The organism is Stenotrophomonas sp. LMG 10879 (genome assembly GCF_002750935.1).
In the GTDB taxonomy this organism is placed as follows: Bacteria; Pseudomonadota; Gammaproteobacteria; order Xanthomonadales; family Xanthomonadaceae; genus Stenotrophomonas; species Stenotrophomonas lactitubi_B.
The window spans coordinates 341,313-397,351 of sequence record NZ_PEJT01000003.1 but is presented as its reverse complement, the minus strand read 5'-3'; the positions used below and the strand labels follow the sequence as shown (position 1 = coordinate 397,351).

The 56,039-nt window shown below is 66.9% G+C and carries 54 protein-coding genes (1 of these 54 only partly in view); 28 read left to right on the top strand and 26 right to left on the bottom strand.

What is annotated here, in order from left to right:
* Nucleotides 1-8: 8 nt before the first annotated feature.
* Entirely contained in the window at nucleotides 9-2,087 is a 2,079-nt protein-coding gene (locus tag CR919_RS06870) for a S9 family peptidase (protein ID WP_099819365.1), read from the bottom strand.
* 235 nt (nucleotides 2,088-2,322) lie between these two features.
* The gene (locus CR919_RS06865; protein ID WP_089239520.1) at nucleotides 2,323-4,287 is read right to left on the bottom strand and encodes an oligopeptide transporter, OPT family; all 1,965 of its coding nucleotides are present in this window, start codon (nucleotides 4,285-4,287) and stop codon (nucleotides 2,323-2,325) included.
* A gap of 200 nt (nucleotides 4,288-4,487) precedes the next feature.
* Here CR919_RS06865 and CR919_RS06860 point away from each other — a divergent pair, with 200 nt between their 5' ends.
* A complete protein-coding gene (locus tag CR919_RS06860) occupies nucleotides 4,488-5,636 on the top strand; it encodes a heparan-alpha-glucosaminide N-acetyltransferase domain-containing protein (protein WP_099819364.1) in 1,149 nt (382 codons plus the stop codon).
* 72 nt (nucleotides 5,637-5,708) lie between these two features.
* Complete coding sequence (locus CR919_RS06855; RefSeq protein WP_099819363.1) at nucleotides 5,709-7,463, top strand: oligopeptide:H+ symporter; 1,755 nt, start codon at nucleotides 5,709-5,711, stop codon at nucleotides 7,461-7,463.
* A 55-nt stretch (nucleotides 7,464-7,518) separates the two neighbouring features.
* On the opposite strand, the gene CR919_RS06850 is transcribed toward CR919_RS06855, so the two are convergent.
* From CR919_RS06850 to CR919_RS06835, 4 genes are all read right to left on the bottom strand, one after another.
* Nucleotides 7,519-9,504 (bottom strand): prolyl oligopeptidase family serine peptidase, encoded by a 1,986-nt coding sequence (locus CR919_RS06850; protein WP_099819362.1) that lies wholly within the window; start codon nucleotides 9,502-9,504, stop codon nucleotides 7,519-7,521.
* A 67-nt stretch (nucleotides 9,505-9,571) separates the two neighbouring features.
* Nucleotides 9,572-11,557: a S9 family peptidase gene (locus CR919_RS06845; RefSeq protein WP_099819361.1), complete on the bottom strand. Its 1,986-nt coding sequence runs from the start codon at nucleotides 11,555-11,557 to the stop codon at nucleotides 9,572-9,574.
* Between the two features lie 94 nt (nucleotides 11,558-11,651).
* Complete coding sequence (locus CR919_RS06840; RefSeq protein WP_099819360.1) at nucleotides 11,652-13,634, bottom strand: prolyl oligopeptidase family serine peptidase; 1,983 nt, start codon at nucleotides 13,632-13,634, stop codon at nucleotides 11,652-11,654.
* Nucleotides 13,635-13,801: 167 nt separating this feature from the next.
* Entirely contained in the window at nucleotides 13,802-14,437 is a 636-nt protein-coding gene (locus CR919_RS06835; protein WP_025873889.1) for a LysE family transporter, read from the bottom strand.
* 139 nt (nucleotides 14,438-14,576) lie between these two features.
* On the opposite strand from CR919_RS06835, the gene CR919_RS06830 reads away from it, so the two are divergent.
* From CR919_RS06830 to CR919_RS06765, 14 genes are all read left to right on the top strand, one after another.
* The gene (locus tag CR919_RS06830; protein ID WP_049464713.1) at nucleotides 14,577-15,482 is read left to right on the top strand and encodes a LysR family transcriptional regulator ArgP; all 906 of its coding nucleotides are present in this window, start codon (nucleotides 14,577-14,579) and stop codon (nucleotides 15,480-15,482) included.
* Nucleotides 15,483-15,585: 103 nt separating this feature from the next.
* Nucleotides 15,586-16,170 (top strand): hypothetical protein, encoded by a 585-nt coding sequence (locus tag CR919_RS06825; RefSeq protein ID WP_099819359.1) that lies wholly within the window; start codon nucleotides 15,586-15,588, stop codon nucleotides 16,168-16,170.
* Between the two features lie 78 nt (nucleotides 16,171-16,248).
* Entirely contained in the window at nucleotides 16,249-16,695 is a 447-nt protein-coding gene (locus CR919_RS06820; protein WP_099819358.1) for a GNAT family N-acetyltransferase, read from the top strand.
* Between the two features lie 194 nt (nucleotides 16,696-16,889).
* A complete protein-coding gene (gene mqo, locus CR919_RS06815; protein ID WP_099819357.1) occupies nucleotides 16,890-18,587 on the top strand; it encodes a malate dehydrogenase (quinone) in 1,698 nt (565 codons plus the stop codon).
* Between the two features lie 331 nt (nucleotides 18,588-18,918).
* Nucleotides 18,919-21,117 carry a TonB-dependent siderophore receptor gene (locus CR919_RS06810; RefSeq protein ID WP_099819356.1) on the top strand — a complete coding sequence of 733 codons (2,199 nt, stop codon included), beginning with the start codon at nucleotides 18,919-18,921 and terminating at the stop codon, nucleotides 21,115-21,117.
* Nucleotides 21,118-21,394: 277 nt separating this feature from the next.
* Nucleotides 21,395-23,038 (top strand): malonate decarboxylase subunit alpha, encoded by a 1,644-nt coding sequence (gene mdcA, locus CR919_RS06805; protein WP_099819355.1) that lies wholly within the window; start codon nucleotides 21,395-21,397, stop codon nucleotides 23,036-23,038.
* A gap of 10 nt (nucleotides 23,039-23,048) precedes the next feature.
* Nucleotides 23,049-23,369: a malonate decarboxylase acyl carrier protein gene (gene mdcC, locus CR919_RS06800; protein WP_099819354.1), complete on the top strand. Its 321-nt coding sequence runs from the start codon at nucleotides 23,049-23,051 to the stop codon at nucleotides 23,367-23,369.
* Complete coding sequence (locus CR919_RS06795) at nucleotides 23,366-24,274, top strand: biotin-independent malonate decarboxylase subunit beta (RefSeq protein WP_099819353.1); 909 nt, start codon at nucleotides 23,366-23,368, stop codon at nucleotides 24,272-24,274. Before mdcC ends, CR919_RS06795 begins: the two co-directional genes overlap by 4 nt.
* Before the next feature lie 2 nt (nucleotides 24,275-24,276).
* On the top strand, nucleotides 24,277-24,981 hold the full coding sequence (gene mdcE / locus CR919_RS06790) for a biotin-independent malonate decarboxylase subunit gamma (RefSeq protein WP_099819400.1): 705 nt from the start codon (nucleotides 24,277-24,279) through the stop codon (nucleotides 24,979-24,981).
* Nucleotides 24,974-25,624, top strand: a complete 651-nt coding sequence (mdcG, locus tag CR919_RS06785; RefSeq protein ID WP_099819352.1) for a malonate decarboxylase holo-[acyl-carrier-protein] synthase — start codon at nucleotides 24,974-24,976, stop codon at nucleotides 25,622-25,624. The genes mdcE and mdcG overlap by 8 nt, the downstream gene beginning before the upstream one ends.
* Nucleotides 25,621-26,478: a triphosphoribosyl-dephospho-CoA synthase MdcB gene (gene mdcB / locus CR919_RS06780; protein WP_099819351.1), complete on the top strand. Its 858-nt coding sequence runs from the start codon at nucleotides 25,621-25,623 to the stop codon at nucleotides 26,476-26,478. The genes mdcG and mdcB overlap by 4 nt, the downstream gene beginning before the upstream one ends.
* Nucleotides 26,475-27,395: a malonate decarboxylase subunit epsilon gene (gene mdcH, locus CR919_RS06775; protein WP_099819350.1), complete on the top strand. Its 921-nt coding sequence runs from the start codon at nucleotides 26,475-26,477 to the stop codon at nucleotides 27,393-27,395. The genes mdcB and mdcH overlap by 4 nt, the downstream gene beginning before the upstream one ends.
* Nucleotides 27,396-27,496: 101 nt before the next feature.
* Nucleotides 27,497-28,864, top strand: coding sequence for an SLC13 family permease (locus CR919_RS06770; protein ID WP_099819349.1), 1,368 nt, complete (start codon nucleotides 27,497-27,499; stop codon nucleotides 28,862-28,864).
* Between the two features lie 55 nt (nucleotides 28,865-28,919).
* Nucleotides 28,920-29,639 (top strand): GntR family transcriptional regulator, encoded by a 720-nt coding sequence (locus CR919_RS06765; protein WP_099819348.1) that lies wholly within the window; start codon nucleotides 28,920-28,922, stop codon nucleotides 29,637-29,639.
* 45 nt (nucleotides 29,640-29,684) lie between these two features.
* Here the strand turns inward: CR919_RS06765 and CR919_RS06760 are convergent, their stop codons facing one another.
* Nucleotides 29,685-30,023, bottom strand: coding sequence for a hypothetical protein (locus tag CR919_RS06760; RefSeq protein ID WP_099819347.1), 339 nt, complete (start codon nucleotides 30,021-30,023; stop codon nucleotides 29,685-29,687).
* 154 nt (nucleotides 30,024-30,177) lie between these two features.
* Between CR919_RS06760 and CR919_RS06755 the strand changes: the two genes are divergently transcribed.
* The gene (locus CR919_RS06755) at nucleotides 30,178-31,125 is read left to right on the top strand and encodes a nucleoside hydrolase (RefSeq protein ID WP_099819346.1); all 948 of its coding nucleotides are present in this window, start codon (nucleotides 30,178-30,180) and stop codon (nucleotides 31,123-31,125) included.
* Nucleotides 31,126-31,129: 4 nt separating this feature from the next.
* Here the strand turns inward: CR919_RS06755 and CR919_RS06750 are convergent, their stop codons facing one another.
* The 6 genes from CR919_RS06750 to CR919_RS06725 all read right to left on the bottom strand — a co-directional run bounded on the left by CR919_RS06750 (nucleotide 31,130) and on the right by CR919_RS06725 (nucleotide 36,837).
* A complete protein-coding gene (locus tag CR919_RS06750; protein ID WP_099819345.1) occupies nucleotides 31,130-32,404 on the bottom strand; it encodes an MFS transporter in 1,275 nt (424 codons plus the stop codon).
* A 141-nt stretch (nucleotides 32,405-32,545) separates the two neighbouring features.
* The gene (locus CR919_RS06745) at nucleotides 32,546-33,682 is read right to left on the bottom strand and encodes a metallophosphoesterase (RefSeq protein ID WP_099819399.1); all 1,137 of its coding nucleotides are present in this window, start codon (nucleotides 33,680-33,682) and stop codon (nucleotides 32,546-32,548) included.
* An 82-nt stretch (nucleotides 33,683-33,764) separates the two neighbouring features.
* A complete protein-coding gene (locus CR919_RS06740) occupies nucleotides 33,765-35,303 on the bottom strand; it encodes a TerC family protein (protein ID WP_099819344.1) in 1,539 nt (512 codons plus the stop codon).
* 62 nt (nucleotides 35,304-35,365) lie between these two features.
* A complete protein-coding gene (locus CR919_RS06735) occupies nucleotides 35,366-35,590 on the bottom strand; it encodes a helix-turn-helix transcriptional regulator (protein WP_099819343.1) in 225 nt (74 codons plus the stop codon).
* A complete protein-coding gene (locus CR919_RS06730; RefSeq protein WP_059063423.1) occupies nucleotides 35,590-36,057 on the bottom strand; it encodes a DUF2975 domain-containing protein in 468 nt (155 codons plus the stop codon). Before CR919_RS06730 ends, CR919_RS06735 begins: the two co-directional genes overlap by 1 nt.
* 186 nt (nucleotides 36,058-36,243) lie before the next feature.
* A complete protein-coding gene (locus CR919_RS06725) occupies nucleotides 36,244-36,837 on the bottom strand; it encodes a hypothetical protein (protein WP_099819342.1) in 594 nt (197 codons plus the stop codon).
* A 131-nt stretch (nucleotides 36,838-36,968) separates the two neighbouring features.
* Between CR919_RS06725 and CR919_RS06720 the strand changes: the two genes are divergently transcribed.
* Both CR919_RS06720 and CR919_RS06715 read left to right on the top strand, forming a co-directional pair.
* Nucleotides 36,969-37,280: a metalloregulator ArsR/SmtB family transcription factor gene (locus CR919_RS06720; protein WP_025873922.1), complete on the top strand. Its 312-nt coding sequence runs from the start codon at nucleotides 36,969-36,971 to the stop codon at nucleotides 37,278-37,280.
* A gap of 11 nt (nucleotides 37,281-37,291) precedes the next feature.
* On the top strand, nucleotides 37,292-38,677 hold the full coding sequence (locus CR919_RS06715) for a DUF2867 domain-containing protein (protein WP_099819341.1): 1,386 nt from the start codon (nucleotides 37,292-37,294) through the stop codon (nucleotides 38,675-38,677).
* A 42-nt stretch (nucleotides 38,678-38,719) separates the two neighbouring features.
* Here the strand turns inward: CR919_RS06715 and CR919_RS06710 are convergent, their stop codons facing one another.
* From CR919_RS06710 to arsH, 6 genes are all read right to left on the bottom strand, one after another.
* On the bottom strand, nucleotides 38,720-39,151 hold the full coding sequence (locus CR919_RS06710) for a pyridoxamine 5'-phosphate oxidase family protein (protein ID WP_099819398.1): 432 nt from the start codon (nucleotides 39,149-39,151) through the stop codon (nucleotides 38,720-38,722).
* A 144-nt stretch (nucleotides 39,152-39,295) separates the two neighbouring features.
* Nucleotides 39,296-39,796, bottom strand: a complete 501-nt coding sequence (locus tag CR919_RS06705; RefSeq protein WP_099819340.1) for a GNAT family N-acetyltransferase — start codon at nucleotides 39,794-39,796, stop codon at nucleotides 39,296-39,298.
* An 11-nt stretch (nucleotides 39,797-39,807) separates the two neighbouring features.
* Nucleotides 39,808-40,251: a hypothetical protein gene (locus tag CR919_RS06700; RefSeq protein WP_099819339.1), complete on the bottom strand. Its 444-nt coding sequence runs from the start codon at nucleotides 40,249-40,251 to the stop codon at nucleotides 39,808-39,810.
* 72 nt (nucleotides 40,252-40,323) lie between these two features.
* On the bottom strand, nucleotides 40,324-42,066 hold the full coding sequence (locus CR919_RS06695) for a GGDEF domain-containing protein (protein WP_099819338.1): 1,743 nt from the start codon (nucleotides 42,064-42,066) through the stop codon (nucleotides 40,324-40,326).
* 55 nt (nucleotides 42,067-42,121) lie between these two features.
* Entirely contained in the window at nucleotides 42,122-43,147 is a 1,026-nt protein-coding gene (locus CR919_RS06690; RefSeq protein ID WP_099819337.1) for an AI-2E family transporter, read from the bottom strand.
* Between the two features lie 88 nt (nucleotides 43,148-43,235).
* Nucleotides 43,236-43,967, bottom strand: a complete 732-nt coding sequence (arsH, locus tag CR919_RS06685) for an arsenical resistance protein ArsH (protein WP_099819336.1) — start codon at nucleotides 43,965-43,967, stop codon at nucleotides 43,236-43,238.
* 17 nt (nucleotides 43,968-43,984) lie between these two features.
* Here arsH and CR919_RS06680 point away from each other — a divergent pair, with 17 nt between their 5' ends.
* From CR919_RS06680 to arsB, 3 genes are read left to right on the top strand one after another with little or no spacing between them, the layout of a single operon-like run.
* Nucleotides 43,985-44,314: a helix-turn-helix transcriptional regulator gene (locus CR919_RS06680; RefSeq protein WP_099819335.1), complete on the top strand. Its 330-nt coding sequence runs from the start codon at nucleotides 43,985-43,987 to the stop codon at nucleotides 44,312-44,314.
* 15 nt (nucleotides 44,315-44,329) lie between these two features.
* The gene (locus CR919_RS06675) at nucleotides 44,330-44,836 is read left to right on the top strand and encodes an arsenate reductase ArsC (protein ID WP_099819334.1); all 507 of its coding nucleotides are present in this window, start codon (nucleotides 44,330-44,332) and stop codon (nucleotides 44,834-44,836) included.
* A gap of 14 nt (nucleotides 44,837-44,850) precedes the next feature.
* The gene (arsB, locus tag CR919_RS06670; RefSeq protein ID WP_099819333.1) at nucleotides 44,851-45,888 is read left to right on the top strand and encodes an ACR3 family arsenite efflux transporter; all 1,038 of its coding nucleotides are present in this window, start codon (nucleotides 44,851-44,853) and stop codon (nucleotides 45,886-45,888) included.
* An 18-nt stretch (nucleotides 45,889-45,906) separates the two neighbouring features.
* On the opposite strand, the gene CR919_RS21315 is transcribed toward arsB, so the two are convergent.
* From CR919_RS21315 to CR919_RS21185, 3 genes are all read right to left on the bottom strand, one after another.
* Nucleotides 45,907-46,311 (bottom strand): hypothetical protein, encoded by a 405-nt coding sequence (locus CR919_RS21315; protein WP_243379951.1) that lies wholly within the window; start codon nucleotides 46,309-46,311, stop codon nucleotides 45,907-45,909.
* Nucleotides 46,312-46,568: 257 nt separating this feature from the next.
* Nucleotides 46,569-46,895 (bottom strand): hypothetical protein, encoded by a 327-nt coding sequence (locus CR919_RS21030; RefSeq protein WP_133119595.1) that lies wholly within the window; start codon nucleotides 46,893-46,895, stop codon nucleotides 46,569-46,571.
* The gene (locus CR919_RS21185) at nucleotides 46,892-47,035 is read right to left on the bottom strand and encodes a hypothetical protein (protein WP_165787247.1); all 144 of its coding nucleotides are present in this window, start codon (nucleotides 47,033-47,035) and stop codon (nucleotides 46,892-46,894) included. The genes CR919_RS21030 and CR919_RS21185 overlap by 4 nt, the downstream gene beginning before the upstream one ends.
* Before the next feature lie 194 nt (nucleotides 47,036-47,229).
* Here CR919_RS21185 and CR919_RS06660 point away from each other — a divergent pair, with 194 nt between their 5' ends.
* Nucleotides 47,230-48,465, top strand: coding sequence for an MFS transporter (locus CR919_RS06660; RefSeq protein ID WP_165787246.1), 1,236 nt, complete (start codon nucleotides 47,230-47,232; stop codon nucleotides 48,463-48,465).
* A gap of 122 nt (nucleotides 48,466-48,587) precedes the next feature.
* Here CR919_RS06660 and CR919_RS06655 read toward each other — a convergent pair whose 3' ends face one another.
* Nucleotides 48,588-49,595, bottom strand: coding sequence for a LacI family DNA-binding transcriptional regulator (locus tag CR919_RS06655; RefSeq protein ID WP_099819331.1), 1,008 nt, complete (start codon nucleotides 49,593-49,595; stop codon nucleotides 48,588-48,590).
* A gap of 95 nt (nucleotides 49,596-49,690) precedes the next feature.
* Here CR919_RS06655 and CR919_RS06650 point away from each other — a divergent pair, with 95 nt between their 5' ends.
* From CR919_RS06650 to CR919_RS06630, 5 genes are read left to right on the top strand one after another with little or no spacing between them, the layout of a single operon-like run.
* The gene (locus CR919_RS06650) at nucleotides 49,691-50,743 is read left to right on the top strand and encodes a sugar phosphate isomerase/epimerase family protein (protein WP_099819330.1); all 1,053 of its coding nucleotides are present in this window, start codon (nucleotides 49,691-49,693) and stop codon (nucleotides 50,741-50,743) included.
* A gap of 27 nt (nucleotides 50,744-50,770) precedes the next feature.
* Nucleotides 50,771-51,988: a nucleoside permease gene (locus CR919_RS06645; RefSeq protein WP_099819329.1), complete on the top strand. Its 1,218-nt coding sequence runs from the start codon at nucleotides 50,771-50,773 to the stop codon at nucleotides 51,986-51,988.
* Between the two features lie 12 nt (nucleotides 51,989-52,000).
* Nucleotides 52,001-53,125 (top strand): Gfo/Idh/MocA family oxidoreductase, encoded by a 1,125-nt coding sequence (locus tag CR919_RS06640; protein ID WP_099819328.1) that lies wholly within the window; start codon nucleotides 52,001-52,003, stop codon nucleotides 53,123-53,125.
* 19 nt (nucleotides 53,126-53,144) lie between these two features.
* Nucleotides 53,145-54,011 carry a sugar phosphate isomerase/epimerase gene (locus CR919_RS06635; protein WP_099819327.1) on the top strand — a complete coding sequence of 289 codons (867 nt, stop codon included), beginning with the start codon at nucleotides 53,145-53,147 and terminating at the stop codon, nucleotides 54,009-54,011.
* A 28-nt stretch (nucleotides 54,012-54,039) separates the two neighbouring features.
* Entirely contained in the window at nucleotides 54,040-54,327 is a 288-nt protein-coding gene (locus CR919_RS06630) for a cytochrome c (protein WP_099819397.1), read from the top strand.
* Nucleotides 54,328-54,337: 10 nt separating this feature from the next.
* On the opposite strand, the gene CR919_RS06625 is transcribed toward CR919_RS06630, so the two are convergent.
* The 3 genes in view from CR919_RS06625 to CR919_RS06615 are tightly spaced (each overlapping or abutting the next) and all read right to left on the bottom strand, a layout consistent with a single transcriptional unit that may run on beyond the window.
* Nucleotides 54,338-55,111, bottom strand: a complete 774-nt coding sequence (locus CR919_RS06625; RefSeq protein WP_099819326.1) for a DUF1080 domain-containing protein — start codon at nucleotides 55,109-55,111, stop codon at nucleotides 54,338-54,340.
* Nucleotides 55,096-55,671, bottom strand: coding sequence for a gluconate 2-dehydrogenase subunit 3 family protein (locus tag CR919_RS06620; protein ID WP_099819325.1), 576 nt, complete (start codon nucleotides 55,669-55,671; stop codon nucleotides 55,096-55,098). The genes CR919_RS06625 and CR919_RS06620 overlap by 16 nt, the downstream gene beginning before the upstream one ends.
* Nucleotides 55,671-56,039, bottom strand: partial view of a GMC family oxidoreductase gene (locus CR919_RS06615; RefSeq protein ID WP_099819324.1) — the final stretch only. The gene runs 1,317 nt beyond the window's last position; 369 of the gene's 1,686 nt are visible here — the last part of the coding sequence; its start codon lies beyond the right edge, outside the window; its stop codon occupies nucleotides 55,671-55,673. The genes CR919_RS06620 and CR919_RS06615 overlap by 1 nt, the downstream gene beginning before the upstream one ends.

The window sequence follows — 56,039 nt, the reverse complement described above, 5'->3', positions numbered from 1 at the left end:
GCGCTACATCAGTTGCCGATGTGCTGCTTCAGCCAGGCGTTGACGGTGTCATGCCACAGGATGCTGTTGTTCGGCTTCAGCACCCAGTGGTTTTCATCCGGGAAGTACAGGAACTTCGACTCGATGCCCTGGCGCTGGGCAGCGGTGAACGCGGCCAGGCCCTGCTCGACCGGAATGCGGAAGTCCTGCTGGCCGTGGATCACCAGGATCGGCTTCTTCCAGTCAGCCACGTGGTTGACCGGATTGAACTTCTCATAGTTCGCCGCCTTCTGGTACGGGGTACCGCCCTGCTCCCACTCGGTGAACCACAGTTCTTCGGTGGCGTAACCCATCATGCGCTGGTCGAACACGCCATCATGGTTGACCAGGCACTTGAACGGGCTGTTCCAGTTGCCGGCGATCCAGTTGACCATGAAGCCGCCGTAGCTGGCGCCCAGCGCGCAGGCCTTGTCACCGTTGAGGAAGTCGTACTTCTTCAGCGCCGCGCTCCAGCCCTTCTGCAGGTCTTCCAGCGGACGGTCGCCCCAGTGCTGGCTGATCGCATCGGTGAAGGCCTGGCCGTAACCGGTGGAGCCATGGAAGTCGATCATCACCACGGCGTAGCCCTGGCCCGCATAGGTCTGCGGGTTCCAGCGGTAGCTCCAGCCATTGCCGAAGCTGCCCTGCGGGCCGCCGTGGATCAGGAACGCGACCGGGTACGACTTGCCTTCCTGGTAGTTGTGCGGCTTGACCACATAGCCATGCACGGTGTCGTTGTTCCAGCCCTTGAACTCGAACTGCTCGTAGTCACCGAAGGACACGTCCTTCAGCACCTCGCCAGCGGCGGGGGTCAGCGCGCGCAGCGCGCCAATCGGCTCACCAGCAGCAGGCAGCAGGCCGACCAGCACCTGGTCGTTGCTCTTCAGGCTGTTGCGGGTGATGGCCACGCTGTTGCCGGCCACGTCCACAGCAGTGACGCTGCCGTCGCCGATCAGCTTGGTGGCCTTGCCGCTGGCCACGTCGATCTGGAACAGCGGATGTTCGCCGAGGTCGTCGGCAGTGGTGTAGATGCTGCCGCCGTCGGCGGACAGGGTGATGCCACCGGCCGAACGGTCCCACTGCGGAGCGATCTCGCGCGTCTTGCCGCTGGCCAGGTCCATCGCCATCAGGCCGAAACGATCGGCTTCGAAGCCCGGGCGCTTCATCGCGCGGTAGAACAGGGTCTTGCCGTCGGCGCTGAACACCGGGCCGGCATCCCAGGCCGGGTTGGACGCGGTCAGGTTGACCGGCGCCTGCTTGCCGGCGGCATCGAAGCGGTACAGGTCGAAGTTGGTCGACCACGACTCCTGCTTGCCGGCCACGCGGATGCTGGCGACCACGCTGCTGCCATCCGGCGACCACGCGAAATCATCATTGCCACCGAACGGCTTGGACGGAGCATCGCCATCGATGGTCGCGCTCAGCGCCGAAGCGCCCTTGACCGCACCGGACTTGGCTGCCGGCAACGGGGCGACGAACAAGGTGTTTCGGCGGCCGTCGTTCCAGGTATCCCAGTGGCGCACGAACAGCGAATCGAAGACCTTGCCGCTGGCCTTGGCGCCTTCCATGTCCTTCAGCTTCTTTTCGGTGCAGGCCAGGTCCGAGGCGCAGGCCTGGAACACGCCGGCGCTGAACAGCACGCGGTCGTCCTGCGGCGACACGTGGTAGCTGTCCACGTCCACCGGGAAATCGGTCAGCTGGCGCGGGGCGCCGCCACTGATCGGCTGTGCGTACAGCTGCTGGCTGCCGTTCTTGGCGCTGAGGAAATACACGGTCTGGCCATCGGCCGACAGCGAGGCCGAGTTGACGTTCCAGCCGGCCGGGGTGATCTGCTTCGGCGGCGCCGCATCGCGGGTGCGCAGGTTGCGCGCGAACAGTGCGGTGCTGGCCTTGAGGTTGGCATCGGTGCTGCGCTTGGCGAACACCACGGTGCCGCCGTCAGCGGTCAGTACCGGCGCGGAGACGCGGTCCATGGCCACCATGTCGCGGATCTCCAGGCCACGGGCAGCGGCGACGCTGGGCAGGGCAGCCAGCAGGCTCAGTGGCAGCAGGGCATGACGCAGTTTCATCGGGGTCTCCGCAGGACGGCAAAAAACCGATGGTAGGCCTGCGCGGCCGGGCCTGCCAAGGCCATCGGTCATGGCCGGGGCCGAGCTGCCGCCAGAAAAAGCAAACCGCGCCGAAGCGCGGTTTGTCGGAGGTCGGGGTCGGATCCGATTCCATGGAAATCGGCTCTGACCCCAGACGCTGCCAGCATGGGGTCAGAGCCCTTCCCTGCGGGAAGGGATCCGACCCCCGTGGGCGTCATGCCACGGCGCGCTTGCCGGTGCGGTAGATCAACCAGCCGACCAGGAACAGCACGGCCAGGCCGATCCACTGCGCGGCCGGCAGGTGGAACGGCACGGCGAGCACGTCGGCGCGGCTGCTGACCACGATCGGCACGGCGATGGCGATACCCATCAGCGCCTCACCGGTGATCAGGCCGGCAGCGAACAGCACGCCCGGCTTGTGCACGCGGTCGCGGCCCTCTTCGTCATCGGCACGCACCTTGTGGAAGCGCTCGACGAGGTAGGAGATCAGGCCACCGAGGAAGATCGGCACCATCAGTTCCAGCGGCAGGTAGATGCCGATCGCCGCGGCCAGTACCGGCACGCGGAAGCGCGAGTTGCGCGACTTCAGCCAGCTGTCGAACGCGATGATGGCGGCACCGACCACGGCACCGATGCCGATGAAGGTCCACGGCAGCTCGCCGCCGAACAGGCCCTTGGCCACCGACGCCATCAGGTTCGCCTGCGGTGCGGCCAGCGCATTCGGATGCAGCTCCGACTTGACGCCGATGCCGTAGGCGGTGGCCAGCAGGTTCAGCACTGGGGCCATGATCAGCGCGCACGAGAACGCGCCGATGCCCAGCATCAGCTGCTGCTTCCACGGGGTGGCACCGACGATGTAGCCGGCCTTGAGGTCCTGCAGGTTGTCGCCACCTACGGCGGCGGCACAGCACACCACCGCGCCGATCATGATCGCGGCCACCGCGCCCAGCGGCGCACCGAAGGCACCGACCGGTTGCAGGCCATCCTTGCCCAGCAGCAGCACCAGCACTGCCGAAGCGAACAGGATGGTGGAGATGGTGATGCCCGAGACCGGGTTGTTGGACGAGCCGATCAGACCGGCCAGGTAGGCCGATACCGAAACGAACAGGAAGCCGGCGACGATCATGATGAGGGTCATCGGGATCGACACGTGCCACTGGCCGACGATGGCCTGGTACAGCGCCAGCAGCGGCAGGGTGAACACCACCAGGGCCACCAGCATCCACTTCATCGGCAGGTCGCGCTCGGTGTGCGCCAGTACCGGGCCACCGCTCTTGCGCGCGGCCGCAAAGCCGCTCTTGACGCCGTTGAGCAGCGACTTGCGCAGCGAGATCAGGGTCCAGATGCCACCGATCAGCATCGCGCCGACACCCAGGTAGCGCATCTTCGCGCCCCAGATGGCGAACGCCGCTTCGGTGGACGAGGCGGTGGCGATCGAGGCGGCCAGCGCCGGATCGGTGTTCATGAAGAACGCCTGGTAGATCGGAATGGCGATGTGCCAGGTCAGGATCGAGCCGGACACCACCACGATGCCGACGTTGAGGCCGACGATGTAGCCCACGCCCAGCAGCGCCGGCGACAGGTTGGTACCGATGAACGCGGTGATCTTGGAACTGCCGACATAGGCCGAGGTGGCCCAGGCATCGGGGATCAGGCGCATGCCGCTTTCCGCGGCCAGCTTCACGAAGGCACCGATCACCGCCGACAGGCCGAGGATCTTCAGGCCCGGGCCGGGGTTTTCACCGGCCTTGAGCACTTCGGCCGCCGCCTTGCCTTCCGGGAACGGAAGCGGGTCTTCGACGATCATCGAACGCCGCAGCGGCACCGAGAACAGCACGCCCAGCAGGCCACCGAGACCGGCGATGCCCAGCACCCACCAGTACTTGAAGTCCGGCCAGTAGCCCATGATCACCAGCGCGGGGATGGTGAAGATCACACCGGCGGCGATCGACGAACCGGCCGAGGCGCCGGTCTGCACGATGTTGTTCTCAAGGATGGAACCGCCACCCAGCAGGCGCAGCACGCCCATGGAGATGACCGCGGCGGGAATCGCGGTGGCGATGGTCAGGCCTGCGAACAGACCGAGGTAGGCGTTTGCGGCCGACAGCACCACCGCCAGCACGATGGCAAGGACCACCGCGCGGAAAGTGAGCTGCTTGGGCGCAGCGTCATGGTTCATGAAAGCCCCTGCTGGCAAAAAATCCCTTGCACGCTAGCGTTCAGGGGGCGGCAAGTCCAGCGTGCCAAAGGATGGGGGCCGAGCATGGAACAGGCACAGACCCGCAGCGGCACGGCCAGCGAGCCGATACGGCAAAGCCCGAGTGGGCATGCCACAAACGCTATGTTATAACTTTCCGTCGCCCCATACGCCCCCACCGCATGCCCTCCTCTGCCTCCCCCCGGCTGGCCTCCATCGACCAGCTGCGCGGCACCGTGATGCTGCTGATGCTGCTCGACCACGTCCGCGAGACGTTCTTCCTGCAGTACCAGGTGAGCGACCCGATGGACGCGGCGACCGTGTCCCCTGCCCTGTTCGCCTGCCGCCTGCTGGCGCACCTGTGCGCACCGGTGTTCGTGCTGCTGACCGGCCTGTCGGCGTGGCTGTATGGTCAACGCCAGGCCGACCCGCGCCGCGCCATCGCCGCCTTCCTGTTCAAGCGCGGCCTGTTCCTGGTGGTGCTGGAACTGACCCTGGTCAACTTCGCCTGGACCTTCCAGTTCCCGCCGGACACGGTGTACCTGCAGGTAATCTGGGCGATCGGCCTGAGCATGATCGCGCTGGCTGGCCTGCTGTGGCTGCCGCGGCCGCTGCTGGCGATGCTGGCGGTGGCGCTGGTGGTTGGCCACAACCTGCTGGATGGCGTACGCGTGCAGGGCGACGGCGCCCTGGCGGTGCTGTGGAAGGTGCTGCACCAGCGTGACTGGATCGAGGCGGGGCCGTTGAGCCTGCGTACCTCCTACCCGGTGCTGCCGTGGATCGGGGTGATCGCGCTGGGCTACCTGATGGCGCCGTGGTTCGCTGCCAGCAGCGATCCGGAACAGCGCCGACAGCGATTGCTGTGGGCCGGGCTGGGCGCGCTGGCCGCCTTCGCCCTGCTGCGCTTCGCCAACGACTATGGCGACGCGCCCTGGCAGTACCAGCAGACCACGCTGCGCACGTGGATGAGCGTGTTCAACATCACCAAGTACCCGCCCTCGCTGCAGTTCCTGCTGCTGACCCTTGGCGCGGGCCTGCTGCTGTTGCGGCTGTACGAGTGGCCGCCGCTGGCGCGTGCGCTGCGGCCGCTGGCCGATATCGGTGCAGCGCCGATGTTCTTCTACCTGCTGCACCTGTACGTGCTGAAGCTGCTGTACCTGGCCGCGCTGAAGGCCTGGGGCCCGACCCACGGTTGCCTGTATGCACTGGACTCGGTGGCCGGCCTGCTGCTGGTGGCCTGCGCGCTGGCGGTGGTGCTGTATCCACCGACGCGGGCGTTCGCGCGGTTCAAGGCCCGGCGACGCGACCTGGCCTGGTTGCGGTATCTGTAGGCCATGTACCGGGGCGGCCATCCACGCATGGCGTGGATCTACTGAAAGCGGGCACGCGCCTATAATTCCGCGATGAATTCCACTGCTATCGCTTCCGACGACTTCCTGGGCCATCCCAAGGGCGTCTACGTCTGCTTCTTCACCGAAATGTGGGAGCGCTTCTCCTTCTACGGCATGAAGGCGCTGCTGCTGCTGTATCTCACCAAATACCACCTGTTCGGCGACAAGGCCGGGTTGGACCTGCTCGGTGCCTACGGCGGCCTGGTGTACTGCATCCCGGTGTTCGGCGGCATGCTGGCCGACCGCTGGCTGGGCATGCGCCGGGCGGTGCTGTTCGGCGGCATCCTGCTGGTGCTCGGCCACCTGGGCATGGCCTTCGAAGGCCACGCGGCGTACCGGGTCAATGGTGAAGTGGTGCGCGACACCTCGGCACTGGCCGTGACCTACCTGTCGCTGGCGCTGATCATCATGGGCGTCGGCTTCCTCAAGCCGAACATCTCCACCATCGTCGGCAAGCTCTACCCACAGGACGATCCGCGCCGCGATTCGGGCTTCTCGCTGTTCTATGCCGGCATCAACCTGGGCGCCCTGTTCTCCTCGCTGGTGTGCGGTTTCCTCGGCGAGGTCTACGGCTGGAAGTATGGTTTCGGTGCTGCCGGCGTCGGCATGATCGCCGGCCTGGCGATGTTCCTGTGGGGCCAGAAGTACCTGCAGGGCCACGCCGAACCGCCGCAGCCGGCCACGTTGAAGCAGAAGGTGCTGGGCCTGCCGCGCGAATGGCTGATCTACCTGTGCGCGGTGATCGGCGTGCTGCCGGTGGCCTGGCTGATGTGGGCGGCCGGCAACGGTGCCTTCGCGCTTGGCGGTGAAATCAGCCTGGCGCTGATGCTGATGCTGGTGGTGCTGGGCGGCGTGCTGGTCTGGTTCGCGTGGTTCACCGGCACGAAGTGCACGCCGGTGCAGCGCCAGCAGATGATCGCGCTGATGGTGCTGATCTTCATGGCGCTGGTGTTCTTCACGATGTACGAGCAGTCGTACGGCTCGTGGGTGACCTTTACTGATCGCCTGCTGACCAAGGACATCGTGCCGGCGCTGGTGATCCGCGAAGGCTCGCCGCTGCCGTGGTCGATCGTGTCGCTGCTGCTGGCGCCGCTGGGCTTCGTGGTCAGCGCGCGCTTGTCCGAACGCCGTCCTGGTTCGGCCGCGCCGCGTACGTTCTTCATCGGCATCGTTGCGCTGATGCTGGTGCTGCTGGTGCGTGACTGCCTGGTGATTCCGCAGACCGCCGGTTCGCTGACCTATCTGGGCGGCCTGTTCCTGGTGTTGCTGGCGCCAGCCTTCGCTGCGCTGTGGACGTGGATGGACCGCCGCGGCTGGGAACCGGGCAAGCCGGTGAAATCAGCCTGGGGCCTGGTGATCGGTGCGTTGTCGTTCGTGCCGCTGGCGCTGGCCGCGCAGCACGTCGGTGCCACCGGCGAGATGGCCAGCGTGTGGTGGCTGGTACTGGCCTACTTCCTGCTGGCCAGCGGCGAGATGTGCCTGTCGCCGGTGGGCCTGTCGGCGGTGACCCAGCTGGCGGTACCGCGGGTGATGAGCCTGATGATGGGCACCTGGTTCCTGGCGACAGCCTTCTCGGAAACGCTGGCCGCGCTGTTCGGCAAGCTGGCGGCGATCGACGTGCCCGAAGGCGAGACGCTGGACATGGCCGCGGCCGCCGGCGCCTATGCGCACCTGTTCTGGCTGCTGATGTGGATCGGCCTGGGCTGCGCGTTGCTGGCCTTCATCGCTGCGCCGCTGTTGAAGCGGATGATGCACGGGGTGAAGTAACAGCCATCGGCAGGTCGCAGCGGCGGTAACCATGATGGTTGCCGCCGCGTCTGTTTCAGGGTGCCTTGGCCTTGCTGGGAGCCGTCACGGCGGCAGCCGTACCACCCCCCAGGCTGCGTGAGAGGAAGGCAAGCAGCCGGGTGTAGTAATCGCGCTGGTTCGCTTCGCTGTACAGGCCATGCCCCTCGCGTGGGTAGTACACCGCTTCCACCGGTACCCCGGCCTGCTTCAACGCAGCCTCCATGCGCTCGGTGTGCTGCACGGGCGCGCGCAGGTCTTCGCGACCGGCGGCCAGCAGCACCGGCACCTTGATGCTTGCCGCCAGGTTGACCGGCGACACCGTATCCAGCGTGGCCGGCTCGCCCAGCCACTGCTGCAGGTAGGTCACGCCTGAAGCCCGATCCTGGATGTCGCCACGCTTGAACATCAACGGCAGGTCGTACACGCCGACATAACCTGCCGCGCACCGGTACAGCCCGGGCTCGCGCACGACGCCCATCATCGCCGAGTAGGCACCGTAGCTGGCGCCGTAGATGCAGATGCGTCCGCCGTCAGCGATGCCCTGGCTGATCGCCCAACGGGTGGCGTCGGTCACATCGTCCTGCATCGCGCGGCCCCATTGCCGGGCAGCGGCCTGGGTGTGGGCGCGGCCGTAGTTGCCCGAGCCACGGAAGTTGACCTGCAGCACCGCGTAGCCGGCCTCGGCCAGCAACTGGTTCTCGCGCTCGAAACCACCGTCATCGAACACACCGATCGGGCCACCGTGCGGGACCACCACCATCGGCAGATTGTGCCCATGACTGCCCTTGGGCAGGGTCAGGAAGCCGTGCAGCGGCAGGCCATCGCGCGCAGCCAGGGTGACCGGGCGCACGCTGGCACCGCCCTCGCGATCGAACCAGCGATGGCGACTGGTGAGAAAAGCGGCGTTGCGGGTGGCGGTGGTGTACATGAAGTAATCACCGGGATTGGTCGCCGAGCTCACCTTCACCAACAGGCGAGCGTTGTCGCGGGTGCCGGAGAGCAGGCTCACCGCCTGCCCTGGGAACGCCTTTTCCAGCTTGCGCTGGATGCTGGCGGTCGGCGACTGCTCATCGAAGAAGGCCGTGCGCGTAACAGCGCCGACGAACTGGATGCCCACCGGCACGCGCGTGCCGGGCTGGTAGACCACGCGGGTAGGGTCAACGGTATCGTCCTGCAGCAGCGTACGCCGCTCTCCGCTGATCGGGTCCCAGCTGACCACCGCATCGGGGCCGCGGGCCTGCTCCACCACCAGGTAGGCCAGGCGGTTGTCGGCGGAGAAGCCGATCGGGCGCTCGATGCGGTGACTGTTGCCTTCGTCGTTGATCAGCGTCCAGCGATCGGGCCCTTCGCGGTAGTAGAGCTTGTTGACGTTGTCGGCAGCGGCGCCGTGGGCGAAGCGCAGCTCACCTTGACTATCGGTGGTGAACGTCGCGCGCTGCACCGGTGAACGCGAAACGGGAATGCGGCGCCCGGTGATGACGTCCATCCGCTCCAGCCGCGCATTGGTGTCATTGGCAAATGGCCACAGCGAGATCAACACGTTGCGTTCGTCGGCAGGCAACGGATCGGTCAGGAAGGCGGCAACCGGCTCGACCACGCGTCCGGTCACGAAGCCGGGCTCATCCGGGCGGGCGCGATAGCCGACCAGCAGATCACCACGCTTGCCATTGGCATCGATGGCATACAGTTCGCCGGTCGGCCGTGGCTGGTCCAGCGGCCCCCATTTCTCGGCCAGACCGATCAGCAGGCGGGTATCACTGACCCAGTCGACCTCGGCGGCATGATTGTTGCGGGGCGGTCGGAAATTGCCGACCAGCTCCATCGTGTCGGTACGCAGGACCGCTACGGCGGTCGCGCCCTCCAGCGGCAAGGTCATGGCCAGGTATTCGCCGGTGGGCGAGAGCTGGATGTCATTGAACTCCGCGCGACGCACATAGCCGTCCAGCGAAACCTCCGCCGCCTCTACCCCAACCGCGCCACAGATGGCGATCAACGCGGCCAGCACCCTTGCATGCTTCATGACGTCCTCCTTGAAGCCGGGCATCCCCCTGCCCGGCACCGGGTCCGCTGGCCGCGGCGGGTTTGCCTCAGGGCGCCTTGTCAGCACCCGCGGTTGTGCTGGTGCTGGCGGTGCTGCCGCCCAGGCTGCGCGACAGGAATGCCAGCAGCCTGGTGTAGTACTCGCGCTGATGCTCTGGCCGGTAGAAGCCATGGCCTTCGGTGCGGTAATACAGGCTCTCCACCGGCGAGCCGGCCGCCTTCAGTGCGGCCTCCATGCGCTCGGTGTGCTTGATCGGCGCACGCCGGTCTTCGCCTCCGGCGGCCAGGAATACAGGCACCTTCAGTTGCGCGGCCAGATTCACCGGCGAACGGGTACCCAGCGTCTTCGGATCACCCACCCAATCGCGCTGCCAAAGCATGGCCGAATCGCTCAACTGCGCCTCCCCAGTGAACATCAGCGGCAGGTCATACACGCCGACATAGCCGGCCGCGCACTGGTACAGCCCCGGCTCGCGTACCGGCCCCATCATCGCCGCGTACGCACCGTAACTGGCGCCATAGATGCAGATGCGCTTGCTGTCGGCGATGCCCTCGGCGATGGCCCAGCGCGTGGCGTCGGTCACATCGTCCTGCATCGCCGCGCCCCACTGCTTGGCACCCGCCTGGGCGAAGGCGCGCCCATAATTGGACGAACCACGGAAGTTGACCTGCAGCACCGCATACCCTGCGGCGGCCAGCATCTGTGGCTCGCTGCTGTAGCTGCCTTCATCGAACACGCCGAAGGGGCCGCCGTGCGGCAACACGACCATTGGCAGATTGCGGCCATCACTGCCCTGCGGCAATGTCAGGAATCCATGCAGCGCCACGCCGTCGCGGGCCTTCAATGCAAACGGGCGAACCGTGGCGGCCAGTTTCGGGTCGATCCATTCACTGCGGCTGAGCAGATGCTCGGCCGCCTTCGCGCGGGTGTCGAACAGGTAGAAATCACCGGGATTGCTGCCCGACCACGTCTGCACCACCACCTTGCCGCCATCGCGGGTACTGGAGGTGATGAGCACCGGGCCGCCGAACGCAGCCTCAAGGCTGCGGTACTGACGGGCATCGGCCCCCTTCTCATCGAAGAACCGGGTGCGCGGTGCATCGCCGACATACAGCGCGCCCACCGGCACGCGGGTGCCCGGGCGGAAGATGATCGCGTAAGGATCGACCACGCCATCGCGCAGCACCTCGCGCCGTTCGCCGGTCTGCGGGTTCCAGCTGACGATGGCATCGGGCCCGGTGGGCTGCTCGACCTGCAGATAGGCCAGTGCACCATCTTCGGAGAAGCCGATGGCCCCTTCCACCCGGTGGCTCAGCGATTCGTCATTGACCAGTGACCACTGCGCATTGGTCCCAGCGCGGTAGTAGAGCTTGTTGACGTTGTCCGAGGTAGCGCCGTGAGCAAAGCGCACTTCGCCCTGATGATCGGTGGTGAAGCTGGCGCGCTGCACCGGCGAGCCGGAAACGCGCACGCGACGCCCGCTGACCACATCCAGCCGCTCCACCCGAGTATAGGGATCATCGGCAAAGGGCCACACCGCAATCAGTACATTGCGGTCATCGCCGGGCAGCTCGTCGGTGAGGAAAGCCGCGACGTCCTCCACCTTCTTCGGCTGGATGCGCGTGCCCAGCCCACGGCCCTGCACGCGGTAGCCGACCAGCAGTTCGCCGCCCTTGCCATCGACATTGACGCCGTAGAGTTCACCGGTCGGTTGCGGGGTATCCAGCGCGCCAAGCTTCTCGGCCAGGCCGACCAGCAGGCGGTCATTGCTCACCCATTCGAAGGTGTTTGCGTGGTTCTTGTCCTGTGGCCGGAACACACCCGCGGGTTTGCGGTCGGACGTGCGCAGGATGATCAGCGCGGTGGAATCGTCCAGCGGTACGGTGCCGGCGACGTATTCGCCGCCCGGCGAGAGTTTGACGTCCGAGAACGACTCCGGCTTCAGGTACTTCTCCAGGTCCACCCCGCCGGTACCCGCCGACGTCCCGCCCACCACCGCGCACAGCAGCGCGGCAAATACAGTCCTGCGCATCCTTCCCCCTCCCTGCCGGACACCCTGTCCAGATTTGCCGATTCTAGGCAGGCCGACGACGGCTGCGCCAGTGACGAGCGCGCCATCGCCAGACTCAGGGCGCCTTCTGCGCATCACCGCTGGCCTGCGTCTGTGCGGTGGCTCCTCCCAGGCTGCGCGACAGGAACGCCAGCAGGTGACCGTAGTACTCGCTGCGATGCGCCTGGGTGTAGAAGCCGTGGCCCTCGGTGCGGAAATACAGGGTTTCCACCGGCGTGCCGGCCCGTTCCAGCGCGGCCTGCAGGCGCTTGCTGTGCTGGATGGGCGCACGCGCATCCTCACCACCAGCGGCCAGGAATACCGGCACCCTGATGCGATCTGCCAACGCAACCGGCGACACCTCATCCAGCGAGGCCGGATCGCCCAGCCACTGCTGCAGATAGGCGACACCGGAACGGCTGTCGCCCACATCGCCCCGGGTGTACATCAACGGCAGGTCGTAAACGCCCACGTAGCCTGCCGCGCACTGGTACAGCCCCGGCTCGCGCACCGGTCCCATCATCGCCGCGTAGGCGCCGTAGCTGGCACCGTAGATGCAGATGCGTTTGCTGTCGGCGATGCCCTCGGCGATGGCCCAGCGCGTTGCATCGGTCACGTCATCCTGCATGGCGCGGCCCCATTGCCGCATAGCCGCACGCATGTGGGCACGGCCGAAGTTGCCGGATCCGCGGAAATTCACCTGCAGCACGGCATAGCCGGCCGCTGCCAGCAACTGCGTCTCGTGCGCGAAACGGCCGTCATCGTACTCGCCGATGGGACCGCCATGCGGCAGCACTACCATCGGCAGGTCGCGGCCGGTACTGCCGTGCGGCACGGTCAGGAACCCATGCAGGTCCAGTCCGTCGCGTGCCTTCACTCTGATGGACCGCACCGATGCGGTCGCAGCCGGGTCGATCCATTCGCTGCGCGCCAGCAGGAAGCGCGCCTGTCTGCGGTCGACGTCATAAAGGTAGAACTCGCCCGGATTGGCGCCGGACCAGGTTTCCAGAAGCAGCTTTCGTCCATCACGGGTGCTGGAGGTGATGAACACCGCCCGCCGGGGAAATGCCGCCTCCAGGCTGCGGTACAGCCGCGCTTCGGCCGATGCTTCATCGAAGAAGCGGGTGCGCGGGGTATCGCCCAGGAACAGCGCGCCGACCGGCACCCTGCTGCCGGGGCGGCGGATCACCCGTGCCGGATCGACCACATCGTCACGCAGGACAACCCTGCGTTCCTGCGTGGCCGGGTTCCAGCTGACGATGGCATCGGGCCCCGTGGCCTGCTCGCTCTGCAGGTAGGCCAGCTGGCCATCGGCGGAAAAGCCGAGTGCCGCCTCGATGCGGCCACTGGCCGTTTCATCATTCACCAGCGCCCATTCGCCGCCGTTGCGGTGGTAGAGACGGCTGCCGTTGTCGCTGCCGGTGCCACGCACGAAGCGCACGTCACCCTTGGGATCGATCGTGTAGGAAGACGCCGGTACCGGCGCGCGGGCCAGGATGCGCTGCTTGCCCGTAGCGAGGTCGAGCCGGGCCGCATAGCCATTGGCGTCCAGGCGCGACGCGCCCATTGCAATGACCACCTGGCCATCGTCACCCGGCAGGGTGTCGCTGAGGAATGCCGCCGCCTCGCTGTGGTACCTGGGCCGCAGGCGCAGTCCCAGGTTGCGGTAGCCGACCAGCACGTCCGTACGCCCGGTACGCGCGTCGAGCGCCAGCAGCTCGCCGGTGGCCCAAGGAGCATCACGGGTGCCGAACTTCTGGGCCAGGCCGAACATCACCTGATCGTCGTTGACCCAGTGCATATCGAAGACATGGGAATTGCGTGGCGGCCGCAGGCTACCCACCGGCGTGTTGTCGTCCGTACGCAGGATGATCAACGCGGTGAAGCCATCACCCGGCACGGTCGCGGCCAGGAAGTCGCCGCTGGGCGACAGGATCACATCCTCGAACTTGTCCGCCCGCACATAGGCGTCCAGATCAACCGCAGCGGCGGTCCCCCACGCCATCCCTGCCACGACCATCCCTGCCACGATGATGGCGGCCAATCCATACCTGCGCATCCTTCCCCCCCTTGCGTCTGGACGCCTTGTCCCGGCTGGCCGATTCTAGGCAGGCCAGCGGCCGCGCCGCCAGTGGGCAGAAAAAACAACGGCACCGTTGCCGGTGCCGTTGTTACCACTACCTTGGAGAGAGAGTCAGGACGTGGGTTCGGGGGGCGTGCGCCGGGTCAATGGACCCCGCGCACCGCCAGGGTGAGAGCCAGGATGCTGAGGATCACCGCGATGGTGCCGTCCAGCACGCGCCAGGTGCTGGGCTTGGTGAACAGCGGCGCCAGCAGGCGCGCGCCCAGGCCCTGCGCGGTCAGCCACAGGCAGCTGGCGGTGACCACGCCGGCGGCGAAGGCCATGCGCGCATTGCCGAAGTTCTCGGCAATGGAGCCGATGACCATCATGTCCAGCCAGAAGTGCGGGTTGATCAGCGAGAAGCCGACCGCCGCCATCAGCACCGCACGGCGGCTGCCGTCATCGCTGTCGGCTTCACCCATGCCACCGCCGCCGGCGATCGCCCGGCGTGCGGACTTCATCGCATACCAGGCCAGGAAGGCCACGCCGGTCCAGAGCACGGCGGTGGTCAGCCACGGCAGCGCCGTGGTGAGCGTGCGCAGGCCGGCCACGCTGGCGAAGATGAAGATCGCATCGATGGCCGCGCAGGTGGCCACCACCGGCACGATGTGCTTGCGCAGGATGCCCTGGCGCAGGATGAAGGCGCTCTGGGCGCCGACCACGGCAAACAGGCCGATGCCGGTAGCCGCACCACTGAACCAGGCACCGAGGCCGGTGCTGGCGGAGATGACCGAGAACATGGGATTCACTACCTTGTCTTGCTTGGGGGAGCGGTGCCTCGCGAAGGCGGACAGCACCGGAACGGGCGCCATTGTCGCGCCGCAACATAGAAAAGACGAGCTAAACTTACTAAACCAACATTAGCGGAGCTTAATTGCCATGCGCATCGACCATGCCCAGCTGCGGGCCCTGGCTGCGGTGATCCGCGAAGGCAGCTTCGATCGTGCCGCGCAGTCGCTCAACGTCACCCCCTCGGCCATCTCGCAGCGGGTCAAGGCACTGGAGGACCGCATCGGTCGCCTGCTGGTCAAACGTGGCACGCCTGCGACCGCCACGGCCGAAGGCCAGCTGCTGGTGCAGCTGGCCGAGCAGACCGCCCTGCTGGAGCACGATGCCCTACACCGCATGGGCCTGGCCGACGAGGACCTGCCGCAGGCGAGCATCCCCGTGGCGGTGAACCACGACAGCCTGGAGACCTGGTTCCCGCAGGCCGCGCAGCAGTTCGCGCAGGGCACCGGCACCACCCTGGACCTGCGCGTGGAAGACCAGGACCACACGGTCGAGCTGCTGCGCCAGGGCACCGTGCTGGGGGCAGTGACCACCCTGGACGAGCCGGTGCAGGGCTGCCAGATCCACGCGCTGGGCAGCATCCGCTACGCCGCCACCTGTACGCCGGCGTTCCGCGAGCAGCACTTCGCCAAGGGCGTGACCGCACAGGCGCTGGCGCAGGCACCGGTGCTGGTGTTCAACCGCAAGGACGACATGCAGTCACGCTTTGCCCGGCGCATGGCCGGCGCCGACCTGCCCAGCACCGCGCCGACCTGGTGGATTCCCTCCACCCGTGCCTTCGTGCAGGCCAATCTGGGCGGGCTCGGCTGGACGATGAACCCGTTGCCGCTGGTGAAGCGCCATCTGGATGCAGGACGGCTGGTCTACGTGCGGCAGCGCGCGTGGGAAGACGTGCCGCTGTACTGGCAGCACTGGAAGGGCGACGTGCAGACGATGGCCCTGCTGACCCGGGCGGTGCTGGACGCCGCCTCGGCGCTGGTGCAGCGCAGGCGCTGAAAAGAGGGCACCGAGGGGATCAAGTCCTTCTTGCCACAAACGACTTGATCCCTACGTCCCCTTTTTGTGCAAGCATCGGCGCAACCGACGAGGGGGCTGGCAGATGGAAACCGAACCGGTATTCCTGCATATCCGCGTGGTGATGGGGATCATCCTCGGCCTGTCCATCACCACCCTGCTGAAGGGGTTGGCGCAGATCATCGAGCACCCGCAGCGGCGTGGCTGTTCGGCGCTGCACCTGTGCTGGGTGATGTGGACGCTGGTGTCGCTGGTCACCTTCTGGTGGTGGGAATTCCGTCTCGTCGAAGTGCACCGCTGGACGTTTGAAACCTATCTGTTCGTGATCACCTACAGCGCGACCTGGTTCCTGCTGTGCGCGCTGCTGTTTCCCGACGATCTGCGCGACTACGGCAGTTACGGCCACTACCTGATGCAGCGGCGGCGCTGGATCTTCGGGGTGATCGCGATATTGACGCTACTGGACCTTGTGGACACCGCGATCAAGGGAGGAAGCCGATGGCGGCTGCTGGGGGATGCCTACCCGTTGCACACGGCGCTGATGCTCATCGTTGCGGCGCTGGGATGGCATCTGCGCAGCGCGCGCATGCAACTGGTGCTGGCCGCAGCGACACTGGCCTATCAACTGGCCTACTTCGCGGCGGAATACTTCACCATCGGCAGTGATTGAAGACCGCCGCCGTCTCCATCCAATCTCCATCCGGGTCGTCCACACTCATGTGGTTCCATTCGACCCCAGGTTTCCCATATGACGATCCACTACCGCGATGCCCTCCCCGATGATGCCGCTGCCTGCATCGACCTGCGCGGGCGCACCCGCGAAAACGCCTTCAGTGCCGCGCAGCTGGCCGAACTGGGCATCACCGAGGACAGCTGGGCAGCGGGCATCGCCGAGGGCGATTCCATCGGCCGCATCGCCTGCGAGGGCGAGCGGATGGCCGGCTACTGCTTTGCCGACCGCGAAAGCGGCGAGGTGCTGGTGCTGGCCCTGCTGCCGGAATTCGAGAACCGCGGCATCGGCCGGCAGCTGCTGCAGGACGTGGTCAGCCTGACCCGCGATGCCGGACACACCCGCCTGTTCCTGGCCTGCTCGGCAGACCCGCGTTCGCGCTCGTATGGCTTCTATCGGCATCTGGGCTGGAAGGCGACCGGCGAGATCGACGAGGCAGGTGACGAGATCCTTGAGTTGGCGTGATTGAGTGCATCGCCGGGCATGGCCCGGCGCTAGCGGGTGAGGGTGCCGCGAACCGTCGGATGCTGCGTTGCATCAAAATCGGACCAGAAGCGGTTAAAATTGCCCCTGGAATGCTGCAAGGCGTTGTTTCTTCACGCTCTTTCCCTGCTTCTTGCGCATCCTGACCCCTTCCCCCCGCCAACGATTCCGCCCCCATGAAGAAATTTGGCAAGGCCCTGCTCGCCCTGCTCGTGCTGCTGTTGCTGGTCGCCGCACTGTTCCTGTACTGGCCGCTGACCCAGCGCTCGGTGCCCGCCGCGAGCAACGACAAGCCCGTCGATGTCGTGCTGGTCGGCGCCGGCATCATGAGCATCACTCTGGCCACCTACCTGCAGGAACTGCAGCCGGACTGGAACATCCAGGTCTACGAGCGCCTCGACAGCGTCGCCGGTGAAAGCTCGGACGGCTGGAACAACGCCGGCACCGGCCACTCGGCATTCGCCGAACTGAACTACACCCCGGAACTGCCCGATGGCAGCATCGAGACCAAGCGTGCGGTCGGCATCGCCGAATCGTTCGAGGTCTCGCGCCAGTTCTGGTCGCACCAGGTGAAGGAAGGCCGGCTGAGCCAGCCCAGCGACTTCATCAACCCCACCCCGCACATGAGCTTCGTCTGGGGTGATGACAACATCGCCTACCTGCACAAGCGCCAGCAGGCGCTGGTGAAGAACCCGCTGTTCTACGGCATGCAGTACTCCGAAGACCCGGCGCAGATCAAGCAGTGGGCACCGCTGCTGATGGAAGGCCGCGACCCGAAGCAGAAGGTCGCCGCCACCTGGATGCCGCTGGGCACCGACGTCAACTTCGGCGTCATCACCCGCCAGCTGACCGCCGGCCTGCAGCACAGCCCGAACTTCGGCCTGCACCTCAACCATGAGGTCAGCGCGCTGCGGCAGAACGCGGACAAGAGCTGGAACGTGACGGTGAAGGACCTCAAGGCCGGCACCGAGTCCACCACCCACGCCCGCTTCGTGTTCATCGGTGCCGGTGGCGCCGCGCTGAAGCTGCTGCAGATGTCGGGCATCCCGGAATCGAAGGACTACGCCGGCTTCCCGGTGGGCGGCCAGTTCCTCGCCTTCCAGGGCCAGGACGTGACCTCGCGCCATGGCGTGAAGGCCTACGGCATGGCCGAAACCGGCTCGCCGCCGATGTCGGTGCCGCACCTGGATGCGCGCAAGCTGGATGGCAAGCCGGTGGTCCTGTTCGGGCCGTTCGCGCTGTACAGCACCAAGTTCCTCAAGCACGGCTCGTGGTGGGACCTGTATTCGTCGGTCAACCACAACAACGTCGGCCCGATGCTGGAAGTGGGCAAGGACAACCTGGACCTGGTGCAGTACCTGATGGGCCAGGCACGCCTCAACGACGCCGATCGCCAGGCCGAACTGGTCAAGTACTTCCCCAACGCCAAGCCGGGTGACTGGAAGCTGGTCACCGCTGGCCAGCGCGTGCAGATCATCAAGCGTGATCCGCTGAAGGGCGCGGTGCTGCAGTTCGGTACCGAGATCGTGACCGACAAGGACCACACCCTTGCCGCGCTGCTGGGTGCTTCGCCGGGCGCCTCGACCTCGCCGCCGATCATGCTCGACCTGATGGCCAAGGCCTTCCCGGAACAGATGAAGGCCGGTTGGGAAGCCCGCCTGCGCGAGATCGTGCCGTCGTACGGCCGCAAGCTCAACGAGAGCGCCGCGCTGACCAACGAGATCCGCACGCTGACCAGCCAGACCCTGCACCTGCCCTACCTGGACGTTCCGGTGGAAGCGGGCGCGACGCCGGCCCTGGCACCGACGGCCGCCCCAGCCCCGGCGCCGGCCAAGGAAAAGCGCAACGCCAACGAGGAACTGCAGGCGCTGTAAGCCTGCGCTTGCCATTGGACGGAAACGGACGGCCACCTTCGGGTGGCCGTCTGCGTTTGTGTCGCACCCACCTGTAGAGCCGAGCCTGCGCTCGGCTGCTCCTCGCGGTTGCCGACAGCCGAGCATGGGCTCGGCTCTACAGAAACCCCTGCCGGGCGCCGACAAGCCCATGCGCAATGACGCGAATTGTAATGTTGTTAAGAATTATTTACATTTGCGTCCTGCGCAGTGACCGCGCCCATCCCAGATGGACCTGATGTGCCCGAAGCCGCCGCCCGGGTGCTGGACAACTGTTGCCGCCCCTTCCCCGCCTTCACGCTTCGAGCCCGCCATGTCCCTGACTCTCCGTACCCGCCTGCCCCGCCGTGCGCTGCTGCCGGCTGCCCTGTTGTCCTCCCTCGCCGTGGCTGCACCGTCGGCGTTTGCCGATGTCGCTGCCGATGCGTCCGACGCCAAGACCCTGGACCGGGTGAGCGTGCGCGCCGAGCAGTCCGCGCCGCCGTCCAGCACCACGCGCCTGCCGATCACCCTGCAGGAAACGCCGCAGTCGTCCACGGTGATCGGCCTGCAGCGCCTGCAGGACGAATCGCTGTTCAGCCTCAACGACGTGATGCGTAATGTCACCGGCGTCAGCGTGTCCTTCTATGACACCCAGCGCCCGCTGTACTACGCGCGCGGCTTTGCCATCACCGATTTCCAGGTGGACGGCATTCCCACCTACAGCGGCTCGACCAACCAGGAATACGACACCGCCTTCTACGACCGGGTGGAAGTGATCCGCGGCGCCAACGGCCTGCTCAGCGGCGCAGGCGTGCCGTCGGCCACGGTGAACCTGCTGCGCAAGCGCCCGGGCAAGGAGTTCGACGCCTCGTTCTCGGTCAGTGCCGGCAGCTGGGACTACCGCCGCATGGAAGCGGACGTGACCGCGCCGCTGACCGCCGATGGCCGCTTCCGCAGCCGCGTGGTCGCCGCCTACACCGACCGCGATTTCTATTACGACCGCTACAAAGAGAACAAGATGGCCGGCATGGCCGTGCTGGAAGGCGACGTGACCGACAGGACCACGGTCACCGTCGGCTACCAGACCCAGGACAACAACCCGGTGGGTTCGACCTGGGGCACCGTGCCGTTCTTCGACAGCAAGGGAAACTTCGCGCATCTGCCGCGCTCGACCAACCTGGCACCGAAGTGGAGTTACTGGCAGCGCGAGACCAGCACGGTATTCGCCAACCTGGAACAGCGCTTCGGTGAGAACTGGCTGCTGAAGATCAACACCGCCTACACCCGTGGCAACGTGCAGAACATGCGCCTGTACGGCACCGGCAATCCCGACCCGGTGACCGGCGCGGGCATCTACCTGCGCACTGCCGCCGGCGATTCGGAAGACACCCGCCGCAACGTCGACGCCTACCTGACCGGCACCTTCAACCTGTGGGGCCAGGAGCACGACGTGACCGTGGGCGCACAGTGGGCCGACCTGGAAGGCACCACCAATACCCTGGCGCTGAACTACCCGCGCGATTGGGCGACCTGTGGCCGTGAGCGCTGCTACTACATCCCCAACGTGCACACCTGGGATGGCGACATCTCCGAAGTGACCTACACCCTCACCGGCGCACGCCGCGTGGCCAAGACCACGCAGAGCGGTTTCTACCTGGCCACCCGCCTGCGCCTGGCCGACCCGCTGGCGCTGATCGCCGGCGCACGCCTGAGCCGCTGGCAGACCCAGACCCGCGCCTACAACGCCGCCGGTGCCTACACCGCCACCAGCGGCGCGTACAAGGTGAGCGATGAAGTCACCCCGTACGTGGGCCTGGTGTACGACATCACCCCGAACGTGGCGGCCTATGCCAGCTACACCGAGATCTTCAACCCGCAAAACTACAAGGACCGCAACGAGAACCTGCTGGCGCCAGTGCAGGGCTCCAACCTGGAAGCGGGCCTGAAAACGCAGTGGTTTGATGGCCGTTTGACCGCCAACGCGGCGATCTTCGAAGCCAAGCAGGACAACTACGCGGTGCGTGACATGGGCGTGCCGGAAGGCTCGCTGAGCGATGGCAGCTCGGCCTACATCGGCGTCAACGGCACCAAGGCGCGTGGCTGGGAAGTGGACGTCAACGGCGAGATCCTGCCGGGCTGGACGGTCAATGCCGGCTATACCCACGTCAAGGTGACCCGCGCGGCCACCGACCTGCTGTACGCCAACCCGGCCGAAGACCTGCTGCAGCTCAATACCCAGCTGCAGCTGCGCGGCGCGCTGGAGCGCCTGAGCATCGGCGGTGGCGTGCAGTGGCAGAGCAAGGTGCAGGGCTACAACATCCCCTACCCGGTGGGGGTGGGCACCACGGTGACGGTGAACCAGCCGTCCTATGCGCTGGTGCAGTTCAACGCCAACTACCGCATCAGCGACAACTGGACGGCGACGCTGAGCGTGCGCAACGCCCTGGACAAGACCTACTGGGCCAACCTGGACTACAACAACTACGGCGAACCGCGCTTCGTGGCAGCCAGCCTGCGCTGGAAGTTCTGAGGCAGGCGGAAACCCGGTGGGTGCCGACCGTTGGGTGGGTGCTGACCGTTGGGTGGGTGCCGACCGTTGGTCGGCACGCTCTCGCCCCGCCACGACCAACGGTCGTGGCCTACCTGGATGGGCCCGCCTACGCGCGGGCCCCTCTTTTTTGGGGGTGCCATTTGGTGGGTGCCGACCGTTGGTCGGCACGCCAAGCCGTAAGATTTGCTGCGCTGCGGGTTGCACACCCCTCCGTAATTATGGCGTAATTATTCCAACGCCATTCGGAAGTCCGTCGATGAACCCGAGCTGGGACACGCTGGAGCGGGGCCGCCAGGCGCGGCTGGAACGCGCCGCGCCATGGGCCAGGGGCCACGAGGTGGCGGCCGGCGATGTCGCCGAGCTGCTGCACGCGCTGCTGGAGCCGGGCGACAAGATCTGCCTGGAAGGCAACAACCAGAAGCAGGCCGACTTCCTCGCCCAGGCGTTGGCCGACCTCGATCCGGCACGCGTGCACGACCTGCACATGGTGCAGTCGGTGCTGTCGCTGCCCTCGCACCTGGATGTGTTCGAGCGCGGCATCGCCTCCAGGCTGGACTTCTCCTTCTCCGGACCCCAGTCGGTGCGGCTGGCCAACCTGGTGGCCGAGGGACGCATCCAGATCGGTGCCATACACACCTACCTGGAACTGTTCGGCCGCTACTTCATCGACCTCACCCCGCGCGTGGCGCTGGTCGCGGCGCAGGCCGCCGACCGCCACGGCAATCTCTACACCGGCCCGAATACCGAAGACACGCCGGTGATCGTCGAGGCCACTGCATTCGGTGGCGGCATCGTCATCGCCCAGGTCAACGAGATCGTCGACACCCTCCCCCGCGTCGATATTCCTGCGGACTGGGTCAACTTCGTGGTGAAGGCGCCGCGCCCGAACCATATCGAACCGCTGTTCACCCGCGACCCGGCACAGATCTCCGAGATCCAGGTGCTGATGGCGATGATGGCGATCAAGGGCATCTACGCCGAGTACGGGGTGAACCGGCTCAACCACGGCATCGGTTTCGATACCGCGGCGATCGAACTGCTGCTGCCGACCTATGCCGAATCGTTGGGGCTGAAGGGAAAGATCTGCCAGCACTGGGCGCTCAATCCGCACCCGGCGCTGATTCCGGCCATCGAATCGGGCTTCGTCAAATCGGTGCACTCGTTCGGCTCGGAACTGGGCATGGAGAAGTACATCGCCGCGCGCGGGGATGTGTTCTTCACCGGCGCCGACGGTTCGATGCGCTCCAACCGCGCGTTCTCGCAGACTGCAGGACTCTATGCCTGCGACATGTTCATCGGCTCCACGTTGCAGATCGACCTGCAGGGCAACAGTTCCACCGCCACCCGCGACCGTATCGCCGGCTTCGGTGGCGCGCCCAACATGGGCTCGGACGCACGCGGCCGCCGCCACGCCAGCGACGCCTGGCTCAAGGCCGGCCAGCAGGCCGCGCGGCCGGGCGAAATGCCGCGTGGGCGCAAGCTGGTGGTGCAGATGGTGGAAACCTTCCGCGAGCACATGGCGCCGGCCTTCGTCGACCGCCTCGATGCCTGGGAGCTGGCCGAACGCGCGACCATGCCGCTGCCGCCGGTGATGATCTACGGCGACGACGTCAGCCATGTGCTGACCGAGGAAGGCATCGCCAACCTGCTGCTGTGCCGCAGCCCGGAAGAGCGCGAGCAGGCGATCCGCGGCGTGGCCGGCTACACCGCCGTGGGCAGGGGCCGCGATCGCGCGATGGTGGAAAACCTGCGCGACCGTGGAGTGATCCGGCGCCCGGGCGATCTCGGCATCAACGTGCGCGATGCCAGCCGCGATCTTCTTGCCGCGCGTTCGGTGAAAGACCTGGTGCGCTGGTCCGGCGGTCTGTACGACCCGCCCAAGCGCTTCCGCAACTGGTAAGGGGCACGCCATGGAAACCCTCGACTATCGATTCGACGGCACGACGCCTGTGCGCTTCCCCACCGATGCCGTGCTGGTGGGCGTACTGGCCTCGGGCAACCTGGAAATCCTGCTGGAACCGGCCGACCTGGACGGTGCGATGACGGTGCGCATCATCACCGCCGCGCGTGGCTTCGGCACGGTATGGCAGGCGGTGATCGCCGACTTCGCGCAGCGTCACCCCCTGCGCGATGTACGCGTGTCGATCAACGATGCCGGCGCCACACCGGCGGTGGTCAGCCTGCGCCTGGACCAGGCGGTTGAGACCCTGCATGCCGGAGGCCAGCCATGACGCTCGCACAGCGCAGCAGCTACTACGAAGCCGATGCCCGCGCGCGCATCGCCGGGCTGCTCGATGCAGGATCGTTCCACGAATTTCTCGGCCCTGCCCGACGCGCCATAAGTCCGCACCTCGCGCAGCTGGACCAACCGGCCGCCTTCGACGATGGCATCGTCGTCGGCGAAGGACGCCTGCGCGGCAAGCGCGTCCTGGTGGCCGCGCAGCAGGGGGAATTCATGGGCGGCGGCGTGGGCGAGGTGCATGGCGCCAAGCTGACCGGCCTGCTGCGCCGTGCGGCAGCCACCCATCCCGATGGCGTGCTGCTGCTGCTCGATACCGGTGGTGTGCGCCTGCACGAAGCCAACGCCGGCCTGATCGCCATTTCCGAAATCATGCGTGCCGCCCTGGGTGCGCGGGCCGCTGGCGTCCCGGTCGTGGCGCTGATCGGCAGTGGCAACGGCGCCTTCGGTGGCATGGGCATCGTCGCCCGCTGCTGCAGCACAGTGATCATGTCCGAGGAGGGACGGCTGTCGCTGTCTGGCCCGGAGGTGATCGAGACCGTGCGCGGCGTGGAGGAATTCGATTCGCGCGACCGCGCACTGGTGTGGCGGGTGACCGGTGGCAAGCACCGCTACCTGATCGACCAGGCGCAGGTACTGGTGCCCGATGCGATCAGCGCGTTTGCGCAGGCAGCCTTTGATGCACTGCAGCCAGACACCGCCAGTGCCGACCCCGACGCGGCGCTGGCCGCGTTGCAGGCACGCCACGCCGCATTGAAAGCGCGCGTGGCGGCATGGGGCGACTGCAACGATGGCCTGCAGATCTGGGCACGCCAGGGCATTGCGGATCCAGAACGCCTGGCACTGCTGGAAACCGATGCCTTCCTTGCCGCCACCGCGCACCGGAGCCTGCCATGAGCCTGCCATTGAATACGCTGCTGGACGCGCTGTTTCCGCGTGGCCACGCAATCACGGTGAACGACTCAGTACTGACCGGAACAGCGACCACCGACGACGGCGAGGTGACCGTGATCGGCACCACCGACAAGATCGAAGTGGGCGTTGACCATGCGCTGGTGCTGGCCGACACAGTGCTGGCCAGCACCGCTGCACATCCGCAGCGTCCGATCGTGATGCTGGTCGATACCGCCGGCCAGCGCCTGGCGCGCCGCGATGAACTGCTGGGCATCAACGGCTACTTCGCCCACCTCGCACAGACCCTGGACCTGGCCCGCCGTCGTGGTGCGCGCCTGGTCACGCTGGTCTACGGTGAATCGGTCAGCGGTGGCTTCCTGTCGTTCGGGTTGATGGCCGACCACATCCATGCCCTGCCCGATGCGCAGGTGCGAGTGATGGACCTGCGCGCGATGGCACGGGTGACCAAGCAGCCGCTGGAAAAACTGCAGGCGCTGAGCCTGACCTCGCCGGTGTTCGCGCCGGGCGTGGAGAACTATGTGGCGATGGGCGCGGTGCAATCGCTGTGGGAGGGCGACCTGGCCCATCACCTGCTGGAAGCACTGCGCGCACCCGCCGACGGTGACCATCGCGCTGCACTGGGTGCCGAACGCGGTGGCCGCACATTGGCTGCGCAGGTGGCCGCCGCCGTGAGCCAGGGCAATGCCTGAGCGGCCTGCCCGGCACACGCTGGTCTGGCTGTCGGCCGACGCTGATTGGCGCGCAGACCTGCCCACGCACGAGCCGCGCCTTGCCGCATGGCTGGCGCACGGCTTCCCTGCCGTAGTGGCACGTCGTGCGGCCGATGATCCCGATCCGCGCCTGCGACTGGGCGTTCCACTGCCACCGGCCGAAGGCAAGCAGCGCCTGTCGTTGCGCGTACCGCTGCACGACGTCGCTCGCATGCGCGCAGCGCCGGCATTGAGTGAGCTGCTGGCGGCAGGCGACGCCGTGGTTCCGCAGGCGTGGCAGCAATCGCTTCACGACCTGCAGGCACTGGCCCCGGCCCGTGTGTTCGGCGCCTTCGCCTGGCAATGGCTGACCGCCCTGCCCTACGTGCATGAGCGTTCGGACATCGACCTGCTGTGGCAGGTGACCGATGCCGCGCAGGCCGAGGCGCTGATCGCGCAGTTGCTGGCATGGGAGACGCGCTATCCGCATCGCCTCGATGGCGAGCTGTGCCTGCCCGATGGCGGCGCGGTGAACTGGCGCGAACTTGCCGGCCGCAGTCGGCAGGTGCTGGTGAAGCGCTTGGACGGAGCCGCATTGGAAGCGCGCGATACGCTGTTCGCCACGCGCGAGGTAAACGCATGATCGCCGCCCGGCAGCCGTTGCCTGCATGCGGCGCGGTGGTCGACAGCGCACGCCTGGGACGGCTGGCCATTGCCAGCCTGCACACCGAGCTGGCCTGCGCCCCGAAACCGGGCCTGGTCACGCCGTTCAACAGTGGCAGCCATGACGACATGGATGCCAGCACCTTCCTGCGCAGCCTGTTCGCCCTGCGCCACTACTTCACTGCGGTGGCCAGGGCCGGTGCCGCGGGTGCCCCCTTCACAGTGCTGCGCGATCACGGCATTGCCGCCGAAACGGCCATGCTGGCCGCCACCGCCGGTATCAACACCCATCGCGGCGCGATCTTCAGCCTTGGCCTGCTGGTGGCCGCCGCTGCTGAGCGCAGGCGCGTGCATGGCCATGCTGTATCCGGCGCACAGGTGTGTCTGGCAGTCCAGCAGTGGAACGACGCGCTCATCGCGGCGCCACTGGACCCGCACAGCCCGGGACAACGCGCGCGCGCACGCCATGGGGTCAGAGGCGTACGCGAGCAGGCCGCCGCTGGTTACCCGGTGTTGCGCGAGCTGGCCCTGCCGACCCTGCGCCACGCGCTGCACAGCGGCCTGCCGCGCGACGCCGCGCTGTGCCACACGCTGATGCAGCTGATGGCGCAGGTGGACGATCTGAACCTGCTGCACCGTGGTGGCGCCGAGGGCCTGCGTTGGGCGCAACAACAGGCAACCACCTTCCTTTCCTCGGGCGGGGCCTTCGCGCCGGACTGGCGCATGCGCCTGCAGTCCATGGGCGATGCGTTCGTGATGCGTCGGCTGAGCCCGGGTGGCAGTGCCGATCTGCTGGCCTGCGCCTGGTTCCTGCTGCAGCAGGAGGGCGCATGAGCCTGGCCCTGCTCTGCCCCGGACAAGGTGCGCAGCATCCGGCGATGTTCGACCGCGTGCGTGGCCTCGCCGCTGCACGCGCGGTACTGGACGCGGCGGGCGACGTGCTGGGACGCGACGTGTTCGCTGCCGCAGCCGCCGACGACCGCTTCGACAACACACAGGCGCAACCGCTGTTGTGCGCCGCCAGCATCGCGCAATGGCATGTCCTGCGCGACGCCCTGCCGAGCCCGATCGTGCTGGCCGGGTACAGCATCGGCGAACTGGCGGCGCACGCCATTGCTGGCAGTTTCGATGCCAGCACCTGCCTTTCACTGTCGGCCCAGCGCGCGCGCCTGATGGATGCTGCCAGTCCCGCCGGTGCGGGCATGCAGGCGGTCCTCGGCCTGGATCGACAGACGCTGCAGCCGCTGTGCGACACGCACGGCACGTATGTGGCCATCGCCAACGGCGCAGATCATTTCATCGTTGGCGGCACGCAGCAGGCACTGCAGGCGCTGGCCGCTGCCGCGCACGCGCAGGGCGCGGAGCTCCGCTTGCTGCCGGTGCATGTGCCCGCCCACACGCCACTGCTGTCGGCGGCAGTCGAACCGTTTGCCACAGCGCTGCAGGCCACCACGTTGCGCGCGCCGCGCGTGCCGCTGCTGGCCGGCATCGACGCACGGCCGGTGCGCGACACCGCAGCGGTGGTGCACACGCTGTCTGCGCAGCTTGCACAGACCATCGAATGGGCACAGGTGATGCGCCAGGCCTTCGAGCGCGGCGCGCGGGTGTTCCTGCAGCTGGGCCCGGGCAACGCACTGGCACGCATGATCGCGCCGGCCTATCCGTGCTGCGAGGTGCGCGCGATCGAGGAATTCCAGAGCCTGGACGGCGTGGCGGCGTGGGTCCGCAGCGCGCTGCAGCGGCTGCAGTAACGGGTTTGAGCAGTACGTAACGCGCAGTACGTAACAGGCCATACCCGGGGATGGCGGGCTTCCATCCGTGCAGTACGCGAATCAGGTGTCTGGGAGGGCGCATGACTCCACAAATTGCAACGATCATCGGTCTGGTGATCATGTTCATCGTCGCCACTGCGATGCCGATCAACATGGGTGCCGTCGCCTTCGCGCTGGCCTTCATCATCGGCGGGCTGTGGGTCGACATGGGGGGCAAGGAGGTCCTCGCCGGCTTCCCGGGCGACCTGTTCCTGACCCTGGTCGGCATCACCTACCTGTTCGCCATCGCGCAGAAGAACGGCACCATCGACCTGCTGGTGCACTGGGCGGTGAAAGCGGTACGCGGCCATATCGTCGCCATCCCGTGGGTGATGTTCGTGATCACCGCGGTGCTGACCGCCTTCGGTGCGCTCGGCCCGGCGGCGGTGGCGATCATCGGCCCGGTCGCACTGCGCTTTGCCAAGCAGTACAACATCAACCCGCTGATGATGGGCCTGCTGGTGATTCATGGTGCGCAGGCGGGTGGCTTCTCGCCGATCAGCGTGTACGGCAGCATCACCAATGGCGTGGTGCAGAAGGCCGGGCTGGAAGTCACCGAGATGGCGGTGTTCCTGACCAGTCTCGGCTTCAACTTCATGATGGCCACGATCTGCTTCTTCGCCTTCGGCGGCATCGCGCTGCTGCGCCGCGGTTCGATCACTGCGGCGGGCAAGGTCGGCACCGCGGAACTGGCGATGGCCGGTGGTCCGCAGGCCTCGTCGCGGCAGTTCGCCATCGAAGGTCACGGTGCGCTGGTCGCGGCCGGTGGTGGCACCCTGTCCAACGATCCGGTGGCACTGGATGCGGTGGGCCTGACCCGCGAGCGGTTGTTCACCCTGATCGGCCTGCTCGGCCTGGGCGTGGCCGCACTGATTTACAACCTCAACGTCGGCCTGGTCTCGATCACCGTGGCGGTGGTGCTGGCACTGCTGTCGCCGCAGAGCCAGAAGGGTGCGGTGGATGGCATCAGCTGGTCCACCGTGCTGCTGATCTGCGGCGTGGTCACCTACATCGGCGTACTCGAACATGCCGGTGCCGTCGACTTCATCGGCCACGGGGTTTCCAGCATCGGCATCCCGCTGCTGGGCGCGCTGCTGGTCTGCTACGTGGGGGGCATCGTCTCCGCATTCGCCTCGTCGGCAGCGGTGCTGGGTGCCACCATTCCGCTGGCCGTGCCGTTCCTGATGCAGGGCCATCTCAGCGCCGCTGGCGTGATCTGTGCGCTGGCCGTGTCCTCCACCATCGTCGATGTCAGTCCGTTCTCGACCAACGGCGCATTGGTAGTGGCCTCGGCCGCGAAGGAAGAACGCGAAACGCTGTTCCGCCGCTTCCTTGTCTACAGCGGCCTGGTGGTGGCATTCGGTCCGCTGCTGGCCTGGCTGGTGTTCGTGGTGCCGGGCTGGATGTAAATGCCTGCGGTAGTGCCGGTCGCTGGCCGGCACTACCTGGCGTTACACTTTGTGCATGGCCATTGCTCCCGCTCCGCGTACTCCGAAGAAGCGCGCCCCTCTGTACGAAGAGGTGGCCGAGCACGTGCGCGAGCGGATCTACGACTACCGCCTGCCCCCGGGCGAGTGGATCGACGAGCCGGCGTTGTGCGAGGAACTGGGTATCAGCCGCACGCCGCTGCGTGAAGCGCTGAAACTGCTCGCCGCCGAAGGCCTCGTGCAGATCGATGCCGGACGAGGCGCGCGGGTGACCCGGCTGACACTGGAAGACCTCAACCAGCTGTTCCCGGTGATGGCGATGCTGGAAGGACGCTGTGCGCATGAAGCGGTCAAGCACATCGACGACGCCGGCGTGCAACAGCTGGAAGAACTGCACGCGGCGATGGAAACGGCCGCCGCAGACGGCAACATCGCCGAGTACTACCGCAACAACTACCTCATCCACGAAACGGTGCAGCATTACGCCGGCAATCCGTGGCTGATCCGCATCACCCACGACCTGCACCGCATCCTGAAGATGCATCGCGGGCGCCAGCTGCTGGCACCGGGGCGCACCGCGCAGTCGCTGGCCGAACACCGCGAACTGATGGAGTGCTTCCGCCAGCGCGATGCCGCGGCCGCCGAACGCACGATGGAACGGCACCTGCTCAGCCAGGGCCAGGCCTTGGCCGCGTATGTGGCGAGCGGGGGATTGTTGAACGTGCCTGCGCCGTTGCCGACCGAAGGCGGGAGCTGAGTTCATGGGGTTGCCGGCCGCTGGCCGGCAACCTGGAACCTCGCGTCAATCACCGCCGCCGCAACTGCCTCCATCACCACCGCCACCGCTGTCGCCGCTGCCGCAGTCCGAGCTGCTGTAGCTGTGGTGGCTGTTGCTGTCGCCGGAATAGCCGCCGGAGAAATCGGCGGGCCCACTGCCACTGCCATCGCCCCGTGCGGGTGAGCCATCGGCAGTAGCCATTGCCATGCATACGATCGCGCCGACCAGCGGCAGCAGCCACACCACCAGCAGCTGCCCGGCGCGGCTGCTGACGGGAAGGTCGTCGCGCCCCAGCACCACGAAGCTGGCCACCAGGTTCAGCCCCAGCACCAGGGCAATCAGGACGAGGGTCACAGCCAGCATGGCGCAGCTCCTTGCGACGGGTTCGGGCCCGCAGACGATACCACCGCCGCCAGTTCGCCCTGCCTGTCATGAAGATGGGACAATGTAGGGCGCGCCGGCCTGCCCTCGGGGCCGCCGGCCCCCCTGCACCACACGGAAGAAGAAGAACAACAACATGCTGAAAGTCATTTTCGATACCGACCCGGGCGTCGACGACGCGCTGGCGCTGCTGTACCTGCACAAGCACCCGCAGATCGACCTGATCGGCGTCACCACCACCTTCGGCAATGCCTCGGTGGCGTCGACCACGCACAATGCGCTGTACCTGAAGCAGGCCTGGGGCCTGTCCGCGCCGGTCGCGCGCGGCGCTGAAGGCCCGCTGCAGCCCGAAGCCACCCCGGAAGCCTGGCCGGTGCACATCCATGGTCACAACGGCCTGGGCAACCACCCGGTACCGGACGCTCTGGATGTGGCCGCTGATGCGCGCCCGGCCCACCAGCTGATCATCGACCTGGTGCGCGCCCATCCGGGCGAAGTGACCCTGGTGGCGGTCGGCCGCATGACCAACCTGGCGCTGGCCCTGCAGCAGGCCCCGGACATCGCCGGCCTGGTGCGTGGCGTGGTGCTGATGGGCGGTGCGTTCCACGTCAACGGCAACATCACTCCGGCGGCCGAAGCCAACATCTGGGGCGACGCCGAAGCGGCTGACCTCGTCTTCACTGCCCATTGGCCGGTCACCGCCATCGGCCTGGACGTGACCACCCGCGTGGAGATGAACCGCGACGGTCTGGACAGGCTGGCCGCGATCGGTGGCGCCGATGCCGAACTGGTCCGCGCCCTGTCGCAGGACTACGTCGACTTCTATCTGCAGGCCGGCCACAAGGGCATGGTCGTGCACGACTGCTGCGCCTGCATCGCCCTGACCCGTCCGGAGCTGTTCCAGTTCGAGCGCGCCAGCGTGCGCGTGGCCACCGACGGCGTCGCCCGTGGCATGACCATTCCCAAGCCGGAAGGCATGGGCTTCGGCCCCAGTGTGTGGGACGGCCACGTGCTGCAGTCGATTGCCATTGGCGTTGATGCGGCTGCGGTGCTGGCCGACATCGAGCAGACCCTGAAGGTCTAAGCGCTCACTGCCCGCCCCGGGACACGGGGCGGGTCTTCGGCACGGTCTCCGGCAGCGTCCACAGCACCGGCAGCACCAGCACCGCCACCAGCGCGATCATCGCCCCCGGCGCCGCCGCCCAACCGCTGCGCTCGACCCACCATTGCGCCAGCCACGGCGTCGCCCCGCCGAACACTGCGGTGGCCATGGTGACCCCCAACGCCAGTCCACTGACCCGGCCCTCGCCCGGGAACTGTTCTGCCGTGGCCGGTGCCGCCACGGCACTGATGCCGCCGGCCACGCAGGCCAGCACCACCGCTGCGAGCACGATGCCCAGCGGCGCGGCAGACGCCATCCAGCCGAACATCGACAACGGCAGCAGCGCCGCCAGTACCGTCAGCCACAGCAGCAGCGGACGCCGCCCGAAGCGGTCGGACAACGCGCCGCACAGCGGAGTGATCGCGATCACCGCCACCGCTGCAATGGTCGACAGCCACAGCGCATCGCCTTCCTCGTGTCCCTGCGCATGCAGGAACGCCGGCACATAGGTGATGCCCACGTAGTAGGTGATCGACCCCAGCGCGGAAATCGCAAACGTGCGCGCCACCGCACCCGGGTGGTTGCGCAGGACATGCCGCAGCGGCGTGGCCGGAATGCTGCCCTCGCGCCGCTGCCGTTCGAACTCCGGCGATTCGTGCATGCCCGAACGCGCGATCAGGATCACCAGTGCCAGCGCCGCGCCGAAGAAGAACGGGATCCGCCAGCCCCAGCTGTCCAGCTGCGGCGCAGGCAACAGCGCCACCGTGAGCGCGGAGATCGCCACTGCCAGCAACGCACCTACTTCACTGGCTGCCGAAGCCAACGACGTGACCAGGCCACGTCGTCGTACCGGTGCGCTTTCCAGCAGATAGGCGACCACGCCGGTGTATTCGCCACCCACCGAGAACGCCATCACGCAGCGCAGGACCAACAGCAGCACGCCCGCCGTCGCACCGGCGGTCGCGGCGGTCGGCAGCAACGCGGTGGCCAGCATGGCCGCCGCCATCAGCGCCATCGAGGCCAGCAGCATCCAGCGCCGGCCGAGCCGGTCGCCCAGGTGGCCGAAGCACAGCGCACCGAGCGGACGCATCAGGTAGGACACCGCGAAGCCGGCCAGAGTGACCAGCATCGCCTCCTGCCCGCCGCCAAAGAACACCCGCGACAGCACCGTGGCGAAGTACAGGTACAGGGTGAAGTCGTACCACTCCACTACCGTGGAGAGGCCGGCCACCCACATCGAGCGCTGCCGCCCCGCCGTCATCGCGTGTTTTCCTTCATGGCCAAAGGGTGTCATGGCGGCAGTGACGAAGCAGTAGATCCACGCCATGCGTGGATGCTCGCCCTCCCTGGCAAACGGGGTCGGAGCCCTTTGCTATTCGCAAAGGGATCCGACCCCACTCTGTTACCGCGCCCGGCGCAGGGTGATCAACGTGATCTCCGACGGCACGCCGATGCGGGCCGGGAATCCCGCCCACAGGCCGGCACCGTTGCTCACGTACAGCGTCATGCCATCCACCGTATAGCGGCCGGAAACGAAGCCGCCGTTGGCGCGCTTCACCAGCTGGTTCATGCCGATGATCTGGCCGCCATGGGTGTGTCCGGAAAGCTGCAGCTTCACCCCGCGTGCAGCCGCTTCGCGTGCGTTGCGTGGCCGATGGTCGAGCAGGATCACCGGCGCGGCAGGATCGGCACCCGCCAGCGCGGCGTCCAGGTCGGGCAGTGGCAGGCCATAACGCGAGGCCACCGGATCGGTCACCCCGGCAATGGTCAGCGCGGCATCACCACGACGCACCTGGGTGTGGCTGTTTTCCAGCACCTGCATGTGCAGCGCGCGGAACGCCTGCATCCATTCGCTGTATTGCGCGTAGTACTCGTGGTTGCCGGTGATGGCGATCACCCCGTCCGGCGCTCGCAGGTCCGCCAGTGGGGTGTAATCGTTGCGGCGCGCCTGCACGCTGCCATCAATGAGGTCGCCGGTGATCACCACCAGATCCGGTTGCAGTGCATTGCTTTCCGCCACGACCTGGCGCACCCAGTCGCCGGTGAGCAGGCGGCTTGCGTGGATGTCGGTGAGCTGCAGCACGCGGTAGCCATCGAAGGCCTGCGGCAGGCCGACTATGGCCACCTCGACCTGCCGCGGTTTGGGTACGGCCATGCCCTGGCTGACACCGAAGGCACTGAGCAGCAGCGCCAGCACCGCGGCAGACGGGCGCAACGCCCTGTTGCGCAGTGCAGAGAGGGCACGCGGTGCGCGCAACAGGCAGGCAGCCAACAGGCCGGCATCCAGCACCAGCAGCGCCAGGGCCAGCAGCAGCACCGCGGTGGAGCCGGTGGCCAGCGTGGCGATGGCCATCTTCGGAATCTCCGGCGAGGCCATCGTGCCCCAGAAGCTGGCGACGATGCGCAGCTGTACGGCAATGCCGACCAGCAGCACGGACAGCACCACCTTCAGCCAGACGGGCAGGCGCAGTGGCCAGAACAGGCGCCAGGCCACATACAGGCCCATCAAAAAACCAATCGTACTCAGCACTACGACAATCCAGAACGGCAAACAGGCCCGCCATGGTGACGGCAGAAGATGGCAATGGATAGAGCCAGGCTCAGGCCCGGCCCCGGCGCCATCACGCTTCGGGCAAGCGCTCCACCCGCAGCCGCGTGATGCGGCGCTTCTCCATCGCCAGCACGGTGATGCGGATACCGGCCACCTCCAACGTGTCACCGATGTCGGGCAGGCGCCCCAGCTGTTCCAGCACCAACCCGGAGATGGTCATGTAGTCCGCACTGCGCGGCAGTGACACGCCGGCCAGCCGCTGCAGGTCGTCCAGGGTCAGCGCGCCGTCGGCATCCCAGCAGTCCTCGCCCTGCGCGACCACGCCATAGCGCTCGTCCTGGGTATCGGCCAGGTCACCGGCGATGGCCGCCAGCAGGTCGTTGGCGGTCACCAGGCCTTCCACGCTGCCGTACTCGTCCACCGCCACCGCCAGCGGCACCGGATGCTGGCGGATCAGCTCCAGGGCCTGCAACGCACTGGCGCTGGACAGCACGTACTGCGGCTCGCGCAGGTTGCCTTCCAGCTGCAGTGGCTTGCCCTGCAGCAGGTCGGCCAGCAGGTCGCGGCTCTGCACCACGCCCCGCAGACTGTCCAGGTCACCTTCGCCGACCAGCATCCGCGTATGCGGCGACGCCACCAGGCGGGCGACCACATCATCGTGACCACGCGCCATGTCGATCCACTGCACGTCGGCCCGCACGGTCATCACGCTCGATACCGGGCGATCAGCCAGTCCCAGCACGCTGCGGATCATCTCGTGCTCGGCCGGCTGCAGGCGTTCTTCGGTACTGCCGCGTTCATCGGCGTCTTCTTCATCGTGGCCATTGGCCTGGCGCGCGCCCAGCAGGCGCAGCACTGCATCGGCGGTACGCTGGCGGAACGGCTGGCGCTGCTCATTGCGCTCGCGGTTGAAACGTATCCACTGGTTGAACGCTTCCACCAGGATCGAGAACGCGATGGCCGCATACAGGTACCCCTTCGGAATCCTGTAGCCCAGGCCCTCGGCCACCAGGCTGAAACCGATCATCAGCAGGAAGCCCAGGCACAGCACCACCACGGTCGGATGCTTGTTGACGAAGCGGGTCAGCGGCTTGCTGGCCAGCAGCATCAGCGCCATCGCGATGGTCACCGCCGCATACATCACGCCAAGGTTGTCGACCATGCCGACGGCGGTGATCACCGAGTCCAGCGAGAACACCGCATCGAGCACCACGATCTGCGCCACCACCATTGCGAAGCTGGCATAGACCTTCTTGCCATCTTCGTGATGCTCGCGGCCTTCCAGACGCTCGTGCAGTTCCATCGTGCCCTTGAACAGCAGGAACAGGCCGCCGCCCAGCAGGATCAGATCACGCCCGGAGAAGCTGTGCTCGAACAGCGTGACCAGCGGTTCGGTCAGTTTCATGATCCAGGCCAGCGCGGCCAGCAGCACCAGCCGCATCAGCAGCGCCAGTGCCAGGCCGATCACCCGCGCGCGGTCACGCTGGTGCGGCGGTAGCTTGTCGGCCAGGATCGCGATGAACACCAGGTTGTCGATGCCGAGAACGATCTCCAGCACGACCAGGGTTGCAAGGCCCATCCATATCGAGGGGTCAGCCAACCATTCCATTTCAGGTCCGTTTCGTCAGTAAGGGGAAAGTGGTGCAGTGCAGGTGTGCGGCGAGGCGAAGGTCAATCCGCATCCTGCGCCTGCGTCGGGTCATGCCCGAGCAGGTCGCCGGGGCTGCATTGCAGTTCGCGGCAGATTGCATCGAGCGTGGAAAAGCGGATCGCACGCGCCTTGCCGGTCTTCAGGATCGACAGGTTGGCCAGGGTGATGTCGATGCGCCCGGCCAGCTCGGACAGGGTCATGCCACGTTGCTGCAGCATGCGGTCCAGAGTGATGACGATCGCCATCAGATCACACCGTCCAGATCGTCGCGCATCGCTGCGCCGACGGTGAACACCCGCGCCAGCACGAACAGCATCAGCACCGCGACCAGGCCGGTGATCGACATGCCGCCGCCCACCTCCATCCAGGCGAAGTCCGGTCCCATCCAGCTGGCGTACAGACCGATCACGATCGACAGCACCTCCATCGCCAGCATCAGCCAGGCCATGCGTTGCAGGCGTACGGCGTTGGCATGGGTGAAGGGGCGTTCGTTGGCCGCAGACCGCAGCAGCCGCGCCAGGTGGCGCAGGAACACCAGGCACAGCACCAACAGCGCGACGATGGCGGCCAGGCCTACGCAGAAATGCAGGAACAGATGCGAACCGTGCATGGCCGCCGCCTGCGCATCGTGCACGCTGTCCAGCAGCCAGCTGCGGTCGTAGGCCACCAGCGGGACTGCCAGCAGCGCGGCCAGGATGCCCAGCCAGCACATCGCGCGCACCGCCTGCACGGCGGTCTGGGCCAGGGTGAACAAGCCGCGCGCAGGAAGGGCGCGGGCAGGACGAGCGGTCAAGCAGCCTCCGATGTGGAGCGGCCCTGCCGCCCCGGGGTGTATTTATCGATAAACGATATATCACATCCGCAGGCTGTTGGCTGAATCGCTTCCGCTCCGGCGCCGTTACCGGGCGGGTGCGGATGCCGGCGGCGCGGCCTGTTCGCGCATCGCCTCGCCTGGCGTGGCCGAGGCCATTGCCTGCACTCCCGCCTCGGCGGCCTGCCGGGTGACCAGCCGGAAGCGCACGCGCAGCTTGCTTTCGCCCGGCGTTGCCCAGCCGTACTGGATCGCCACCTGGTCGCCGGACAATGGACCGCGCGAGGGCAGCGAGCGGATCTGCAGTGGCTTCGGTGCAGCCTGCATCAGCCGTGCGAAGCCCTTCTGCACCACCGCCGGGTCGGCCTTCTCGGCATACACGGTGCAGGTGCCATCGTCGGCCCAGCTGACCGCATAGCGGCCACTGGCCAACGGCACCATCCACGCCATGCCCGGCTGGCCCTGCAGCAGCGTAGCGGCCTCGGCCGGCTGCAACGGCGTCAGGCCGTTGGCCTCCATCAGCGACTGCAGGCGCGCCGGTGCACCGATGTGCTGCATGCAGGCGGTGTCGAACAGTTCGCTGAAGGGATCCTGCGCGGGTGTTTTCGGCGCACGCGCGGGCTGGGCCATCACCACGATCGGCAGCAGCAGGCCAGCCATCAGCCAGGGCGCAGGGCGCATCGGAACTCCAGGGAACGGAAAACAGCGGGGAGGATGGCAAAGCCGGGTGGCAGAACGCAACGGGCACGCCCGCGCTTGACATCACCCAGCCCCAGGGAGAACATCAGTTAACGAATTAGTTAACTGGCCCCATGGACCGCATCTTCGAAGCCTTGGCCTCCACCGCACGCCGGCAGATCCTGGCCTACCTCAGCGCCGGCGAGCTCAGCGCGGGCGAGCTGGCCGAGCGCTTCGATTTCAGCAAGCCGGCACTGTCCAGCCACCTGCGCATCCTGGAAGACGCCGGCCTGATCGAACGCGAGAAGCGCGGCCAGTTCGTGTACTTCCGGCAGGTGCCCGACCGCTTGGCCAACACGCTGTTTTCCTGGGCCGCCGAAGTCTGTCCAGTCGGCGGGCCGCTGAAGCGCGAAGCGCGCGCACGCCGCAAGACACCCGCCCGCTGAGGAGCACTGCGATGCCCGGTTCGACCCGCACCAGCCGTTCGTTCCCGAGTATCCAGCTTCCGGCACAGGATGGCGGTGGCCCGGTGGAAGTCACCCTGATCGCGCAGCTCGGCATCGGTGCCGGCGATGCGCTGGTGAGCGATGCCAGCCAGCGCCAGCGCCACCACCCGGCCTTCATCGATGCGCTGGACGAGCCCTCGGCGCGGCTGGGCGGCATGCACCTGCAGCACGGCGATGCGTCATCGCTGTACAGCTTCGTGGTGGGTGCCGGCGGCCATCCCTTCCATCGCCATGCCGGGCCGCGCATGTTCACCGCCATCGCCGGCAGTGCAGGTGCCGAACTGCGGTTTGCCAGCGCATCCGATCGGCAGCTGGCGGACGATCCCGCGCATTTCCTGCGGTCACTGCGTCGTGTCCGCATCCCGCCCGATTGCCTGTTCACCGTGCGCTTCGGCGGCGGCGCCTGGCACCAGTTCGCCTCGAACAGTCCTGCTCACCCTGCCCTGTTCGCGCTTTCCTGCCACAGCAATGAGCTGGCCGGGGCCATGAGCGAGCAGGCACGCGTACAAGCACAGGCCAACGCCGCAGACATTCCCAGCCTGACCGAGGTGCTGCCTGCTGCGCACTGGCCTACCGCAACCACACTGGCGGCCACGCCGTTGCTGCAGCTGTCACTGCAGGCAGCAGCACCCAGCCTGCGCGCGCGCCTGTGCGTGCAGACACGCACGTTGCTCGGGCCGCTACGCCGCTTCAGCCTGGAGCCACTGCGCGGATTCGTGGAACGGGCAACGCCGGCGTACCCGGTCTGCAGCAGCGCGGCGCCCACGCAGGGGATGCTCGCCAGCGCACTGCCGCACAGTCACTACAACGACACGACCGTGCTGGCGCTGCACGGCGGGCAGATCAGTCACCGCTCCGCCTCCGCCCTCCTCGCCGACGTACTGGATGGTTTCCTGCGCAATCCGCCAGCGGGCGTCGGCCGCTTGATGGCCCTGCGCAATCGTCTGGTCGCGCCGCTGCGTCTGCGCACCTCGCCGCTGGGTTGCCCGGTGTCGTCATTGCTGTCCACCGACCGCAGCCGCGTCTTCGGCGGGCGTTTCCCGGTGCTGGATGCGCAGGTCGATGCGGAAGACCGGTGTGCCGAAGTGTTGCTCGGCGCAGACGACCGCCATCTTTGCTTCCGCAGCAGCGTGCGCGTGCAGTTCAACGATGACGGCCAGGTCGAGATCAGTCTGGGCTCGCGCGTGCAGACGCTCAATGCATTTGGCCGCTTCTACATGGCGATGATCGACAGCGCGCATCGGCATTACGTGGCCCCGGCCCTGCTGCGCCGCGCAGTGGAACATGCGCTGGCACCGGAACTGGCCGCGTGGTCCGGCGCGCCTGCACACTCCTGAGCTGGGGCAGCAATGTGCAGGGGCCCTGTGCGGCCCCCGCGATCAGACCACGATTTCGCCCTCGTCCTCGCCATCCCAGTAATGGATGCGGCTGGCGTGTACGTGGATCAGCACCAGACCCGGCGTATCCACGCCCTGTTCGAACCACCGCTCCAGGTCCTTCACCCAATGCTGGGCCATCGTGGCGCGATCGCGGATCAACGCTGCCCTGCCCTGCACGTGCACGAACAGCGGCGGCTTGCCCAGCAGCGACTTGTTGCCGGTCAGGCCCAGCGCCACGTTCGGGTCGGCGCTGATCTCGCGCACCATGTCGGTGTTTTCCATGGTGAAGAACCAGCTGTCGCCGTCGTAGTCCACATCGCCGTTGTTGCTCATCGGGCGGCCAGCGATCTGGCCGCCGGCGTGGGTCTGCAGCATGGTGAAATCGATGCCGGCCATCTTCTTGGCCAGTTCGGGAAGGGTGAGCGTGGTCATGGACAGTTCCTTCAACAGATGGGTGTCCAGCGTCTGCCCAGCGCGGTGACCGAGGCGTGGATGGCTGCTGTCGGTTTCTTCACGCAGTGGCCGCAGCTGGCATGCCTGCGCGCAACGCAGCCGCGCCGCGGTGACCGTCACTCATCAGCGCGGATAGCGGAACACCAGATCGTCCGGATCGCTGCGCACGGCCGCCCCGTCCAGCACCCCACCAAGGCGAACCGCCACGGCCTGCGAAGCGTGGTTGTCCGCTGCCATGTAGCTCACCAGCGTCGGCAATCCGCGCACCACGAATGCCCAATCACGCAGCGCCGCCGCCGCTTCGCTGGCGAACCCCTGCCCTTCCTGCCCGGCGTACAGCAGCCAGCCCAGTTCCTGTTCCGGGAACAGCGGGCCGTGGTTGATGCCCACCTGGCCGATGCACTCGCCCGTGTCGCGGCGCTCGATCATCAAGGCGCCGTGGCCGAACAGATGCCAGCTGGCGAGGTCGTGACAGAACTGTCCCCACGCGGCGACCTCACCGAACGGCCCGCCCATGCCGCGCGCGCGCGGCGAGGCCAGGAACGCGGCATACACCGAGAAGTCGTCCAGGCATTGCGCGCGCAGGCGCAGGCGCGGTGTTTCCAGCAACGGGATGTCGATCATGCGTGCGTCGGTCAGTACACGGCCAGGAAGCCGCAGCCCCGGCGCTGCGGTTGGCCTGCAACCGTCACCTGCACGCTGGCCGATGTATCCACGCCTTCGGCGTTGCGGCAGGGCTCGCGCTTGATCTCAACAATGGTCGGCTGCTTGCCCAACTCACCGTTGAGCACCGTCAACGAACCGTGCGCACCGGCCGGTTGGCCGAGGTAGCGCAGCGTGCCTGCGCTGCTGCGGCCAGCAACGGTGAGCGTGGCATCGTGATTGCCCTTGCCGGTGGAGGCGATCTCGATGGACCAGCCTTCGCCACCACCGGTAAAGGCTGGCACCGGGCTGGCATCGGCGGCGATCGAAGGATGACGCGGCGCATCGGCGCCAGCATCGCGTTGCGGTGCGCTGCTGGCGCAGCCAGCGAACAGGCCCGCCACCAGCGTGGCAGTCACAACGGAACGCAGGGTCATGGCGTACTCCTCCGGCAGACGAGCGGCCAGTCTAGGCAGGAACGCGTGCGCTGGCGATGAACAAGGCCTTCCTCAGCGCGGCGCACGCCCACCTGTGGCCACCTGCACACGGTCGCGGCCAAGTGATTTGGCCGCGTACATGGCCGTGTCGGCGGCACGTACCAGCGCATGCCAGCCGATCGGGTCAAGCGTGCCCTGGGCAACGCCGAAGCTGGCAGTGACCCGCAGGATCTCGCCACTGCCCAGCACGATGTCCTTGCCGCGCAGTGCCACCCGCAGCGACTCGGCCAGCTGCCGTCCACTGGCCAGATCACCGTCGGCCAGCAGCACCAGGAACTCCTCGCCGCCGTAGCGGGCGACGCTGTCGTTGCGGCGCAGGTGGCTGCGCAGCAGCTGCGCCACCTGCACCAGCACATCGTCACCGGCCGCATGGCCCTGCCCATCATTGATCGATTTGAAATGATCCACGTCCAGCAGAATCACCACCGCCTGCGTGCTCCCATCGGCATGCCGCCGTCGCACCCGTTCCTCCAGCGAGCGTCGGTTCAACAGGCCGGTCAGCTGATCGGTATCGGCCAGCTCGCGCAGCTCACGGGTCAATGCCGAGCGCTGGTGCGACTTCGCCCGCAGCACCTCGATGGCATCGAACAGGCGCTGCATTTCCGCCATCGGATGAGTGGCGTGCTGCTCCGCACCCGGCGTATCCGAGGCGATCTGGATCACCTGCGCCTGCGCCTGCAGCAACGGCCGCAGGATCTGTACGTGGGCAATGCGCAGCGCCAGCGCAAGCAGCAGCAACGTCCCCAATGCAGTGGCGGCCAGCACAGCCAGGCGTACTGCCTCCTTGCTGCGGGTGTGCTCGAAGCGCGCGATCGAAACGCCAAGGTAACCATCGCGCAGCGCTTCCAGCGATTGCAGGGTGGGCACGTAGCGCGCGGTGAACTCGGCCGCCGTCCAGGGGGGCGATACGCCGCGCCGACCATCGTCGATCAGCTGTTCCACCATCGGCAGCGACTGGCCGAAGAACTGGCGGCGCGCCATGTCCCAGTGCCAGGACAGCGTCGGCTCGCTGCGGAACACCGACTCGTGGCTGGCGGCCAACCGCCACAGCTCCAGCAGGCGCCCTTCGGTCTGCTGCGCAGCGCGCACCTGCGGCTCCCGCCACGCGCCGGGCACGGCCAGCGGCGCCATCACGTTCGATGCCAAGCGGCCACCGTGTTCGCGCAGATCGATCAGGATCTGCCCCTGCATGGCAGGAATCGCGGCTTCGCGATCGGCGGCGACCAGATCGCTGATCTGCACCGACGTCAGCGCCTGCAGCCGGTCGTACACCGCGAACATGCTGCTGATCGCGTGCTCCACCTCCTCTGCCGAGCGCTCACCTCTGGGCAACGCGGCAACCCGGTCCACCGCAGCGCGCGCGGTCTGCAGCCGCCGCCGCGCTTCATGCAGGCGCGGTGTTTCGTCCACCACCCGCGGATCGGTCTGGAACACGCTCTGCAGGTGCTGCGTCGCTGCGTCCACCCGCTGCCGGGCGACCGCCAGCTGTGCGGCCAGTCGGCGCTGCTCCTGCGCATCGGCGCTGTCGGCGCCGAGCAGGCTGTTGGCCGGTCCACGCTCGGCCGACACCAGATTGGCCAGCTCGAAGGTCAGCCGCAGCTGCTGCAGGCTGACCAGGTTGGCCTCGGCTTCGGTGTGGCGCTGCGTGCCCTGCACCAGCGCAATGGCCATCAGCGGCAGCGTGCACAGCACGAACAGGCCACCGAGGATCCAGAGCCAGGTCTGCAGTCCGTTTGGCGATGCCCTGCGGCCCATCGATGTACCCCCTGGCGTGCGGATCAGTGTAGCGCCGCACCCGCGTGAAGTTGGGTCAGATCCAGCGCTGGTCCACCAGTTCGCGCTTCACGTAGGCGTAGAACACCGGCGCAGCCACCAGCCCGGGCAGGCCGAACGCCGCTTCCATCACCAGCATGGCCAGCAGCAGTTCCCAGGCGCGCGCCTGGATCTCGCCGCCGACGATGCGCGCGTTGAGGAAGTACTCCAGCTTGTGGATCACCACCAGGTACAGCAGCGCAGCCACGGCCACATAGAACGACACCGACAGCGCGACGATGGCGATGATGGTGTTGGAGATGATGTTGCCCACCACCGGCAGCAGGCCTGCCAGGAAAGTGATCAGCACCAGCGTCTTCGACAGCGGCAGGTGCACGCCGAACAGCGGCAGCACGCCCAGCAGGAAGATGGCGGTGAACACGGTGTTGAGCAGCGAGATCTTCACCTGCGCGAACACCACCTGGCGGAACGCGGTGGCCAGGCGGCTGGTGCGGCCGATCAGTTCCTGCGCCAGCGGGCCCATCTTCGGCAGCGGCAGTTCGTCGTACAGCGCGATCATCGCGCCCAGCACCATGCCGATCAGCACGCGCACCCCCACCTGCACCACTGATGTGCCGGCCACACCCAACTGCCGCTGGTGTTCGGCGGCCCAGTCGTTGACGGCCGCACGCAGCGCCGTCAGGTCTTCAGGGATGTAGGGCTGCAGCAGCGCCGGCACCTGGTGCCGGGAGGTGTTGAGGATGTCCATCAACCGCGCCAGCAGCACGTCAGGGCCACCGGTCTCGTTGCGGAAGAACGCCGCCACGCCGATACCGGCCAGCACCAGCACGCCGATGATCACCGCCGACAGCACGATCACTGCGATCGCCCGCGCCCGCCCGGGACGCAGCTTGCCTTCCACGGTGGAGGCCAGCACATGGGTCAGCTGGAACACCAGCAGGCCCGACAGCAGGGTCACCACCAGGCCGAGCTTCAGTGCCAGCCACATGCCCAGCAGCATCATCAGCCAGGCGGCGATGCGTGCGGCGGGAGGCTTGGGCAGGGTCGGGATGACGAGCGACATCGGGGCACATCCTGGAGGGGTGGCCCATGGTAGTGGATTGAGGTGATGCGCCTGCGCACGCGCGCGTCCCTGCGGCCGCCGCCTGCCGTCAACGTGCGACCACCGCCCCTGCCGAACGTGCCAGTGCGGCCGCCTGCTGATCACCCTTGCGCTCGCTGTAGCGATCCACCAGGTAGTCCGAACGATCGCGCGTGAGCAGGGTGAACTTGACCAGTTCCTCCATCACATCCACCACCCGGTCGTAGTACGCCGAGGGCTTCATCCGCCCGTTCTCGTCGAACTCCTGCCAGGCCTTGGCCACCGACGACTGGTTGGGGATGGTCAGCATGCGCATCCAACGCCCCAGCACGCGCAGCGTGTTGACCGTGTTGAACGACTGCGAACCGCCACTGACCTGCATCACCGCCAGCGTCCTGCCCTGCGTCGGGCGCACGCTGCCATCTTCCAGCGGCAGCCAGTCGATCTGGTTCTTGAACACGCCGGTGACCGTGCCATGGCGCTCCGGGCTGATCCAGACCTGGCCTTCGGACCATTGCGACCACGCTCGCAGGCGCTGCACTTCAGGGTGATCGGCGCCGACGCTGTCGAGCATGGGCAACGCATGCGGATCGAACACCCGGGTCTCGCAGCCGAGGTGGCGCAGCAGGTGCTCGGCCTCCAGCGCCAGCTTGCGGCTGAACGACTGCGGGCGCAGCGAGCCATACAGCAGCAGGATCCGCGGCGGGTGCGTGCGGCCGGTGCCCAGCAGGGACAGGTCGGGCTGGGGAAGCGAGGCTTCGGCCAGATGCGGGAGGGCGGGACTTGCGATGGATTCATTCATTCGACTATTCTAGAAATATGGAAACGAAGATTGCAATCGCCGCCCTCACCGCCCTTGGCCATGCCACCCGCCTGGCTGCCTTCCGCTTGCTGGTGGAGGCCGGCCCGGCTGGCCGCATGGCCGGCGACATCGGCAGCGCCCTGCAGGTACCGCCGGCCACGCTCAGCTTCCACCTGAAGGAGCTGCTGCAGGCCGGGCTGGTCGAGAGCGAGAGCCAGGGCCGCAACGTCTGCTACCGCGCCAACTTCAGTGCCATGACCGGCCTGATCGAGTACCTCACCCACAACTGCTGCGCAGGCTCGCCCGATCCGGCCTGCAGCCCGACGTCCCCTGATTGCGCCTGCTGACCGGAGAGCCGCTTCGTGACCACCCAACGCGTCCTGTTCCTGTGCACGGGCAATTCCGCCCGCAGTGTTCTTGCCGAAGCCACGCTGCGGGCGTGGGCCAGCCACCGCTTCGAGGTGTTCAGCGCCGGCAGCCAGCCGGCCGGCGCGGTCAATCCATTCGCCCTTGCCCAGCTGCAGGCCGAGGGCATCGCCACCGCAGGCCTGCGCAGCAAATCGTGGGCCGAGTTCGCCGACGGCGCGCCGATGGACCTGGTGATCACGGTCTGCGATGCCGCAGCGGCCGAGGCGTGCCCGGTGGTGTTCGGCGACTTCGTGCGTGCGCACTGGGGCTTGCCCGATCCGGCCGCCGTCGAGGGCAGCGCGGATGACAAGGCGGCCGCGTTCGCGCAGGCACATGCCATCGTCAAGGCACGGTTGCTGGCCCTGCTGGCATTGCCCGCTGCCACCTGGTCCGACCGCGGGCAGTTGAAAGACGCGCTGGATCGCATCGGTTTCGTGCAACCCGAAGACGACCAGGCGTGAGCGCGCCGGCACCGATGGGGTTGTTCGAGCGCTACCTGACGCTGTGGGTGGCGCTGTGCATCGTCGCCGGCACCCTGCTTGGCCACGCGCTGCCGCAGCCATTTGCTGCGCTGGCGTCGGCGGAGGTGGCCAAGGTCAACCTGCCCATCGCCGTGCTGATCTGGCTGATGATCATCCCGATGCTGCTGCGGGTCGATTTCAGTGCGATGCGCCAGCTCGGCCAGCACTGGAAAGGCATCGGCGTGACGTTGTTCATCAACTGGGCGGTCAAGCCGTTCTCGATGGCACTGCTGGGCTGGTTGTTCCTGCGCCACGTGTTTGCCGATGCGCTGCCCGCCGCACAGGTCGACAGCTACATCGCCGGGCTGATCCTGCTGGCGGCGGCGCCCTGCACCGCCATGGTGTTCGTGTGGAGCAACCTGTGCCGCGGCGATGCCAATTTCACCCTCAGCCAGGTGGCGTTGAACGACGCCATCATGGTGGTGGCCTATGCACCGGTGGTGGCACTGCTGCTGGGCCTGTCGGCGATCAGCGTGCCGTGGGACACGCTGCTGCTGTCGGTGTCGCTGTATATCATCGCGCCGGTGCTGGTGGCCGCACTGCTGCGGCGCTGGCTGCTGGCCCGCAGCGGACAGGCTGGTCTGCAGTCCGCGCTGCGAACGCTGGGGCCGGTTTCGCTGCTGGCGCTGCTGCTGACGCTGGTGCTGCTGTTCGGCTTCCAGGGCGAGCAGATCGTGCGGCAGCCGCTGGTCATCGCCATCCTGGCGGTACCGATCCTGATCCAGGTCTACTTCAACTCGGGGCTGGCCTACCTGCTGAACCGCCGCCTGGGGGTCGCCCACTGCGTGGCCGGACCCTCGGCGCTGATCGGCGCCAGCAACTTCTTCGAACTGGCCGTGGCTACCGCCGTAGGCCTGTTCGGCGTGCATTCCGGTGCGGCGCTGGCGACGGTGGTCGGCGTGCTGATCGAAGTGCCGGTGATGCTGTCGGTGGTGCGCATCGTCAATGCGTCGCGCGGGTGGTATGAGCGGCCAGCACCAGCACGCTGCTGATCACCGCCGACAGCACGATCACGCGTTCGCCCGAGCCCGGCCGGGGCGCAGCTGGTCTTCCACGGTGGAGGCCAACACATGGATCAGCTGGAACACCAGCAGGCCCGACAGCAGTTTCACCACCAGGCCAAGCTTCGGTGCCAGCCACATGCCGAGCAGCATCATCAACCGAGCGGCGATGCGTGCGCCGGGAAGCCTGAGCACGGTCGGGATGACGAGGGACGTCGGGGCACATCGACCAGCCTTCGCACGTCCGCCTTGATCTGTAGGTAGCTTCTTTCGCCCGGCACCGTTTGCCCGGCCGTGCTCTTGGAAGGCCTCTTCCTGCGCACTGCGGCGGCAAGCGTGCGAGACAACGACGCGCTTGTCCTCCCTTTCGGCCAAGGCCGCACCGCACCACTCTCCGCGGCGGATGTCGCCCATGCGGCGACCGTGGTGCTGCAAGACCCGGTTTCCCATATCGGCCGCGTCTACAATCTCACCGGCCCCCAATCAATGAACCCTGCCCGCTGTGCACAGGTCTTTTCTGACGCACTGGGGCGGGCAGACCATCCGCGTCCGATGCTGTCGCTGGCCCCGTTCCGACAGCAGGCTTTCGCGGTCAGCTCCTGAGGCGGCTCACTGTTGCGTATGTCGGTGGGGGCCGTGCTCATCCTGTTGCCGCTGATGTTCGAGATCGGCTACGGCATGGATGCCTTTCCTGCCGGGCGACAGTACTGAATGTTCGCCGGCAACCTGACCATGAAACTGTTCACCACGCGGTTGATGAAGTACTTCGGTTTCCGCCGCATCCCTGTCGTCAACGGCGCGTTGAATACGCTGGCATTTGCGGAAATGCCATGTGCAGAGCTCAGTGCCGCCCGCACCCTGTTCTCCACCGCACCGCAGCTGGCGCTGGGGATGGGCATGGAACACGCACCGTTGCCGCGCCAAGGCCTTCGCCCATATTCAACGTTGCGGATCATGCCGTGCGCGATCTCTTCGGGGCGATGGAATCTGTCAGTCAACTCGCTTCATCGATCAGGGATGAGACAACCAACTTGGCCGCAGCGCAGATCGCCATGCCGCAGATCGCCATGCTAGCGTTTCGAAAAAGCGGGCAAGGAGCTGTATCGATGCCCGATGGAATCACCATGATGTCGATCATGCGCACGTTGCACTATCCAATTGACCGTCTCGCAACGAGACCACACCAGGCACAACGTCCGGATTCTGTGCCGGTTACGTACAGGTCGAAGGACGGACGTCTGCCGAGGTGCAGGAGCGCATGCAACGGATCCTCGACGGCTTTGTCCTGGATGTCGCCGACACCACTTCTTGAACCCCATGCAGGAGCAACAATTGAACCACTTGACCGCGCGGATGGCGCTTCTGGGTATCCCAGCCGTACGCTGGGTCATAGTCAGCTGCCTGTTGGCGAACGTCGGCGCTGGCATGGTGCTGCTAACCATGTCTTGGACGGTCGTAAACGAACACGCATCCGTATCCGCACTGGCGGGACTGATGGTGTGTTTCTGGCTGCCCTCCCTGCTTCTTGCCCCTGCAATCGGCCTGCTGGTCGACCGGGTGGACAGACGTCACATCGTCATGGCGACGAAGATCCTGCGGGTGGTCGCCCTTGTTGCTGCCGCTGCACTCTACGTCAGGCACCCGGGCGTTGCTGCGTTGATGGCACTGGCGTTCCTGATGGGTTCCTGTGCTGCCCTGTACACGCCAGCCCTGCTGGCCATGGTCCGCGAGCTGGTCGACGACAGCAGGCTGCTGCATGCCAATTCCACGGTCGACATCGCGTTCGAGGTTGGTTTCATCGTCGGCATGCCCATCAGCGGAGCACTCATGATGGTCGCTTCACCGGCGACAGTGCTGCTGATAACTGCAGGCCTTTTCGCAGCCGCGTTTCTCTGCCTGCTGTTCGTGCGCAAGGAACATCTGGAGTTCCGCTGCGATCCAACCAGCAAGGGCAGCTACTGGCAGGACACCCGGGACGGCGTCCGTTACCTGCTGAGCGAGCATAGGCTGGTTCTGCTGTACAGCATACAGATGCTCGTCTACGTCACTCTGATGACGACCAGCATCCTGCTTGCGCCGTTCGCCAAGGCGGTACTGGACCTGAGTTCAGGCCAGTTTGGTGCAATCGAAGCGTCGCTGTCGGTAGGTGCTGTGGTTGGGGCGTTTGTCCTCCCGGCTGCCGCTACGCGGTGGGGCTACGGTCCTTCACTGGTGGCCGCGACGCTTGTAATGGCCGTCTCTTTTACGATCTTTGCCCTGACCAGTTCGTTCTGGAAGGCGTTCTTCCTCTACTTTGTAATCGGCACCTGCCTGGCCGCCTGGCCGGTGGTGACCACTGCCGCACAGCGCCTTACCGAGAAGGGCATGCAGGGGCGTGTACAGACCGCAGCCAACGCGGTCTCCAGCGCTCTCATACTCGCCATGTATGGCCTGGTCGGCGGAGCCGGCGCCCATGTTTCCATCCGCTGGAGCTATGCTTCAGTTGTGATCATCTCAGCGATGGCATGCGTCATTGCCTACTACGCGTACTTCGTCTGCAAGGAGCCCGTTGCAGATGAACCTGCGTAATGGAAGCGTTCGGGTGCGTGGCTGCTGAGACTGCGGTGCCACTGGCACCGCCGATGGACACGTTGTCCCGCCGCTTCGACCACCCGGCGCGACGGGGTGCCAGACACCGCGCTGCGCCGCCCTCACCCTTTCTTCGGCGACGCCGTCGAGCCCCGCACCATCAGGCTGAACCCCAGCGTCTGCTGACGCGGCACGTCGACCTGTTCGATGATGGCGAGCAGCAGGTTGACCGCGCGCTCCCCGATCTCCCGCATCGGCTGCCTGATGGTCGTCAACGGAGGCGTCAGGTAACGCGATGACGCCAGGTCATCGAAGCCAACGATAGACAGGTCATCGGGCACGCGGACGCCCAGATCGCGGCAGGCTGCCAGGGTGCCCAACGCCATCTGGTCGCTGAAGCAGAAGATCGCGGTGGGCGCCGGCGCGACGGCCAACAGTGCCATCGCGGCCGCATGACCGGACTCCACGGAAAAGTCACCCGGCACGACGCTGAGGTGGCGCAGGCGGCCACGCGCCCTGCCGGCGGCGCGAACCCCTTCCAACCGTTGCGTGTGCAGGGGATTGTCGGGCGGCCCGCCTACCACGGCGATCCGCTCATGCCCCAGGCCGTACAGGTGTTCCATCACCGCGCGCGCGGCGGCGGCGTTGTCGATGTGGACGCTGGGAATGCCCAGCGCGGGGTCGAACTCGCAGCCGTTGACCACCGGCGCGGCGACACCCCGTTGCTCGACGATATCGCGCGCCGTCGGCGGCAGGCGATGCCCCAGCACGATCAGGCCATCGGCTTCGTTGCGCCGGAGCATCTGCGCGTAGCGCTCCTCGCGCTCGGGCAGGTTCTGGGTATCACCCAGCAGGACGGCGTAGCCGACGGCCTGCGCCGCGTCCTCCGCACCCTGCAGGATCTGGGCGAAGAACGGATTGGCGATGTCCGGCACGGTGACCAGGATCTTGCCGCTGCGCTGGGTCTTGAGCGTCCTCGCCACCGTGTTGGGAACATAGCCCAGCGCCGCAGCAGCCTGTTCGATGCGCGTACGCGTGGCGGGCAGGACTTTGTCCGGCCGGGAAAGTGCCCGCGAGACCGTCCCGGCTGAGACGCCGACGTGCTTTGCGATGTCGTAGATGGTCGCCATGGCGTTAGTTCTCCTGTCCGCTGTGCAGTGCACAACAGGTCCTGCGTGAGCCCCTGCTAGGATAATGCAATCGATTGCATCGAGGGCGAATCACGTTGAAGACGCTCAAGGGTCCAGCGCTGTTCCTGGCGCAGTTCATCGGCGACACAGCTCCTTTTGATCGGCTGGACACGCTGGCTGGTTGGGCCGCGGGGCTGGGCTATTCTGGCCTACAAGTGCCGACCAGCGCGCCCCACCTGTTCGATCTGGCCGAGGCGGCGCGCAGCCAGGCGTACTGCGACGACATTGCCGGCATGCTGGCCGGACATGGCGTGCAGATCACCGAGCTGTCCACCCACCTGCAGGGGCAGCTGGTCGCCGTCCATCCCGCCTATGACGCGCTGTTTGACGGATTCGCACCGGCGGACAAACGCGGTGATCCTGCCGCACGCCAGGCCTGGGCAGTGCAGCAGCTGCTGCTGGCCGCCAAGGCCAGCCAGCGCCTGGGCCTGACCGCGCATGCCACGTTCTCCGGCGCGCTGGCCTGGCCCTACTTCTACCCCTGGCCGCAACGCCCGCCTGGTCTTGTGGAAGAAGCCTTCGCCGAACTTGGCCGCCGCTGGCGCCCCATCCTGGAGGCGTTCGACGCGTGCGGCGTGGACCTGTGCTTCGAGATCCACCCGGGCGAGGACCTGCATGACGGCGCGACCTTCGAGCGCTTCCTCGACGTGGTGGACCACCATCCCCGCGCGAAGATCCTGTACGACCCCAGCCATCTGCTGCTGCAGCAGATGGACTACCTCGGCTTCATCGACCGCTACCACGACCGCATCGGCATCTTCCACGTCAAGGATGCGGAGTACCACGCCAGTGCCAGCAGTGGCGTGTATGGCGGCTACCAGGACTGGATCGATCGTCCCGGCCGATTCCGCTCGCTCGGCGATGGCCAGATCGACTTCAAGGCGATCTTCTCGAAGTTCGCGCAGTACGACTTTCCCGGCTGGGCAGTGCTGGAGTGGGAGTGCTGCCTGAAGCACCCGGAAGACGGCGCGCGCGAGGGTGCCCCCTTCATCCGCGACCACATCATCCGCGTGACCGAGCGCGCCTTTGATGATTTCGCCGACAGCGGCACGGACCCGCAATCACTGCACCGCATGCTGGGAATCTGAGCCATTACCGCCCCGGGAGGGCAAGCCATGACGCACGCGATGTCGCGCTTGGGCGCGATGATGTTTCTGCAGTTCTTCATCTGGGGCGCGTGGTTCGTGACCCTCGGCACCTATTTGGTGCAGGGCCCGTTGCAGGCCAGCGCAAGCCAGGTGGCGACGGCCTTCCTCAGCCAATCGATCGGCGCCATCGTGGCCCCCTTCCTGGTCGGCCTGATCGCTGATCGCTACTTCGCGGCGCAGCGCATCCTCGCGGTACTTCACCTGGCCGGCGCGGCGCTGATGTGGCTGGCGTCCACGGCGACGGACTTCAACACGTTCTTCGGCTGCGTGATGGGCTACATGCTGCTGTTCATGCCGACGCTGGCATTGGCCAACAGCGTGGCGATGCGGCACATGCAGTCGCCCGAGAAACAATTCCCCCCGGTGCGCGTGGCCGGCAGCATCGGCTGGATCGTGGCCGGCGTGCTGATCGGCTGGCTGGGCTGGGAGCAGGCGCATCGGCTCGAACTGACCTTCCGGATGGCGGCGATGGCGTCGCTGGCCCTCGGTCTGTACGCGTTCACCCTGCCCCACACACCGCCGCTGGCGCAGCAGCGCGATGCCGGGCTGGGGCAGATCCTGGGACTGGATTCGCTGCGGCTGTTGAAGTCGCGCTCGTATCTGGTGTTCTTCCTGGCCTCGATCGCCATCTGCATCCCGCTGTCGTTCTACTACAACTTCACAAACCCGTACCTCAATGACCTCGGCGTGCGCGGCGCGGCGGGCCTGCAGTCGCTGGGCCAGGTCTCCGAAGTCCTGCTGATGCTGGCCATGCCCTTCCTGTTCGTGCGGCTGGGGGTGAAGACGATGCTGGCGGTGGGCATGGGCGCGTGGGTGGTGCGTTATGTCATGTTCGCCTTTGGCGATGCAGGCGGCGGCTTCTCGCTGCTGGTGATCGGCATCGTGTTGCACGGCATCTGCTACGACTTCTTCTTCGTCACCGGCCAGATCTACACCGATGCGCATGCCGGCCCGGCCGCGCGCAGCAGCGCGCAGGGGTTCATCACCCTGGCAACGTACGGCGTGGGCATGCTGATCGGCACGTTCCTGTCCGGCGCGGTGGTGGAGCACTACACCACGGCGGCGGGACCGGACTGGCAGCGGATCTGGCTGTTCCCCGCAGGCGTCGCGCTGATCGTGCTGGTCGCCTTCCTGTTGCTGTTCCGCGACCGGTCGGTGGTCGCGGCCGCGCCTTCCACTCGCTGAGGATCTCGACCGATGCCCACACCTGGAATCGCCATCGTCGGCACGGGCATGATCGCTGCCGTGCATCGCCGCGCGGCACTGCTGGCCGGCGCCGATATCCGTGGCGTGGCCGCCTCCTCCCCGCAACGCTCGCTTGATGTTGCGCAGTCGTGGGGTGTTCCGCGTGCCTATCGGGACATCGAGGAGGTGGTCGCCGATCCACAGGTCCAGGTCGTGCACGTCTGCACGCCCAACCACCTGCACCGGCCGATGGCGCAGGCCGCGCTGGAAGCCGGCAAGCACGTGGTCTGCGAGAAGCCGCTGGCGACCACGCTGGAGGATGCGCAGACGCTGGCGGCACTGGCTGCCGCGACCGGACTGATCGCCACGGTGCCCTTCGTCTACCGCTACCACCCGGTGGTCCGCGAGGCGCGTGCACGCATCGCGCAGGGCGAACTGGGACCGCTGCACCTGATCCATGGCAGCTACCTGCAGGACTGGCTGCTGGACCCGGCCAGCAACAACTGGCGCGTGGACCCGGCACTGGGCGGTACATCGCGCGTGTTCGCCGACATCGGCTCGCACTGGTGCGACCTGGTGGAATGGGTCAGCGGCGAGCGTTTCACCGAGGTCAGCGCGGCGTTCGATACGGTGATCGCCGAACGCAGCGCCGATACCGGGAAGAGCTTCACCACAGCGGCGGCCGGCGGCGCGATGCAGGTGGTGGCGAGCGAGGACGTGGCGGCGGCCATGTTCCGTACCGGCGCCGGTACGCTGGCGTCGTTGACGGTCAGCCAGGTCTCGGCCGGACGCCACAACCGCCTCTGGTTCGAGATCGATGGCGCCAGGGCCAGCGTGGCGTTCAACCAGGAAGACGCCGAGCGCCTGTGGATCGGCCTGCCCGAGCAGCGCGAGGAAGTCTTCGTGCGTGGTCCCGGGGCCGGTAGTGCCGAACAGCGCCGGTTGTCGCTGTTGCCGGCCGGGCACGCGCAGGGCTACGGCCATTGTTTCGAAGCATTTGTTGCTGATACCTATCGCGCCATCGAAGGCGAGCGGCCTGAGGGCCTGCCCACCTTCGAAGACGGCGTTCGCTCGGCGCAGATTGTCGATCGTGTCATTGCATCGGCCAGGACGCGCGCCTGGACCGCCATCGGTTGAATCCCCGGAGGATCTGTTGATGAACATCCCTGTTCGTAGAGCTGCGACCCTCGCACTGCTGCTGCTCGCTGCCCTGCCTGCCTTGGCACTCGAAGCTCCGGGCCCGCAGAAGCCGATCGCGGTGCAGATGTACACGCTGCGCAACGCCGGCCCGCTCGACCAGCAGTTGAAGATCGTCCACGACGCCGGCGTGCACGCGGTGGAAACGGTGGGCACGCAGGGCGTCAGCGCCACCGAACTGAAGCAGTTGCTGGACCGGTATTCGATCAAGGCGATTTCGTCGCACGTGCCATTGGCCGAGCTGCGCAAGGACCTGGATGGCGTGGTGGCCTTCAACCGGTCGATCGGCAACACCACGCTGGTGGTGCCTTACCTGGATGCGAAGGATCGGCCAACAGACGCCGCGGGCTGGACCGCACTGGGCCAGGAGCTTGGCAGGATCGCGAAGCAGGTACGTGCCAAAGGCATGCGCCTGGCCTACCACAACCACGATTTCGAGCTGGTCGACTTCAATGGCCGGACCGGCCTGGAACTGCTGTTCGCAGCCGCCGGACCCGACCTGCAGACCGAGCTGGACCTGGCTTGGGTCGCGCGTGCAGGCCTCGATCCGGCGGCGATGCTGGCAACGTTCCGCGGTCGACTGTTCGCGGTACACGCCAAGGACAATGCACCCAAGGGCCAAGCCGAAGACGAGGGTGGCTTCGCCGCCGTGGGCCAGGGCGTGCTGGACTGGAAGACCATCCTGCCTGCCGCAGCCGCTGCCGGCGTGCACTGGTACATCGTCGAACACGACCAGCCACGCGACCCGGCCAAGGTCATCCAGACCGGCGCGGACTACCTGCGTGAACACCTGACCATCACCCTGCCCGCCAGCGCGCAGCGCTAGCCCGCAAAGGAGCCCCTTCTTGAAGACGATGCTGAAACTGGCTGTGATGGCATGTGGCGCAACGCTGGCGACCAGCGCGTGGTGCAAGGACGACCCTGCCGCCGGTGCCAAGCTCTACACCGCGAACTGCACGGCCTGCCACGGCGCCGACCGCGCAGGCATGCCGGGCGCATTCCCCGCGCTCACCGACGTCAGCAAGCGCCTGCAACCGGCGCAGATCAAGGACAAGATCAGGAAGGGCGGCGGATTGATGCCGCCCTTCGCTCAGCTGTCACAACAGGAGATCGACGACATCACCAGCTTCCTGGCGAAGTAGCAGGCAGCCGTTACAACTCGCGCACCCAGATGTTGCGGTAGCTGATCTTGGAATCATGCTCCTGCAGATAGATGGGCGCACACGCATGTGGCGCGTACGAAGGCGCGCCGATGTATTCGGTCTTGCCCGCCAGCACGGTATCGTCCTGCACCAGCACGCCGTTGTGCAGCACGGTGATACGTGCGGGCGAGGTGAGCCCACCACCCGGCGAGAAGCGCGGCGCCTTCCAGAGGATGTCGTAGGCCTGCCACTCGCCCGGTGCACGCGAGGCGTTCACCAACGGCATGGCCTGCTTGTAGATCGAGCCCGCCTGGCCGTTGGCATAGGTCGGGTTGTTGTAGCTGTCGAGCACCTGCAGCTCATACAGTTCCTGCAGGAAGATGCCGCTGTTGCCCCGGTTCTGGCCATCGAAGCCCTTCGTATCGGTGGGCGTGCGCCATTCGACATGCAGCTGGATGTCGCAGAAGCGTTGCCTGGTGCGGATGCCCTTGCTGCCCGGGACGACGGTCATGGCGCCATCGGCTACGGCCCAGGGCACACGCCCGCCCTGCTCCGACTCCCAGGCGGAAACGTCCTTGCCATCGAACAGCACGATCGCGTCGGACGGGGCCTTGCCCGCAGGCGTGGCCACGACTGCCGGCACAGGCGTCCACACCTCGGTCTTCTTCGGATCGCGCGCGGGATCGGCACCGGCCTGCGCGAACGCTGGTGCAGCAGCCAGCAGGCCGGCCGCAAGCACCAGCGGGCGGATCATCATGACGCTTTCCATCAGCCGGTCCCCCATGCAGGTGTGCCGGGAACATAGGCGAGGTCGCCGTCATAGCGCCCCGGCACGGCGACGTAGCGCAGCACTTCGGTCGCGCCGACCTTCGAGGTAAAGAAGCCGAAGATGGCCAACTGCTTGATCATCGTGAAGTAGTGCGGCATCGCTTCTCCTGCCTCGGCAGTGCCGGTTTCGGTTACCTCGACCACGTGCTTTCTGGCCTCCGCATCCAGCACGCGCAGCAGCTCGGTGCGGGCCTGCGGCGCGAGTGAAACGAAGCGGCCGCCGGCGCGTTTGTCGATATCGGCCAGGCCGGCGCGGAACGTCGCCTGCTGCCGGGCGGTGTAGCAGTCGCTGACGAACGTCGCCATGAAAGCACCGGTGCCGGCATCCTTGGCCCCCGGCGTCTTCGTGCGCGGCAGGATGGTCTCGGCGATCTCATCCAGCGTGCCGACATCGGCATCGGTGAAATGGATCTTCGTGGCGCCCGCCGGTGCCTGCCCCTGCACAAGCGCAGGCAATCCAACCATGGCCGCGCCGGTGGCGGCGACGATCATCTTCAGCAGTTCGCGACGATCCATCAGAGGTTCCCCGCTTTCAGTTCGCGTACCGCGTGGTCGGCCGCGCGCGCGGTCAGCGCCATGTAGGTCAGCGAGGGATTCACGCAGGCGCTGGAGGTCATGCAGGCACCGTCGGTCACATAGACGTTGGGAGCATCCCAGACCTGGTTGTGCTGGTTCAGTACCGAGCTCTTGCGATCACGTCCCATGCGCGCGGTCCCCATCTCGTGGATGCCCTTGCCCGGGGCATAGTCGTTGTCGTGCATCTTCACGTCCTTGACGCCGGCCGCCTCCAGCATCTCGGCAGCATCGGCGGCCATGTCCTTGCGCATCGCCAGTTCGTTGGCACGCATGGCAACGTCCATCGCCAGCACCGGCAGCCCCCACTT

Bases quoted from the DNA above. Each gene is read 5' to 3' on its own strand.
- CR919_RS06870 (WP_099819365.1), bottom strand. From the start codon at position 2,087: ATGAAACTGCGTCATGCCCTGCTGCCACTGAGCCTGCTGGCTGCCCTG.
- CR919_RS06865 (WP_089239520.1), bottom strand. From the start codon at position 4,287: ATGAACCATGACGCTGCGCCCAAGCAGCTCACTTTCCGCGCGGTGGTC.
- CR919_RS06860 (WP_099819364.1), top strand. From the start codon at position 4,488: ATGCCCTCCTCTGCCTCCCCCCGGCTGGCCTCCATCGACCAGCTGCGC.
- CR919_RS06855 (WP_099819363.1), top strand. From the start codon at position 5,709: ATGAATTCCACTGCTATCGCTTCCGACGACTTCCTGGGCCATCCCAAG.
- CR919_RS06850 (WP_099819362.1), bottom strand. From the start codon at position 9,504: ATGAAGCATGCAAGGGTGCTGGCCGCGTTGATCGCCATCTGTGGCGCG.
- CR919_RS06845 (WP_099819361.1), bottom strand. From the start codon at position 11,557: ATGCGCAGGACTGTATTTGCCGCGCTGCTGTGCGCGGTGGTGGGCGGG.
- CR919_RS06840 (WP_099819360.1), bottom strand. From the start codon at position 13,634: ATGCGCAGGTATGGATTGGCCGCCATCATCGTGGCAGGGATGGTCGTG.
- CR919_RS06835 (WP_025873889.1), bottom strand. From the start codon at position 14,437: ATGTTCTCGGTCATCTCCGCCAGCACCGGCCTCGGTGCCTGGTTCAGT.
- CR919_RS06830 (WP_049464713.1), top strand. From the start codon at position 14,577: ATGCGCATCGACCATGCCCAGCTGCGGGCCCTGGCTGCGGTGATCCGC.
- CR919_RS06825 (WP_099819359.1), top strand. From the start codon at position 15,586: ATGGAAACCGAACCGGTATTCCTGCATATCCGCGTGGTGATGGGGATC.
- CR919_RS06820 (WP_099819358.1), top strand. From the start codon at position 16,249: ATGACGATCCACTACCGCGATGCCCTCCCCGATGATGCCGCTGCCTGC.
- mqo (WP_099819357.1), top strand. From the start codon at position 16,890: ATGAAGAAATTTGGCAAGGCCCTGCTCGCCCTGCTCGTGCTGCTGTTG.
- CR919_RS06810 (WP_099819356.1), top strand. From the start codon at position 18,919: ATGTCCCTGACTCTCCGTACCCGCCTGCCCCGCCGTGCGCTGCTGCCG.
- mdcA (WP_099819355.1), top strand. From the start codon at position 21,395: ATGAACCCGAGCTGGGACACGCTGGAGCGGGGCCGCCAGGCGCGGCTG.
- mdcC (WP_099819354.1), top strand. From the start codon at position 23,049: ATGGAAACCCTCGACTATCGATTCGACGGCACGACGCCTGTGCGCTTC.
- CR919_RS06795 (WP_099819353.1), top strand. From the start codon at position 23,366: ATGACGCTCGCACAGCGCAGCAGCTACTACGAAGCCGATGCCCGCGCG.
- mdcG (WP_099819352.1), top strand. From the start codon at position 24,974: ATGCCTGAGCGGCCTGCCCGGCACACGCTGGTCTGGCTGTCGGCCGAC.
- mdcB (WP_099819351.1), top strand. From the start codon at position 25,621: ATGATCGCCGCCCGGCAGCCGTTGCCTGCATGCGGCGCGGTGGTCGAC.
- mdcH (WP_099819350.1), top strand. From the start codon at position 26,475: ATGAGCCTGGCCCTGCTCTGCCCCGGACAAGGTGCGCAGCATCCGGCG.
- CR919_RS06770 (WP_099819349.1), top strand. From the start codon at position 27,497: ATGACTCCACAAATTGCAACGATCATCGGTCTGGTGATCATGTTCATC.
- CR919_RS06765 (WP_099819348.1), top strand. From the start codon at position 28,920: ATGGCCATTGCTCCCGCTCCGCGTACTCCGAAGAAGCGCGCCCCTCTG.
- CR919_RS06760 (WP_099819347.1), bottom strand. From the start codon at position 30,023: ATGCTGGCTGTGACCCTCGTCCTGATTGCCCTGGTGCTGGGGCTGAAC.
- CR919_RS06755 (WP_099819346.1), top strand. From the start codon at position 30,178: ATGCTGAAAGTCATTTTCGATACCGACCCGGGCGTCGACGACGCGCTG.
- CR919_RS06750 (WP_099819345.1), bottom strand. From the start codon at position 32,404: ATGACGGCGGGGCGGCAGCGCTCGATGTGGGTGGCCGGCCTCTCCACG.
- CR919_RS06740 (WP_099819344.1), bottom strand. From the start codon at position 35,303: ATGGAATGGTTGGCTGACCCCTCGATATGGATGGGCCTTGCAACCCTG.
- CR919_RS06735 (WP_099819343.1), bottom strand. From the start codon at position 35,590: ATGGCGATCGTCATCACTCTGGACCGCATGCTGCAGCAACGTGGCATG.
- CR919_RS06730 (WP_059063423.1), bottom strand. From the start codon at position 36,057: ATGTGCTGGCTGGGCATCCTGGCCGCGCTGCTGGCAGTCCCGCTGGTG.
- CR919_RS06725 (WP_099819342.1), bottom strand. From the start codon at position 36,837: ATGCGCCCTGCGCCCTGGCTGATGGCTGGCCTGCTGCTGCCGATCGTG.
- CR919_RS06720 (WP_025873922.1), top strand. From the start codon at position 36,969: ATGGACCGCATCTTCGAAGCCTTGGCCTCCACCGCACGCCGGCAGATC.
- CR919_RS06715 (WP_099819341.1), top strand. From the start codon at position 37,292: ATGCCCGGTTCGACCCGCACCAGCCGTTCGTTCCCGAGTATCCAGCTT.
- CR919_RS06710 (WP_099819398.1), bottom strand. From the start codon at position 39,151: ATGACCACGCTCACCCTTCCCGAACTGGCCAAGAAGATGGCCGGCATC.
- CR919_RS06705 (WP_099819340.1), bottom strand. From the start codon at position 39,796: ATGATCGACATCCCGTTGCTGGAAACACCGCGCCTGCGCCTGCGCGCG.
- CR919_RS06700 (WP_099819339.1), bottom strand. From the start codon at position 40,251: ATGACCCTGCGTTCCGTTGTGACTGCCACGCTGGTGGCGGGCCTGTTC.
- CR919_RS06695 (WP_099819338.1), bottom strand. From the start codon at position 42,066: ATGGGCCGCAGGGCATCGCCAAACGGACTGCAGACCTGGCTCTGGATC.
- CR919_RS06690 (WP_099819337.1), bottom strand. From the start codon at position 43,147: ATGTCGCTCGTCATCCCGACCCTGCCCAAGCCTCCCGCCGCACGCATC.
- arsH (WP_099819336.1), bottom strand. From the start codon at position 43,967: ATGAATGAATCCATCGCAAGTCCCGCCCTCCCGCATCTGGCCGAAGCC.
- CR919_RS06680 (WP_099819335.1), top strand. From the start codon at position 43,985: ATGGAAACGAAGATTGCAATCGCCGCCCTCACCGCCCTTGGCCATGCC.
- arsB (WP_099819333.1), top strand. From the start codon at position 44,851: ATGGGGTTGTTCGAGCGCTACCTGACGCTGTGGGTGGCGCTGTGCATC.
- CR919_RS21315 (WP_243379951.1), bottom strand. From the start codon at position 46,311: ATGGGCGACATCCGCCGCGGAGAGTGGTGCGGTGCGGCCTTGGCCGAA.
- CR919_RS21185 (WP_165787247.1), bottom strand. From the start codon at position 47,035: ATGATCGACATCATGGTGATTCCATCGGGCATCGATACAGCTCCTTGC.
- CR919_RS06655 (WP_099819331.1), bottom strand. From the start codon at position 49,595: ATGGCGACCATCTACGACATCGCAAAGCACGTCGGCGTCTCAGCCGGG.
- CR919_RS06645 (WP_099819329.1), top strand. From the start codon at position 50,771: ATGACGCACGCGATGTCGCGCTTGGGCGCGATGATGTTTCTGCAGTTC.
- CR919_RS06640 (WP_099819328.1), top strand. From the start codon at position 52,001: ATGCCCACACCTGGAATCGCCATCGTCGGCACGGGCATGATCGCTGCC.
- CR919_RS06635 (WP_099819327.1), top strand. From the start codon at position 53,145: ATGAACATCCCTGTTCGTAGAGCTGCGACCCTCGCACTGCTGCTGCTC.
- CR919_RS06630 (WP_099819397.1), top strand. From the start codon at position 54,040: ATGCTGAAACTGGCTGTGATGGCATGTGGCGCAACGCTGGCGACCAGC.
- CR919_RS06625 (WP_099819326.1), bottom strand. From the start codon at position 55,111: ATGGGGGACCGGCTGATGGAAAGCGTCATGATGATCCGCCCGCTGGTG.
- CR919_RS06620 (WP_099819325.1), bottom strand. From the start codon at position 55,671: ATGGATCGTCGCGAACTGCTGAAGATGATCGTCGCCGCCACCGGCGCG.